Source organism: Streptomyces albireticuli (assembly GCF_002192455.1).
Classification (GTDB): domain Bacteria; phylum Actinomycetota; class Actinomycetes; order Streptomycetales; family Streptomycetaceae; genus Streptomyces; species Streptomyces albireticuli_B.
In genome coordinates this window covers 8,016,661-8,074,331 of sequence record NZ_CP021744.1, presented here as the reverse complement: position 1 = coordinate 8,074,331, position 57,671 = coordinate 8,016,661, and the positions used below count along the sequence as shown (strand labels likewise).

Annotated in this window: 48 protein-coding genes and 2 pseudogenes (2 of these 50 only partly in view); 28 read left to right on the top strand and 22 right to left on the bottom strand. The window is 69.3% G+C overall.

Going from position 1 to position 57,671, the window contains the following annotated elements; translation table 11 throughout:
* The 3 genes from SMD11_RS34315 to SMD11_RS34305 all read left to right on the top strand — a co-directional run.
* Nucleotides 1-551: the 3' portion of an alpha/beta fold hydrolase gene (locus SMD11_RS34315; protein ID WP_087930147.1), read on the top strand. Its footprint begins 559 nt before the window's first position; only the last 551 of its 1,110 coding nucleotides appear in the window; its start codon lies beyond the left edge, outside the window; the stop codon is at nt 549-551.
* A gap of 2 nt (nt 552-553) precedes the next feature.
* Nucleotides 554-1,840 carry an aminotransferase class V-fold PLP-dependent enzyme gene (locus tag SMD11_RS34310; RefSeq protein WP_087930146.1) on the top strand — a complete coding sequence of 429 codons (1,287 nt, stop codon included), beginning with the start codon at nt 554-556 and terminating at the stop codon, nt 1,838-1,840.
* A 341-nt stretch (nt 1,841-2,181) separates the two neighbouring features.
* Nucleotides 2,182-2,637 carry a hypothetical protein gene (locus SMD11_RS34305; protein ID WP_199844020.1) on the top strand — a complete coding sequence of 152 codons (456 nt, stop codon included), beginning with the start codon at nt 2,182-2,184 and terminating at the stop codon, nt 2,635-2,637.
* 214 nt (nt 2,638-2,851) lie between these two features.
* Here SMD11_RS34305 and SMD11_RS34300 read toward each other — a convergent pair whose 3' ends face one another.
* Complete coding sequence (locus SMD11_RS34300; RefSeq protein ID WP_087930145.1) at nt 2,852-3,490, bottom strand: TetR/AcrR family transcriptional regulator; 639 nt, start codon at nt 3,488-3,490, stop codon at nt 2,852-2,854.
* A gap of 86 nt (nt 3,491-3,576) precedes the next feature.
* Between SMD11_RS34300 and SMD11_RS34295 the strand changes: the two genes are divergently transcribed.
* A protein-coding gene (locus SMD11_RS34295) for an IS3 family transposase (protein ID WP_087930144.1) occupies nt 3,577-4,787 on the top strand; the annotation gives its coding sequence in 2 pieces (ribosomal slippage) (nt 3,577-3,826 and nt 3,826-4,787; 1,212 coding nt in all).
* Between the two features lie 639 nt (nt 4,788-5,426).
* Here the strand turns inward: SMD11_RS34295 and SMD11_RS36065 are convergent.
* Together SMD11_RS36065 and SMD11_RS34285 are read right to left on the bottom strand one after the other, a co-directional pair.
* Entirely contained in the window at nt 5,427-6,323 is an 897-nt protein-coding gene (locus SMD11_RS36065) for a DUF7660 family protein (protein WP_199844019.1), read from the bottom strand.
* Nucleotides 6,324-6,495: 172 nt separating this feature from the next.
* Nucleotides 6,496-7,857: a hypothetical protein gene (locus SMD11_RS34285; RefSeq protein WP_087930142.1), complete on the bottom strand. Its 1,362-nt coding sequence runs from the start codon at nt 7,855-7,857 to the stop codon at nt 6,496-6,498.
* A gap of 1,065 nt (nt 7,858-8,922) precedes the next feature.
* Here SMD11_RS34285 and SMD11_RS35705 point away from each other — a divergent pair.
* Together SMD11_RS35705 and SMD11_RS34275 are read left to right on the top strand one after the other, a co-directional pair.
* Nucleotides 8,923-11,226 (top strand): hypothetical protein, encoded by a 2,304-nt coding sequence (locus SMD11_RS35705; protein WP_159395466.1) that lies wholly within the window; start codon nt 8,923-8,925, stop codon nt 11,224-11,226.
* Nucleotides 11,227-11,379: 153 nt separating this feature from the next.
* Nucleotides 11,380-11,943, top strand: coding sequence for a hypothetical protein (locus SMD11_RS34275; RefSeq protein ID WP_087930140.1), 564 nt, complete (start codon nt 11,380-11,382; stop codon nt 11,941-11,943).
* Between the two features lie 55 nt (nt 11,944-11,998).
* Here the strand turns inward: SMD11_RS34275 and SMD11_RS34270 are convergent, their stop codons facing one another.
* Both SMD11_RS34270 and SMD11_RS34265 read right to left on the bottom strand, forming a co-directional pair.
* The gene (locus tag SMD11_RS34270; RefSeq protein WP_234366317.1) at nt 11,999-12,520 is read right to left on the bottom strand and encodes a hypothetical protein; all 522 of its coding nucleotides are present in this window, start codon (nt 12,518-12,520) and stop codon (nt 11,999-12,001) included.
* On the bottom strand, nt 12,517-12,762 hold the full coding sequence (locus SMD11_RS34265) for a hypothetical protein (RefSeq protein ID WP_234366316.1): 246 nt from the start codon (nt 12,760-12,762) through the stop codon (nt 12,517-12,519). Before SMD11_RS34265 ends, SMD11_RS34270 begins: the two co-directional genes overlap by 4 nt.
* A 75-nt stretch (nt 12,763-12,837) precedes the next feature.
* On the opposite strand from SMD11_RS34265, the gene SMD11_RS34260 reads away from it, so the two are divergent.
* Nucleotides 12,838-13,071 carry a hypothetical protein gene (locus SMD11_RS34260; protein WP_159395465.1) on the top strand — a complete coding sequence of 78 codons (234 nt, stop codon included), beginning with the start codon at nt 12,838-12,840 and terminating at the stop codon, nt 13,069-13,071.
* 39 nt (nt 13,072-13,110) lie between these two features.
* Here SMD11_RS34260 and SMD11_RS34255 read toward each other — a convergent pair whose 3' ends face one another.
* From SMD11_RS34255 to SMD11_RS34235, 5 genes are all read right to left on the bottom strand, one after another.
* The gene (locus tag SMD11_RS34255; RefSeq protein WP_087930137.1) at nt 13,111-15,525 is read right to left on the bottom strand and encodes a hypothetical protein; all 2,415 of its coding nucleotides are present in this window, start codon (nt 15,523-15,525) and stop codon (nt 13,111-13,113) included.
* The gene (locus SMD11_RS34250) at nt 15,522-15,875 is read right to left on the bottom strand and encodes a helix-turn-helix domain-containing protein (protein ID WP_087930136.1); all 354 of its coding nucleotides are present in this window, start codon (nt 15,873-15,875) and stop codon (nt 15,522-15,524) included. Before SMD11_RS34250 ends, SMD11_RS34255 begins: the two co-directional genes overlap by 4 nt.
* 16 nt (nt 15,876-15,891) lie before the next feature.
* Nucleotides 15,892-16,995, bottom strand: a complete 1,104-nt coding sequence (locus SMD11_RS34245) for a tyrosine-type recombinase/integrase (protein ID WP_087930135.1) — start codon at nt 16,993-16,995, stop codon at nt 15,892-15,894.
* A 65-nt stretch (nt 16,996-17,060) separates the two neighbouring features.
* A complete protein-coding gene (locus SMD11_RS34240; protein ID WP_087930134.1) occupies nt 17,061-19,106 on the bottom strand; it encodes a tyrosine-type recombinase/integrase in 2,046 nt (681 codons plus the stop codon).
* On the bottom strand, nt 19,103-19,405 hold the full coding sequence (locus tag SMD11_RS34235; RefSeq protein ID WP_234366315.1) for a site-specific integrase: 303 nt from the start codon (nt 19,403-19,405) through the stop codon (nt 19,103-19,105). Before SMD11_RS34235 ends, SMD11_RS34240 begins: the two co-directional genes overlap by 4 nt.
* Between SMD11_RS34235 and SMD11_RS34230 the strand changes: the two genes are divergently transcribed.
* From SMD11_RS34230 to SMD11_RS34215, 4 genes are all read left to right on the top strand, one after another.
* The gene (locus SMD11_RS34230) at nt 19,356-19,811 is read left to right on the top strand and encodes a UTRA domain-containing protein (RefSeq protein WP_087930133.1); all 456 of its coding nucleotides are present in this window, start codon (nt 19,356-19,358) and stop codon (nt 19,809-19,811) included. The genes SMD11_RS34235 and SMD11_RS34230 overlap by 50 nt on opposite strands.
* 144 nt (nt 19,812-19,955) lie before the next feature.
* On the top strand, nt 19,956-20,741 hold the full coding sequence (locus tag SMD11_RS34225; RefSeq protein ID WP_234366314.1) for a M15 family metallopeptidase: 786 nt from the start codon (nt 19,956-19,958) through the stop codon (nt 20,739-20,741).
* A gap of 87 nt (nt 20,742-20,828) precedes the next feature.
* A complete protein-coding gene (locus tag SMD11_RS34220; protein WP_087930132.1) occupies nt 20,829-21,302 on the top strand; it encodes a MarR family winged helix-turn-helix transcriptional regulator in 474 nt (157 codons plus the stop codon).
* A 70-nt stretch (nt 21,303-21,372) separates the two neighbouring features.
* The gene (locus SMD11_RS34215; RefSeq protein WP_087930131.1) at nt 21,373-22,962 is read left to right on the top strand and encodes an MFS transporter; all 1,590 of its coding nucleotides are present in this window, start codon (nt 21,373-21,375) and stop codon (nt 22,960-22,962) included.
* Nucleotides 22,963-23,147: 185 nt separating this feature from the next.
* On the opposite strand, the gene glsA is transcribed toward SMD11_RS34215, so the two are convergent.
* Nucleotides 23,148-24,731: a glutaminase A gene (gene glsA, locus SMD11_RS34210; RefSeq protein WP_159395464.1), complete on the bottom strand. Its 1,584-nt coding sequence runs from the start codon at nt 24,729-24,731 to the stop codon at nt 23,148-23,150.
* Nucleotides 24,732-25,354: 623 nt separating this feature from the next.
* A complete protein-coding gene (locus SMD11_RS34205) occupies nt 25,355-25,609 on the bottom strand; it encodes a YkvA family protein (RefSeq protein WP_234366313.1) in 255 nt (84 codons plus the stop codon).
* An 875-nt stretch (nt 25,610-26,484) separates the two neighbouring features.
* On the opposite strand from SMD11_RS34205, the gene SMD11_RS34200 reads away from it, so the two are divergent.
* The 3 genes and pseudogenes from SMD11_RS34200 (at nt 26,485) to SMD11_RS37420 (ending at nt 28,384) form a co-directional block, all read left to right on the top strand.
* On the top strand, nt 26,485-27,069 hold the full coding sequence (locus SMD11_RS34200) for a hypothetical protein (RefSeq protein WP_159395463.1): 585 nt from the start codon (nt 26,485-26,487) through the stop codon (nt 27,067-27,069).
* Nucleotides 27,070-27,366: 297 nt separating this feature from the next.
* A complete protein-coding gene (locus tag SMD11_RS34195) occupies nt 27,367-27,810 on the top strand; it encodes an RpiB/LacA/LacB family sugar-phosphate isomerase (protein ID WP_087930903.1) in 444 nt (147 codons plus the stop codon).
* Nucleotides 27,732-28,384 (top strand): annotated as a pseudogene (locus SMD11_RS37420) (dethiobiotin synthetase). Before SMD11_RS34195 ends, SMD11_RS37420 begins: the two are co-directional and overlap by 79 nt.
* Nucleotides 28,385-28,501: 117 nt before the next feature.
* Here SMD11_RS37420 and SMD11_RS34185 read toward each other — a convergent pair.
* Entirely contained in the window at nt 28,502-29,008 is a 507-nt protein-coding gene (locus tag SMD11_RS34185) for a winged helix-turn-helix transcriptional regulator (protein WP_087930127.1), read from the bottom strand.
* Here SMD11_RS34185 and SMD11_RS34180 point away from each other — a divergent pair.
* The 9 genes from SMD11_RS34180 to SMD11_RS34145 all read left to right on the top strand — a co-directional run bounded on the left by SMD11_RS34180 (nt 29,007) and on the right by SMD11_RS34145 (nt 43,182).
* On the top strand, nt 29,007-30,326 hold the full coding sequence (locus SMD11_RS34180; protein WP_199844018.1) for an MFS transporter: 1,320 nt from the start codon (nt 29,007-29,009) through the stop codon (nt 30,324-30,326). The genes SMD11_RS34185 and SMD11_RS34180 overlap by 2 nt on opposite strands.
* Nucleotides 30,314-30,502 carry a hypothetical protein gene (locus SMD11_RS36060; RefSeq protein WP_199844017.1) on the top strand — a complete coding sequence of 63 codons (189 nt, stop codon included), beginning with the start codon at nt 30,314-30,316 and terminating at the stop codon, nt 30,500-30,502. The genes SMD11_RS34180 and SMD11_RS36060 overlap by 13 nt, the downstream gene beginning before the upstream one ends.
* A 688-nt stretch (nt 30,503-31,190) precedes the next feature.
* The gene (locus SMD11_RS34170) at nt 31,191-31,835 is read left to right on the top strand and encodes a TetR/AcrR family transcriptional regulator (RefSeq protein WP_159395462.1); all 645 of its coding nucleotides are present in this window, start codon (nt 31,191-31,193) and stop codon (nt 31,833-31,835) included.
* A gap of 37 nt (nt 31,836-31,872) precedes the next feature.
* Nucleotides 31,873-33,198, top strand: coding sequence for an amidohydrolase family protein (locus tag SMD11_RS34165; protein ID WP_087930125.1), 1,326 nt, complete (start codon nt 31,873-31,875; stop codon nt 33,196-33,198).
* 179 nt (nt 33,199-33,377) lie between these two features.
* On the top strand, nt 33,378-34,904 hold the full coding sequence (locus SMD11_RS34160; protein ID WP_087930124.1) for an MFS transporter: 1,527 nt from the start codon (nt 33,378-33,380) through the stop codon (nt 34,902-34,904).
* An 875-nt stretch (nt 34,905-35,779) separates the two neighbouring features.
* The gene (locus tag SMD11_RS35700; protein WP_267896884.1) at nt 35,780-35,980 is read left to right on the top strand and encodes a DUF5988 family protein; all 201 of its coding nucleotides are present in this window, start codon (nt 35,780-35,782) and stop codon (nt 35,978-35,980) included.
* Between the two features lie 12 nt (nt 35,981-35,992).
* Nucleotides 35,993-41,266, top strand: coding sequence for a type I polyketide synthase (locus tag SMD11_RS34155; RefSeq protein WP_087930123.1), 5,274 nt, complete (start codon nt 35,993-35,995; stop codon nt 41,264-41,266).
* Nucleotides 41,263-42,153 carry an oxygenase MpaB family protein gene (locus SMD11_RS35695; protein WP_087930122.1) on the top strand — a complete coding sequence of 297 codons (891 nt, stop codon included), beginning with the start codon at nt 41,263-41,265 and terminating at the stop codon, nt 42,151-42,153. The genes SMD11_RS34155 and SMD11_RS35695 overlap by 4 nt, the downstream gene beginning before the upstream one ends.
* A gap of 135 nt (nt 42,154-42,288) precedes the next feature.
* Nucleotides 42,289-43,182 (top strand): spirocyclase AveC family protein, encoded by an 894-nt coding sequence (locus tag SMD11_RS34145; RefSeq protein ID WP_087930121.1) that lies wholly within the window; start codon nt 42,289-42,291, stop codon nt 43,180-43,182.
* A 115-nt stretch (nt 43,183-43,297) separates the two neighbouring features.
* Here SMD11_RS34145 and SMD11_RS37415 read toward each other — a convergent pair whose 3' ends face one another.
* A complete protein-coding gene (locus SMD11_RS37415) occupies nt 43,298-43,477 on the bottom strand; it encodes a transposase (protein ID WP_418952546.1) in 180 nt (59 codons plus the stop codon).
* A 529-nt stretch (nt 43,478-44,006) separates the two neighbouring features.
* Here SMD11_RS37415 and SMD11_RS34135 point away from each other — a divergent pair.
* The 3 genes from SMD11_RS34135 to SMD11_RS34125 all read left to right on the top strand — a co-directional run bounded on the left by SMD11_RS34135 (nt 44,007) and on the right by SMD11_RS34125 (nt 46,765).
* Nucleotides 44,007-44,753 carry a hypothetical protein gene (locus tag SMD11_RS34135; RefSeq protein ID WP_087930119.1) on the top strand — a complete coding sequence of 249 codons (747 nt, stop codon included), beginning with the start codon at nt 44,007-44,009 and terminating at the stop codon, nt 44,751-44,753.
* Between the two features lie 61 nt (nt 44,754-44,814).
* Nucleotides 44,815-46,188 carry an FAD-dependent oxidoreductase gene (locus SMD11_RS35690; RefSeq protein ID WP_087930118.1) on the top strand — a complete coding sequence of 458 codons (1,374 nt, stop codon included), beginning with the start codon at nt 44,815-44,817 and terminating at the stop codon, nt 46,186-46,188.
* 382 nt (nt 46,189-46,570) lie between these two features.
* Nucleotides 46,571-46,765: a hypothetical protein gene (locus SMD11_RS34125; RefSeq protein ID WP_087930117.1), complete on the top strand. Its 195-nt coding sequence runs from the start codon at nt 46,571-46,573 to the stop codon at nt 46,763-46,765.
* A gap of 23 nt (nt 46,766-46,788) precedes the next feature.
* On the opposite strand, the pseudogene SMD11_RS34120 reads toward SMD11_RS34125, so the two are convergent.
* The 8 genes and pseudogenes from SMD11_RS34120 to SMD11_RS34080 form a co-directional block, all read right to left on the bottom strand.
* Nucleotides 46,789-47,142 (bottom strand): annotated as a pseudogene (locus SMD11_RS34120) (transposase); the annotation flags it as partial.
* A gap of 127 nt (nt 47,143-47,269) precedes the next feature.
* Nucleotides 47,270-47,716 carry a tail fiber domain-containing protein gene (locus tag SMD11_RS34115; RefSeq protein ID WP_087930116.1) on the bottom strand — a complete coding sequence of 149 codons (447 nt, stop codon included), beginning with the start codon at nt 47,714-47,716 and terminating at the stop codon, nt 47,270-47,272.
* Nucleotides 47,713-47,925 carry a hypothetical protein gene (locus SMD11_RS34110; RefSeq protein WP_087930115.1) on the bottom strand — a complete coding sequence of 71 codons (213 nt, stop codon included), beginning with the start codon at nt 47,923-47,925 and terminating at the stop codon, nt 47,713-47,715. The genes SMD11_RS34115 and SMD11_RS34110 overlap by 4 nt, the downstream gene beginning before the upstream one ends.
* A 1,348-nt stretch (nt 47,926-49,273) precedes the next feature.
* Entirely contained in the window at nt 49,274-50,635 is a 1,362-nt protein-coding gene (locus tag SMD11_RS34100; protein ID WP_159395460.1) for a cytochrome P450, read from the bottom strand.
* Between the two features lie 102 nt (nt 50,636-50,737).
* Complete coding sequence (locus SMD11_RS34095; RefSeq protein ID WP_087930113.1) at nt 50,738-51,802, bottom strand: terpene synthase family protein; 1,065 nt, start codon at nt 51,800-51,802, stop codon at nt 50,738-50,740.
* A 17-nt stretch (nt 51,803-51,819) separates the two neighbouring features.
* On the bottom strand, nt 51,820-53,289 hold the full coding sequence (locus SMD11_RS35685) for a hypothetical protein (RefSeq protein ID WP_087930112.1): 1,470 nt from the start codon (nt 53,287-53,289) through the stop codon (nt 51,820-51,822).
* 65 nt (nt 53,290-53,354) lie between these two features.
* The gene (locus SMD11_RS37150; protein WP_324614793.1) at nt 53,355-53,948 is read right to left on the bottom strand and encodes a polyprenyl synthetase family protein; all 594 of its coding nucleotides are present in this window, start codon (nt 53,946-53,948) and stop codon (nt 53,355-53,357) included.
* Nucleotides 53,949-54,318: 370 nt separating this feature from the next.
* Nucleotides 54,319-55,050 carry a hypothetical protein gene (locus tag SMD11_RS34080; RefSeq protein ID WP_087930111.1) on the bottom strand — a complete coding sequence of 244 codons (732 nt, stop codon included), beginning with the start codon at nt 55,048-55,050 and terminating at the stop codon, nt 54,319-54,321.
* A 1,164-nt stretch (nt 55,051-56,214) separates the two neighbouring features.
* On the opposite strand from SMD11_RS34080, the gene ispH reads away from it, so the two are divergent.
* Both ispH and SMD11_RS34070 read left to right on the top strand, forming a co-directional pair.
* Nucleotides 56,215-57,447, top strand: coding sequence for a 4-hydroxy-3-methylbut-2-enyl diphosphate reductase (gene ispH, locus SMD11_RS34075; protein WP_234366310.1), 1,233 nt, complete (start codon nt 56,215-56,217; stop codon nt 57,445-57,447).
* Nucleotides 57,444-57,671, top strand: the start of a protein-coding gene (locus tag SMD11_RS34070; protein WP_087930109.1) for a 1-deoxy-D-xylulose-5-phosphate synthase. The gene runs 1,860 nt beyond the window's last position; only the first 228 of its 2,088 coding nucleotides appear in the window; the start codon lies at nt 57,444-57,446; its stop codon lies off the right edge, out of view. Before ispH ends, SMD11_RS34070 begins: the two co-directional genes overlap by 4 nt.

The window sequence follows — 57,671 nt, the reverse complement described above, 5'->3', positions numbered from 1 at the left end:
ACTTCAAGAAGGTCGGACTGCGCTCGCGGTACACCCCGGTGTTCGCGCTCGCCTCCCTGTCCGCCGACTGCGACGACCCCACCTGCCAGATTCTCCAGAACTCGGCCTGGGGCACGGGCGCGTCGCTCTTCGCGCACGAGAACCTCGACAAGATCACCCACGATCGGCTGGCCGAGCTGTTCGGGACGCTGCCGACGTGGGTGCTGCCGCACCTGCGGCGCATGGAGCTCGCCCACTCCGTGGTGCGCTGGAACCCCGGTGGCCACCGCTACGGCCGTCTGCCGGAGAACGCCCTCGACCACGCCGACCGCATCGACTGCCCCGTCATGCTGGTCTCCGGCAGCGACAACAAGATCTGGCTCGACTCCAACGAGCTGTGTTACGACGTCCTGACGCGGCGGTTCCCACAGCTCGACATCCGCTATGTCGAAGTCCCCGGGTACGGCCACATGGACCCGATCATCGGCCGTGGTGCCGCCCTGGACGTGTTCGGCCCCGTGGTCCGGTTCCTCGACGAACACCGCCGGTCCGGCGCGGTGGACGGGAGCTGACCATGGCCCTCCACCAGGCCCTTCAGCGGGCCGTACGAGCCGAGTTCCCGTCCGTCGGGCAGGCCGCGTATCTCGACACGGCATGCATCGGCATCGCTCCCCGGACCGCCGTGCGGGCCGTGCGCGACTTCGTCGACCAGGTGCACCAGGTCCCGCCCGATTCGGGCACGGCCCACCACGGCCGCCTCAACCGGGCGCGGGACGCGGCGCGCCCCCGTGTGGCCGAGCTCATCGGCGCGCAGGCGCGGGACATCGCCCTCATGGAGAGCGCGACCCATGCGCTGAACACCGCGGCGCTCGCGCTTCCGCTCGCCTCGGGAGACGTGGTCGCCGTACCGGAGACCGAGTACATCCAGATGGGTGTCACCTGGTCACAGCTGGAAAGCAGAGGTGTGAAGATATGCAGGATCCCTCATGAGGACGGCAGTATCACCGTCGACACGATCGACCGGTACCTCGATTTCCACGTGTCGGCTCTGGCGCTGAGCTCCGTCCAGTGGACCACGGGCTTCCGCGCCGATATCGCGTCGATCTCCGAGCTGTGCCGCGAGCGCGGCATCATGCTCCTCGTGGACGGCGCCCAGCACATCGGAGCGGTGCCGTTCGACGTGTCGCGCACTCCCGTGGACGTCCTCGTGAGCAGCGGCCACAAGTGGCTCAACTCACCCTTCGGAACGGGCTTCCTATACCTGTCCCCCGGCATCCGCCCCCGTCTGAACCGCCCTCTGCACGGATTCTTCGCGGCGAACCCACCGGCGGCCACCTGGGGTGAGGCTTTCCTGCGGCCCGATACCGACCCCTTCCAGGAGTTCACCTACACCGACGACGCACGGGCTTGGGAAACCGGAGGAACGGCGAACTACCCCGGCGGCATCGGGCTCTCCGCAGCGGTGGACCTCCTTCTCGCCCACGGCATCGACGAGGTCTGGGCGCGCGTCTTCTCCCTGACCGAGCACCTCCTGGAGGGGCTCCTACGGACGGGCGTCCACATCGTTACCCCGCGGGCGGTCGAGCACCGGTCAGGCATCGTCACCTTCACCACGGGACACAACGCTTCCGACATCGCCCTCGCCGAGCGTTTGTCGGCATCGGGCGTCGCCGTGAGCGTGCGCTACGCGGGCGGCATGGGCGGCATCCGGGTTTCCTGCCACTGGTTCAACTCGCCTGCGGACGTGGACCGCCTGCTGGCGACGGTGAGCGGCGCGCCACAGACACGGCGCGGCCGACGGCCCACGGCCCGCGGCGTTCGGTCCCCGGCGCAGCGGAGTACGGCGTCCCGCCATCCGTGAGCCGCCCGCGGGCGCGCGTCGAGGGCCTGAGCCACGGGGCTGTGGAACCAGGAAGGGGGCGGACGGTGTGCCGGGAGGGCAGGCGTACGAGGCGGTGGCCGCTACGGCCGCCCTGCCCGCCTCCCTGTGCGCGTGCCGTCAAGGCGGAGCGCATGGACGGGCGGGTGGGGGCCACTGATCCACCGCCAACTTGAAGTCGCAGGTCAAAGGGCTGGTGTGACTGGCTCTCGGGGTGCTCGCGCTGGTCGTGGGCGGCAGTCTGAGGGGTAGATCGTCTGTCAGCGCGGTCGGTTCGCCGGTTCCTGCTCGCTGTGGCCAGGCGGCCTTCTACGATCCGGTGCATGTTGGATCCCGAGCTGCTGGAACGGATCACCGCACGGCGTGCGGAACTGGACGAACTCGAAGAACAGCTGGCCGAGCAGTTGGCGGAGGCGCGGGCCGAGCGGGACAAGCTTGCCTTGGCTGAACGGGTCCTTGAGCGGATGAGCGAGCAGCTCGCTGACGAGCGTGCCTCGGCCGCGCCGATGCCCGGGCAGGTGGGCGGCCGGGCGGTGATGCTGATCCCGCACCGCACGCCGGGCATGGAGGAGGCCATCCTCCCGCCGGACTATCAGCGGATCCTTGCCGCCGTGCGGCAGGCTGCTGGAACGGTCATGGCCCGGCAGGTCGGCGACGTGCTGGGCATGGACGTCAGCGCGCGGGCCAAGCTGGAACCGCTGCGCGGGAAGCTGGTCAGACTGACCGACCGCGGCTGGCTGCGGAAACTGCCCGACGGCAGGTTCACCACCCGCCTGTGACCAGGCAGGTCTTCGCCCGGAACGGTGCGGAGCGGAGCGGATGTAACCGGGATGCCTGGCTTCGTATCTTCAGTGCGGGAGTCGTTTCGTGACGACCGCGAGAGTCACCTCTGGCCGAGGCCCCGATGCCGCCCTGCCGCAGGGCTCTTTGAGCGACTCTCAGTTGACAGCTGATCTGGACAGTCCATGGCGGTCCTGGCTGAGATGGACAGAGTCAGCCTGCTCTTCCAGGGCTGGGCAGCGGCGTCTGATACGGGTGGGCGCGGAGCCCGTCGAGGATGATCGCCAGATAGCGTCGCCACATCTTTGCGGGGTGTTCGCCGGGCAGCGCCAGAACAGCGTCGATCATCGCGGCGATCGGTGCGATGTCGGCCTCGGTGACGCCATCGCGCAGCATGCCCTGGGCACGGGCCCGCGCCACTAGATGCTCGCAGTGCGATGTGATCTCCTGCCGCGCCCGGGCAGGACCGGCACCCTCGACAGTGTCCTGGCGCATCAGTTCACGCAGTCCGCGGTTGTGCGCGGCTCGTGCCAGAGCCCGCTCCAGGAAACCGGCCAGGGCGGCAAAGGCGTCGTCCTCGCCCCGGGCCTCCCGCGCCATCGCGGCGATCTCGTCGAGTTCTTCGCCGAAGACGGCCTCCGCGAGGGTCTGTTTGTCGGGGTACTTCCGGTAAACGGTGCCGACTCCAAGGCCGGCGTGGTGCGCGACGTCGTTGAGGGTGGCCTGGAGGCCGCGTGCGGCAAAAACGTCACGGCCGGCCTGGAGGATGCGTCGGCGGTTGAGTTCCGCATCCCGCCTCAGCGGGCGCCGGCCCGCCTCAGCGGGCTCCTTGCCTCCGCTCTCCCTGTCCATGCGCGGCTCCTTGTGTCGACTGAGGCTGATCCTTTGGAGTGGACACCCGGACAATGGATCTTGATGGTCCAGGGAGGGATGTCCAGGTGGGACGCAAGTCTCCGTATCCGGAGGAGTTCCGGAAGGATGCCGTCGCGCTCTACCGCGCCGCGGCCGGCAAGCGCACGTACGCGGCGGTGGCCGCGGACCTCGGCATCACCGCGGAGTCACTGCGGACGTGGGTCCGTAAGGACGAGGCCCGGGCGGAGCCCGAGGGCCGCGACGTCGGTGTGAGCGCGGTGGAGGAGCTGGCCCGGCTGCGGGCGGAGAACGCCAGGCTGCTGAAGGCGGAGAAAGAGTGGCAGCTGGAGCGCGAGATCCTGCGCCGGGCAGCCGCCTATTTCGCTCGGGAGGTGAAGTGAAGACCCGCCGCTGGGACTTCATCCCCGACAATCGCACCGACTTCGGTGTAAAGCGGGTCTGCCGCGTGCTCGGGGTGTCCCGCGCCGGCTACTACCGGCACTTGGCCACCGCTCAGGCCCGTGCCGAGCGCCGGGCCGAGGAGAAACGGACCGTGGCCGAGATCCATGAGATCCACGCCGAACATGGTGGTGCCTATGGCGCCCCGCGCGTCCATGCCGAACTACGAGCCCGCGGGCACGGGATCAACCGCAAGCGCGTCACGCGGCTGATGCGGGTCAACCACATAGTCGGCCGGCACCTGCGGAAGAAGAAACGGACGACGATCGCGGACAGGACCGCGCCGCCCGCGCCGGACCTGGTGATGCGCGACTTCACCGCGGACGCCTTGAACACCAGATGGTGCGGCGACATAACTTACATAGCCGTCGGCGCGACGTGGCTCTATCTCGCCACGGTGATCGACATCTGTTCGCGGCGGGTGGTGGGCTGGTCGATCGCTGACCACATGCGCACCTCACTGGTCACCGACGCGATCGAGATGGCCGTCGCCGCCCGCGGCGGCCAGGTGAACGGCGTCGTCTTCCACACGGACAGGGGCTCCCAATACAGCGCGGCCGCCTTCGCCGAGATCTGCCGCCGCCACGGCATCCGCCGGAGCATGGGCCGGGTCGGCTCGAGCTACGACAATACCCTCGCCGAGTCGTTCTTCCAGGGCCTCAAGCGCGAGTGGCTCCACGGACACCGCTGGACCTCGAAAGCACAGACCCGACTCGAGCTGTTCCGCTGGCTGGCCTACTACAACCAGCGCCGCCGTCACTCCGCCCTCGGCTACCTCACACCAGCCGAGTTCGAACAACAACTCACCACATCACATACGCTGTCACTCGTCGCATGAAACCCGGTGTCCACCCCCGGGGATCAAACCTCACCACCGCCTTCACCCCGCCGACGAAACCCCCACTTGCCCCCGCCGCTTGACCCGATAGCTGCATGGGGTGTCTTGTCGGCCGCGAGGCTGTCCGGCGACCCGACCGGGCCGAGCAGGTACCGCTGCCCGTCGCGGGTGGCTGGCGGCCGGTGTCAGCCGATTCAGCGGTTTGTCGTGGCCGACCAGGGCGTGGCCCCGGGTAATGGCGTAGGCGGCGAAGACGCCGATCTGGCGTTCTCGGTCCGGCCGACAGTGCCGGAGTGCTGGCGCTGGACGCCAGCCGTAGTTTCAAGTTGGTTCCGGCCTGGAGACCCCGGCTCACCCACGTTGCCCTGGTGCGCAAGCGGGCCGCACGGAGGCTTCCGTGCGGCCCGCTGTCGTACGCGGTCAGGGTCTGCTGCCGGACCGTCTCAGCGGCGTCGGCATCGGGGTGCAGGTCCACGGCCGGGGTGCGCAGCCTGGGTCGGTCATCAGCATGACGCTGGTGCTGGCCTCACCCTGCGGCCCGCTTTTGCCGCGATTCCAGCTGTGGTGCCGGGCCCGAGCAGTTGTCAATCCGGTGAACCTTCTTGGCCGGTTTGCAAGTTGGAGCACCGTTGCCGGGATTTATTCGTAGACGAGTGCAGCCCGAAAGATCGCAGCGATCATGCTCCAGTCAGGAGTTTCTGGTACAGGTTCTTTGATTACGTTCATAAAGAACCCATCCATCGACCTTGCCCAACGCCCGGCGGAGTCGACGAAGGAGTCTGTAGTGGCATTTTCCACGGACAGGTCTCCCTCGCGGACTTTTCTTGCCAGTTCGGTCAGGAAATCGGCCAGGTCCTCCCTGCTCTGGATTGCGTTCAATGTTGGATCGGGCCAGTTCATGGCTTCCACTCCACCGGGTCGAAGTAGTTGATTATGATTGAGCGTCCCTCGTGCCCTCGTACCCGACGACGAGGCAGCCCGCAGCGACCGTCCTCGGCGGCCCGGGAGACGACGAGGATCGGGCTGGCCTCGGCAAGATGGTCGAACTGTCGCAGCAGCCACGCTGTGACGGATGCCGGTTCGGCCGTGTGGCGCACCACGGTGATTTCGTGCTCGCCGAGGTACTCGGCGAAGTCGCTCCTCGCCGGGCTGGAGCCCGCGGGCGTTGCGGGTGCGGTTGCGGGCCGCCCATACCTTGGCAGCCGCTTCCCAAGTGACGGGGAAGCGGCGCTGCCCCTCACGGTCGAGGAAGTCCAGGAAGTCGCGGCGCCAGGCATCGAGATGGTCTGTTGCCGATTCGTCGGGCAGGCGCGGCCAGTCGTCAGGGACCGGAAGACCGCGCTCGTACTCGGCCCACCACACGTCGACCTCGTTATGGTCGCCTGGGAAGTAGGGGTCGGTGCTTTCGGACTCCCAGCCGGATGGGCAGCCCAGGGCCCCCTCGAGCAGGTCCAGCCAGCCGGCCACCTCACTCTCCGCAGTGCAGTCCGCGTTCATGATCCGCTGCACCAGGGCAACAGCATCCGACCGGTCCACTCTCACCGCATATCACACACCCCTCCCGCGGTGTCCGGCGCCCAGCCGGCCGCTCGGCGGCTCCGGCGCACGCGGTGGCGACGCTACCGGCCCCGCACAGCGAATCAGCCGGCTCGGCCGCCGGAGGAGGACAGGGCGTGCGGTTCGGCGAACGGCGCCCCGCATCCGGTGGTCAGGGCCTCGGCGGTGCCCAGTTCGGCGCCGGGCAGGCACACCACGCGCGCGTCGGGGAGGCTGGCCAGCAGTACCTCGCCGGCGTCGGCGTCCGCGTCCGCCGGGTGCGCGCCGGGCCGGACCCAGACCAGGCGCCCGCCGGTGATCCGGTAGACCCCGGGCCCCGCAGCCCGGCCACGCGGACGGGCGTGTGCCCCCGGTGGCGCAGCTTGAGGTAGTACGGTCCCGGCACGCTCCGTACGGCGGTGGCGATCGTCGCGGCGTTGAAGTCGTCGGCCGCGGGCAGCCAGGGGGCACGGCCGCCCAGGAGCACCGTCAGGTGCGCCACGGCGAAGGGCGGCAGCCCGCGCAGCTGCTGGTTGACGCCGGAGACCTCGGTGGTGCCCTGGTTGCGCAGGTTGATCTCGTTGAACATCACCGCGCCGTCGCCGGTGAGAAGAGCGTCCAGGCCGAACAGACTCGCCACCCGGTGCTCACGCCACAAGTGCTCACCGACCCTCACCGCGGCGTCCACCAGATCGGTCGCCGCGCGGGCCGGCCAGGGCCTGGACCAGTCGTTGCCCGCGCTCTTGCCCGCCCCGATCCCCGCCTCCGCCACCCCGACCGCCTTGTGCGACGGGCGGTCGACGTAGACGGCGGCCCCGTGGCCGGCCGGGACGGTCAGGACGGTGGTGTTCGAGGACCAGCCGGCCACGAACGCCGCCACCTGGTACGGGCCCGGCAGCCGCGCGGCCTTCTCCAGGTCGGCGTCGGTGGTGACGAAGCTCGTGCCGCGCCCGCCGGAGTCGGCCCCGCACTGCACGACCAACCGCTGCGAGCCGACCATGCGCCGGAGCTCGATCAGGGCAGGCAGTTTCCCGTCGATGCGGACGGCGGGGACACGCATGCGCTGCGGCACTCCGGCGGCCGTCAGCAGCGCGGTAAAGGCGGCCTTGTCCTCAACATGGGCCCGCAGCCGCCCGTCGATGGCCGCCACCGTGCCGCCCAGGCCCGCCCAGGCGCGGAGCCGGTCGGTGGCGTACCAGGCGGAGATCACCGGCGGCCGGGCGAGTCCGGCCAGCAGTGCACGGGCCGGGCCGTCGAGGGCGTCCGTCCAGGACCGGCGCTGGCCCGGGCCCCGCACACCGGTGCGCCCCTCGGCGGCGAGCACCGAGCACGGTGCCGCTGCCGCCCACCCCGGGTAGCACCCGACCGCCACCGCGGGCCGTGCGGCCTCGACGGGGCCCGGTCCGGCGTAGGCGGTGCGCAGGGAGCCGCAGAACCGTTCGGCACTCACCAGCGGCCGTCCCGCCAGCGCCTCGCGCAACGCGCGGTCCGCAGCCGATACGACGCCTGCCTCGACCAGCAGCCGCGCGGGCATCAGACGGCCCTCCCCCACCGTGCCTCGGCCAAGGCCGCCTTGCCGCTCCCGTCCAAGCCGTTGCCACTGATACGCATGGGCCTCCCCTTCCTCAGTGGTACTCCCGCGATGCCGGAGCCCCAGCAACAGGGGCACCGGCCGGTCGCTCACGAGCAGACACCCAGGCCCTGTGGCGCTTCGAGCCGCCCACCGGCGCGGTTACGGGCGGATGCCACAGGCCGGACCGCGTGGCGTCCTGTGGCGTGTTGTGGCGAACCGCGCACGACCCTCGGGCGGTTGGCGGCCCGGCAGTAGGCTGGCCGGTGCGCCACCGTCCATCGACCGCCGCACCCTCGGCCGAAGGGGGCCCCGGTGACGGGACCAGCACGCCGACGCAACGTCGCCCTGGCCTACTGGGTGGACGTCGCTGACGTCACCTACGAAGCCCTCGCCGAGGAAATCACCACGACAGCGCGCTCCCGCGGGTTCCACAACATCCAGCCGGACCGCTCCCGCGTCGGAAAATGGATCAAACACAGCGAGCAGCCGCGCAGGCCGCTGCCCGCCCTCATCGCCGAGACCCTGACCCGCTTATGCCGCCTGCCCCGGCCCCTGACCCCCGCCGACCTCGGACTGCACAGCCCCCCGGGAACCGGGCCCACCGGATCGTGGAAGGCGGACGCCGTCGTTGCGGCCATCATCGACACCGCACGGAGCGACGCAGTGACCGACGAGACCGGCCCCTCCACCGCCCGCATGCTGACCGGCTCCGAACTGATCAGCGCCATCCAGCCCTGGCGTGTTCTCTGGGGTGGATGGTGTGGCACGAGGCGAGTCAAGGGAACTCTGTGCAGCTCAGCGCCGGTGATGGCGACGATAGCGGGTGCAACAGGTGTGGTGCTATGCCTCGTTTGGGTGGCAGCGCAGCCCAACGCGCACTCCGTGGTCGGTCCATGCGGGGTGCGGCCTACCTGTCGGTGCGAGCGGCTAACGTGACCGGACCTGGTCGAGTGGCGTGGTCAAGAGGCTCATGTCAGCCTGGATTAGCCGGGCGTATCAGAACCCTCGATCTGGGTGGTTTGGGACATGGCCGTCGTTGAGCTCCAACTCAGTAAGTCGAAATTCGAAGCGCTGGCGTTGTTGGTTCTTTCGGCAGCTCCGATTCCTGTCCCGACGTTCACTGCCATCGGGTCGGACCGACTTATTGCATCGATGAAATGGAAGTCGGCCACAGTCGCCTCGTCGGCTCCGGGCACCAGTGGCAGCCCTGGGACAGTTTTGACCAAGTCTGCGGTCGGGGTACAGCATTTGAGTGTTGGGGAACTGCAAGCGGACTCCAGCCTGACCGGAAAGTCCGCGGAAGCAACGGCGTGGGTTCGCTGGACGCTGACCTTGACCGGTCTTCAGGCGCGACTCATTCGGTTCGAAACGGGTGGACAATCGCAGATTTGGGATCCAGGTCTTAGGATTGGCGACCGCACGCTTGCGCCACCGAACCCTCTTGCAATCAGGTCTGCCGTGATTCCCGGAGCGAGCGATATCACCCTGCGATACGCAACGGCACCTTCCGATGATTTGCTACGGCCTGCGGTGAATCGGCTCGACGATGCGGGGGGTGACTGGCTGGTTCACGTTTCTAGCGGAATTTTCGTTGACCAGATCACAACACTGATGTCTAAGGGCCTTTCCCCGCCACCAGGTGGGACGGAAATCGAAGATTCGCTCAATGTCACCTGGGCACCTGTCGGTGGAAGCGGCGGCGGTTGGGGCGTGCGCGCCAAGGTTGGCCTTATCAAAATCGATGCCTGCCCCGCGCTCATCGAAGATGTGGATGTATCGGTCGACGTTACCGCCACGCTTCAGTTGTTGCCGGACTTGGCCAACGAGACGCTAGGGATGCGACTTCGCGTCGAGGGTGATGCTTCTGACTGGGATGCATTTCGGTGTTGGGTGGGAAGCGGTGGGCTGGGCAGCATTGTGCTCGGCAGCCTCGGTGCTGGGCTAGGCGGAATTGTTGCTGCTGTTGGCTCTTTGGCGCTCATCGGCGAACTCGTTCAAGACGGAATAGCCGAGGCTATCGCGGAATTGGATGTAGGCCCGCTGCAGCTCGTTGAGAGCGACCGCAATTCCAGGACTTTTGCTGGCTCGCGAGCTCTCCCGGGGTGGGGAATGGGGTCAATTGGCAGCGCGGCAACCGGCCCAGATGGTCTTTCCGTCGGCGGTACCCTGCCGCCTGGTCTTCCAGTTACTCACCAGGCCTCCTTTAAGCCGAACAGTGACCCCGTTGGAGCTCATTGGGCGACGCAAGTAACCTGTTCACCTGGAGGTCTTGGTGGAAATGTCCGCCAAACATTCTTCTGGGATCCAATTGTTATCTCGGATCGGGCCGTGATATTGGCGGGTCTAGTGGATAGAACCTATGCCCAGGTGCCAGTTACGGTATTCTCGACAAGCGTCATAATCCCCAAGCTTGGTTGGCAAATTGATCATGGTGACCCTGCATTGGAACAGATTGTCACGATCACGGGCAGCCAGTTTCTTGCAGCCGGCGGCGAGGGTCTTCTCATCCTTCACACCAGCGCCGGGATCCGCCGTTATGAAATGGATGTCCCGGCAGCGCCGCCCGGACCAAGCCCTGTAGAAGTGGCGGGGCTCGTTTCCCATTGCTTGAGGTGGACGGAACTCCACTGGGATCCAATCAAAAAGATCAAGTGGCTCGATGATCCTCCACCGTACGATTTTGGGCGGCCCCCACTGAGGCAGTGGCAGTTGACATTTGCCAAACTGCCCGCCACGGAGAGTCTTGCCTTGCGTGCCCGCAACGGTGAGGAGGCAACGCCTCTTCTCGAACTTCAAACCGGGCTTGGGGGGCCCGCCTCGTTGGAGGTCATCACCGACGCCTCGACCGAGCTCGAATTGCAAACCTCCATACGTGACGTCATGCAGGCCCGAGTGCGACAGCGGTGGCTCCTTCCGCACGACTCAGTCACCTTCGAAGGGGACGTCAGATCGATGGTTCGGTCGGGAGACACGATTGCCGTCGTAACCGAAAATGATGAGGTTCATCTAGTACGCCTCGGTGAGGGTCTTAGCGTGATGTGCTCAAAGAGCGGCGTGACCAGAGCACTCCGCGACCGAGCAGGCCTACTGGTGTGGGGTGACAGTGGCGTATTTCGGATTTCCGACGGCCGACTCCAGCCGACGACAGAAAGGCGGATAGCCGACACACAGTCAAACGGGGATGGGGCGTGCTTGCTCTACTCCAAGGGTGGCCAGCATTCCCAGCCCTCCATGCTCCGGAGCATACCGCTCCGAGAGAATCGTGTGCTTGCGGCCTTCGACAGTTCAATCATCATCGCCACCCCATTCGGAACTAAGCGGAGGAAGTGACGGGCGACGGTCATGGCGGCGACCGTTGGCAGGCCAGATCCAGGGTGTGGGCACCCAAGCCAACGCAGGATGCCATGAAGAACCGCTATGCCTGCAACAAGTGCTGTGTCAGGTTCTTGGTTGCATGGATTCGTGTAGGGCTAGCTTGGAGGCATGATCATGGGTTGGTGCAAACTTCACGGCGAATGGCAGCCCGGCTGGAGTTCCGAAGCATGCGCTGCTGCCGGTGGTCAGTACAGCGAGACTGGCCCCGGTACCTGCTTCGTCGCGACCATCCTGACCCGGTCGTACGGCCAGGCGATCCTCGAGTTGGGCCAGACATACGGCACCGCTATTGCCTTCCGGGACCAGGTACTTGGGTCGTCGCCGCCGGGAACACAGTTGGTGGAGAACTACTACAGATACAACCCAACGATCCTCCCGCTCGTCATGGGTGATTACGAACTAATGGCCGAGGCTATGACGACCTGGACGAGCATCGTAAGCTTTGTCAGGGCCACGGTCGCTGCGGCCCGGGGCGGAGAGGCCGCCGAAGAGTTCCCCGAGCAGCGGCTCACTCAGGAGCTGCACGACAATGTGACTCACCTGCTGGACCGCCTCCAATCCAAGTCGGAGGATGCGGACTTTCACACATGGATCGACGAGGTGAAAGAGGAACTGGCGCGCTACGTCAACTTGTCGCCACAGCAGGCATTGGAGACGATCCACCGCAAGTAGCGGCCAGCCCGGCTGGTGCAGATCGGCATCGCCCTTGATGAGCCGCAGCTACATGTCATCCGTGATGGTTCAGCGCTCGGGTCAGGTCTCGGTTCACGGTCCGGGCTGCGTCGAGTTCGGCCTGCCGTTCCTCCAACGCGCGGGCCAGCTCGACGTTGCGTTGTTCAAGCTGAGTGACGCGGCTGTTGAGCGCGGCGACGTCGGCAGGCGCGCCGAGTCCGGAAGTCCGCCAAATCTCGTCGCCGAGGGCTTTGGACAGCCGTTCTTCGAGCTGCTGGACGCGGGCGGCCAAGCGGGCGCTGCGGGCGGCCGCGTTGGCCAGGTCGGCTTGCAGCGAGGCCCGGGAGACGACCAGCCCACTCCCGTCCGGTGCGGCGGGTGCGTGCGCGGCCGCGTGGAGGGTCTCGAGGAGGTCGCGGTGGCGGTAGAGGAAGGTGCGGTCGACGCGGGCGGCGCGGGCGATGGCCGCGGCGGTCAGCGGGGTGCCGTCACATCGGGCGGTGCTGATGGCGGCCTTTACGCGGGTGCGGCGGCGTTCGGTGTCGGCCTGGCGGCCGTCGTTCATGGCGGTGGTCACGGCCGGTGGATCCTTGAGGGTCGGACGTCGGGCAGGGGCTGGCCGACGCGGGGCATGCCGAGGTGCACGGTGCGGGAGCGGCGCACGAGGGTGACAGCCTGCTCGATCTGCGCGCGTTCCTCGGCGGTCAGCTGATCCAGATCGGTGGTTACGCGGTCGATGAGTCGGCGGACCCGGCTGATCTCCTCGTCGCTGGGCATGGCCTGCGTGCGGGCCCACTCGTCGGCCTTGAAGGCGGACATCAGCCGTTCCCGGCTGCGGAGCAGGTCGGAGAGGTGGGCCTTCAGGTCGGGGAGGTAGGAGACATCGGTGGAGAAGTGTTCGCAGCCCAGGCAGCGGAACCGCAGCGGGCAGGCGTGGCCGCCGGCGGCGACGTTGGACGGTTCGCGGCAGACCCCGTACGGGGTGGCGACCTCGCCGATCGCGCGGCGGACGTGCTCGGAGTCCAGCAGGCTCTGCGCGGCGCGCCAGACCCGGTTGCCGTGCCGGTCGAACTGGAGGGCGGTGACCCGGTCGACGGCTTCGCGGCGCCGCTCGGCGCCGATGCGTAATGGTGTGCTCGGGTATTGGAACTGTCGGAATGCCCCCTGTCAGGAACTGTTCCGGCGGCTGATCGCGGCCGCGTAGGCGCCCCAGTCTCCGGCGGCGGCTCGTTGCCATTTGACGGCGACGGTGATGTCGATGCCGAGGGTGCGGGCGAGGACAGCGGCGGGCAGCTCGGTGGCGAGCTGGAACAGTGCGGTCGAGCGGGCTTGCGCGAGCCGGATGCCGAGTTTGCGGAGTCGTTCGCCCATGGCCCAGGCGCTGATCGGGCGGCCGGGTTGGCCTCCGGGGAAGAGCCAGGGCGAGTCTGTCCTGGCGAGGACGGCATGGCTGCGGCGAACCTCGACCTGTTGGAGGGCGAGTTCAGCGACGGGTGCGGGAAGCTCGACCGGGACGGCGCCGAGGCGGATGCGGACGGCTCCGTTGGTCTCCTCGATGTGGTCGACGGTGAGCCGGGAGATCGCGGCGGGCCACTGGGCATAGAGGAGCAACAGCAGGCCGGCGAGGCGGTCTTCGGGCTTGAGGGTGTCGTCGTGCAGCAGACGTCGGGCGGTGTCCCAGCGGGCCTCGTCGTCCATCGGCTGGGAGGGGCCGTTCCATCGCTCGGCCGGGAAGGTGAGATCGCGGGCGATCTTCTGGGCCAGGGCCCAGCGCACGAAGTGGCCTGCCTCCTGGCGAAGACGGGCGTCGTCGCTGGTCGTCCAACGTTCGAGGTCGGCCTGCCGGCAGGTGGCAAGGGTCAAATTCTGGCCTTCGAGCCAGTTCAGGAGGTAGACGCCCGCCCGCAGGTGTTGCCGCGCGACCTGGAGCTGGTAGTACGTGGTCTCCTTGCCGCGGCTGCGACGGCGAAGCCGGCGCAGGAGGTGCCAAGTCGCGTACCGGTGCAGGATTTTGCGTCCCTCGGCCGTCGCATGGGAGGTGATGAGGTCTTTGACGTGCCGTTCGAGACGGACCATCTGCTCGTCCCGCGTGGGCAGGGCGCCGCTGGCGACGAGGACGCTGCGGATGTGCTCGACGACCTTGCCTTCGGGGAGTTCGTCCAGGGCTTCGTGGGTGAGAGGGCGGTTGCCGGAGCCGAGGTCGGACAGAACGGTGGAGACGATGCCGCCGGAGAGCCAGCGCAGCCCGGTGGAGGCTCGTTCGGTTCTGGCCAGGGCGTCGTGGAGGGCTTGAAGCTTCGGGGGTATGGAGCCCGAGCCGTTGGTGAGGAGTTCGTGGAGCCGCTGCTTGAGCGTGCAGCGAGGGCACGGACCGGAGGATCGCAGTCGTTCTGCTTCCCCGCAGGTGGGACAGGGGCGCCAGAGCTCGGCGTCCGGCGCGGTGCAGGGGCCGCAGACGGGTTCTTCCAGGGTGCCGGAGTGGATGCCGCGGATGTGCCCGCAGCTGCTGCAGTGGGCTTGTCGCTGGTCACAGGCCCCGCACCGGGGTTGGCCTGTCAGGCGGGAGTGGGTGCCGGGTGCGGTGCGACCGCAGATGGAGCAGACCAGGATGGGCAGCGGCTTGCAGTTGGGGCAAAGGGGGCCGTCGGTCGTGCGGTTCTGTACTCGTCGTCGTTCGCCGCAGCCGATGCAGACCTCGGCGTTCGCAGGATCGGTGATCAGGCAATTCGGACACAGCGGTCGTCCCTGAGTATCGCGGGTGGCGGGCTCGCGGTGGGCGCCGCAGCGTACGCATTCTTCGACGCGCGACTTGGCGATGCAGTTGCGGCAGACCCGCTGCCCATCCAGCGGCTTGTGGAGGCGTACGACTCGGTGACAGAGGGGGCAGGCAGGCCGGACGATCCCCGTGACGTCGGAGTCATGAAGCACATTGATCAGCCGGACGATCGCGGGAGTGGGGGCAAGGTGCCCGTTGCCGGTCAGCAGGGAGGGGTCGGCTTCCAGAGCCCAGGCCAGTTTCTGCTGGTCGGCGGCTCGGGGCATCGTCCGGCGGATCGCGTCGGCGATGAGGCCGACGTCCACGTGCGGATCCAGGTCGCAGATCACACTGTGAACAACGGCGAGGGGATCGCGACCGTCGGTGTCCGGGCACTTCGCGCATCGCGGCTGGCCGGACCGGTCCCGGGTGGAGATGCGACGGTTCTTCCCGCAAACGGAGCAATCGACATAGACGGGTCCGCAGACTCCGCAGTACCAGTCCTGGCCGCGGCGTTGGAGCGTGCGCAGGTGTTTGCCGCACTCGGTGCAGACCGGCGGAGAGATCGCCTGGGCCCCGGCCTGGCGCAAGGCGATGAGCAGGTCACCGAGGGCCCGCGGCGCTGGGGATCGGCCGTCGCCCAGCAGTGCTGGACGACGGTTCAGGGCGGCGGCGAGCGTGCGTGACTTGGCCCGTCCGCCTGCGACGGTGGTGACCACGGCGCGGATCGTCTCGGGATCGAGTTCCTTCTCGACGTCGGCGACGAGGTCCGTGATCAGGCCGATCGGGTCCGCGACGACGCGGTCAAGCTGGTCAGCAGTGGTCACGACCGGTCAACACCCCTGATCCTGGCCCGCTTTGGCCGCAGCCCGCCAAGTCCCTCCGAACCGGATGACGGGCCGCCACCGACGGCAGCCTTCTTCGGCTTCTTCACGGCCCCGGCCACCGCGATGGGCTCGATGAGGTCGTCCATGGTGCAGTCGAGGATGTCGAGCAGGGCCATGAGGATCTTCAGGCTCAGTCGCTCCGGTCGCTCGACGACGAGCCGGTAGACCTGGCTCGACGATAGGCTGATGCCGCGTTCGGCGAGCGGAGGGATCAGGTCGGTGGTGGAGAACATCCCGCGGTCGGCCATGACTTTGCGCAGGTGCCAGTGGTAGTCGAGCTTGGCGGCCATCGCCGGATCCCTCCTGTCAGGCCCCGGCGAATGCCGGCGCCAGTGCCTTGTGCAGGGAAGTGTTCATGAAGTCGTCGCTGACGTGCGTGTAGACGGCCAGGGAGCTGTCGCACTCGTGGCCGACCTGCTGCTGGATGAACCGCCGGTCCACCCCGTCCTCGGTCAGATGCGTGACGTACGAGTGGCGAAGTCCGTGCGGGGTCAACTCTTTGTGCAGCCCCAGGGCATCCCGGTATGCCTCGAAACGGTCGTTGATCGACCCGGGCTGAAGGCGGCCTCCGCGCTCGGTGACCCACAGGGCCGGGTGGTCGGGAAACCCGAAGCGGGGCCGGACGTTCTCGACGTAGTCGGCGACAGCTTCGACGGCCCAGTCCATCACCGAGAGCACGTTCCGCCGCCGCGGCTGCTGGCCCTTCTTGGCTTTGCCGTAGCGGACGTTGAGCGTGCCGTACCGGCCGAACTGCCGGGCCTGCGGGTTGCGTCCGAAGTCGACCACATCGAGCTTGGAGGTCTCGGTCCGCCGAAGTCCCCACCCGTAGATGACCTTGAAGAGCGTGGCGTCCCGGTAGGCGGCGAGGGCCCCTTTGCGCTTCGACTTCACAGCGCGGACGACCTGGTCGTCGGCGTAGTCGAGGAAACGCTGCAGCTCTTCCCTGGAGAACGGCCTCGCCTCCGGGTCGCCTTCGTAATCCTGCAGGTGAGGGAGGGTATTCCACTCATGACAGATCGCCACCGGAAAGGTGCCGAACGCTTCGTCACAGGCTGGACCCCAGCCGTATCGGGCGTCGATGAGGAGGTCGGTGAACAGCCGAACCGTGCCCTGGTAGCTGCGGATCGTGGACGGCGCCAGATGCTTCTCGCTCGTCAGGGTGGCCGACCACTCGTCCAGGTGGGCCGGCGTCCACTGCCACGGGTACTCGTTCGCGAACTCGAGGAAGCGGCGGATCAGTCGCTCCCTCGGGTCGATCGTCTCGTCCTTCAGTCCTCGCGACTTCTGCTGGGCCCGCCAGCCCCGCAGCATCGCGTCGAACATCGCGTCCTCGGGCCGTAACTGGACCACCCCGGAGACGAGCTCCATACGAGCCGACCCCGCCAGGGCCACCTTCTGTTGATGCGCCACTCCAGACCATCCCTTCTGGAGAGCAGATCATGCATCAGAAGGGATGGCCTCGGCAACACCCCTGCTCAGACTGCCAGTTCGTAGAGGCTGCAGAGTCCTTCTGTGTGCCGCTGTGACCACGCGACCTGCGGTTTCTCGCCCGTCTGATGCAATTCCCGAGGGTTGTAGTAGCCCTGGGTGGTGGTGATGAGCCGGTGGTCCATCAGCTCCTTGAGGACGTCCGGGGGTACCCCGGCGTCGGCGTGCCGTTGGGCGTAGCAGTGCCGGTAGGCGTAGGTGAAGACGCGGGTCTTGTCGAACGGCACCAGGTGCGTCACCTGGGTGCCGGCCTCCGTGGTGATGACGGGAACGGTGAGGTTGGGAAGTGAGTCCACCCACTTCCGGTGGGCGGTGGCGATGTCGCTGACCGGCTTGGTGCCCTCGGGGTTGGTCTTCGGCCGCGGCAACAGCTTCAGGCGGGCCGTTGCGACGTCGGGGAAGCGGGCACGGACGCGTTGCTGCTGGCGTCGGATCACGTCCGCGGTCTCGCCGCCGATGGGTAGGCGGCGGCCGAGCCGGTACGCCTTGTGGTTGTCGTAGATCAGGACAGGGGACCCGTCGGGATCCGCTTCCAGGCAGTCCAGGGCAAGGGTGTAGATCTCGTCGGGGCGGCGGCCGGTGTCGATGAGGAGTTCGGTCGCCACGCGGACCTCGGTGTTGCTCATCGCCTCCAACAGGTCGAGGTTCGCGCACAGGACACGCATCACCTCCTCGGGCAGGTCACGGCCGGCCTCGGTGTCCTCCGGCTCGTCAGGCATGTCCTCCGGCCAGAGCGCGAAGTCGACCGGCATGCCCTCCAGCAGACCGCCCGGCCCGGCCAGACCCAGCGTGCGAAACCGCAGCAGGACCCGGCGGACGAACCGGGTAAACGCCAGACGCCGGGACGCGCTCAGCTTCCCGCTCGCGGTCAGGTGTCCCATGCGGTTGGTGAACGCGACGATGTCGCCCCGCCCCCACCCGGCCGGGTCTTCCCGTCTATCGGGGCGTTGCAGCCGCAGGCTCTCTGACAGCATCGCGACCGCGGCGACGACCGCGCGGGCGTGGTGGACGGCGTTCTTGTTCCGCCGACGCGGCAGGTCGTCGTAGACCCAGACCTTCATCGCCTCCCGCAGCGCCGGCTGCGTGATGGCGGTGAACGGCACCGTGCTCGTGTGCCCGAACACGGCCATGTCCCACACGTCCTTGACCCGCTCCGTCTCCGGCGTGCTGTTCAACCGGCCGAGCGCCACCTGTCCAGCACGGATCATCGTGGCCTGCTCACGGCCGAACCCCACCGCCTCCGGGTCGGTCACCCGCTCCAAGCTGCTGGCCTGTAGAACGCGCAGCCGGTCGTAGAGCGGCCGCAGACACTCAGGCCGCAGCTTGTAGCCCTTCTCGACCCGGGACCACAACGCGTAGAGGGCCTCGGAGACCAGCAGATCCGGCAGACCCCGCAGGCTCACCTCCCGCGTGGAGCACACCGCCCTCTCCGTCCGCCGCCACCATGCCCCGTCGAACCCGGGTTCTTCACGGACCACGCGCAGGCGCTGCGTGTGAGTCTTGCAGTACGGATGCTTGCTGCCGACCCGGTCGAGGAAGCAGGCGGCGATCAGGCACGGGCCGAACCCGGCGAGACCCACGACCCGCGGGTGAGCCAAGAACTCCTCCAGCCCGATCCCGCCCAGTACCTGCCTCTGCTGGAGGCGATGCGTCGCGCACAACATCGCGGCGGCGGTGTCCCGGGGCCGCTCGCACCGGACAACAGCACACGGCTGCTGCCCCGCACCCGTGGAGGCGGTCTTCCGAATGCGGCGGAACTCCTCCAACGGCAGGTCGGTCTTGCTCCACCGCTCCACGCAGCCCCGGCACATCGGATGCATGAAGACCGTGATGGCCAGCGGACAGTTCGGCACCGGGCAGTCCGGCAGACCGATCACCGGATGCACCCGGGGAAAGGTGATCACCCGCCGCTCCCAGCACCAGCCCAGCATCTCCAGGAACTTCGGGTCGAGGGCGCCAGCGATCGCCTCAAAGCGAGCATCGCCCGCCGGTGCCTTGATCGTCGGCCACACGGCCACCGTCTCGGCCGTCACCGGCTCTTCTCCGGCCTGGCGATGGCACGCGGAGTTGGGACCCGTTCGACAGCCGCCCGCACCCGTACCGGATCAGGGAACCGGTACGGCGCCGACGAGTCGGGGCTCCGCTGCCCGAGCAGGGCCTGCACCTCGTCAGGCGTACCACCCGCGTCCGCGACGTTCGAGCCGAACGCCCGCCGAGCCATGTGCGGACCCACTCGCCGGCCCAGCCCAGCCCGCTCCCCGAGCCTCTCGAACAGCTCCTCGATGGCCTCCGGCGATATAGGCGCCCCCAACGGAGCCCGGAACAGGTTCACCAGCAGAAAGTCACTGCCACCGTCGCCCAGCAGTCGGTGCCGCCGCCGCCAGCGGGTCTCCTACAACGAAGACAACTCCCCCGTCTCAGCCTCCACCTCCTGGTTCAAGGCCGACCTCGGCGAACAGGTCCCCCAGCTCCTCCAGACCGAATGGATCATCGGCGGCACCCCGAAGGCCATCGAGGAGCAAACCGGCTGGGCCTGGCAGGACGGCCAGGACCTCGTCGGCGCCCGGATCGCGACCGACGAGGAGGCAGAGCTGCTGCACATCACCGAACGCCCGGCGGCACTGCTGGTCGGCTACAACTCCCTCTTCGACGCCGATGGGGCCGTCATCGAGTACGGCGAGTACCTCACCCACGGCGACCGCTACACCCGCTACACCTACCAGCGCCCCCGGGACTGACCGACCACCCGCGGCAGGACCCACACCACCTCGCCGGCGGAGGTGATAGGCATCGCCTCCGCCGGCGTCGTGCTTCCCGTCACCTTCCGCGGAGGGGCCGCGCGAAATTTCGCGCCCCCACCGCTCATCCCGCTGGAGGCGCCCGTGATTCTGCTCAGCGACCCGCGCGTGCTCGCCCTCCCCGTACGGGACTGCGGCGAACCCCTCACCGAGATCACCGCCACGCCCGGCGTCCTCCTGGACCCCCGTGAGCGGGATGCGGCCGGAGCGTACGGGCGCGCCCGCACCGGCGTCCTGAACCGCCTGCAGCAAGCTGCCCGCGCCCTCCCCTGCGGCATCCGGTTCCTCGTCATCGAGGGCCACCGCACAGCCCACGAGCAGCAGCGCCGTTTCGACCGCTACGAGGACCGCCTACGCAGCGAAGGCGTCACCGACCGCGCCGAGCTGCGCCGCCGGACGAGCACCTTCGCCTCCCCCATCGAAGTCGCCCCGCACTGCGCGGGCGCAGCCCTCGACATCACCCTCGCCGACACCGACGGCCGCGAGCTCGCCATGGGCGGCGCAGTGAACGCCCACCGCAGCGGCGACACCGCCTCCTGCCCCCTCGACGCCCCCGGCCTGCCCGAGGACGCCCGTCACCACCGCGCGCTGCTCGTCCGCGCCATGACCAGCGCCGGGTTCGTGTCCTATCCGAGCGAGTGGTGGCACTGGTCCCACGGCGACCGCTACGGCATCCCACCGGTGCCCGAGCGCCTCCGCCGACCGGTCAACCAGAGCCTCGAACCGCTCACACGGCGCACTGCCGATCACCCCGGACGCAGCGCCTTCCCCCGGCGGGCCGGAGGGCCGGCATTGCACCGGCCGCAGGAACCCCGGCCCGCACACCGGTCAGGCATCCGTTCCCCGGCCTCACGGCCCGGGGTGCCGTAACGCGGCGGTCTCAGGCCGTGCCGCAGTTACCGGGCGGGTCCCAGGCCGGCGGTTTGATTTAGGTATGTCTTCATATATATTTACGGAATGCCTTCTTCCAGCGCGTCCGAGCAGGACCTTCGTCGTATCGCCTCCGGGCTCGCGGCCGTCCTGCCCGCGCTGCACCGGGGGCTCGACCGGCGCCTGGCCCGGGACTTCCCCCATTCGAGGCTTCCGGAGGGCCAGCTGGCGCTGCTGCGGCTGCTGGCGGAACGGGACGGGCTCACGGTGGGCCAGGCCGCCGAGGCGCTGCTGATGAAGCCGAACAATGTGAGCGTCTCGGCTTCCCGGCTGGCCGACCAGGGGCTGCTGGAGCGACTGGAGGATCCCGCGGACAAGCGGGTGGCGCGTCTGCACCTGACCACCGAGGCCCGGAGCAGAATCGCCGTCGTCGGGGACCTCATGGACGGGTATCTCATCGAGGGGCTGCGTGTTCTGTCCGAGGGGGAGGCCAGCGCGCTGGGATCCGCGCTGAGCGCTCTGGAGGCACTGGCGCGGCAGGTGCACCCCGCCGCCGGCTGACGGCGTCCGGGGTGCGCTCTGCGTATCCGTAACCGGACCCCCGCCTCTTTGAGAAAGCACGTCTCCTCCCATGCTCTCCACTGCCGTGGATCACTCTTCCCTGCCCGTGAGCTCTCCGCCGGACGCCCCGGCCGGACGCCGGCACAATCCCTGGCTGACGCTGATCGCCGTGGCGTTCGGCCTGTTCATGGTCGGTCTCGACGGCTCCGTCGTCGCGATCGCCAACCCCGAGATCGGCCGGGACCTGCATGCGTCCACCGCCGACCTGCAGTGGGTCACCAACTCCTACCTGCTGGCTCTCGCCGCCGCACTCATCCTCGGCGGCAAGCTGGGCGACCGCTTCGGCCGGCGCACCTTCTACCTCGTCGGCGTCACGGGCTTCACCGCGGCCTCCGTGGCCATCGGACTGGCGGGTTCCATCGAGGGGGTCATCGTCTTCCGGGCCCTCCAGGGCTTCTTCGGAGCGCTGCTGATGCCCAACACGCTGGGCCTGCTGCGTGCGGCGTTCCCGCCGAAGAAGTTCGGCATGGCGGTGGGCATCTGGGCGATGGTCTCGTCCGTGTCCACCGCGCTCGGCCCCATCGTCGGCGGTCTGCTCGTCGAGCACGTCAGCTGGGGATCGGTCTTCTACATCAACGCCCCCATCGGCATCGCGGCGCTCGCCTTCGGTCTCTTCGTGCTGCCGCAGAGCAAGAACACCGCCGCCCGCGAGCGCTTCGACGTTCCCGGCGTCGTCCTGTTGGCCCTCGGCCTGCTCACCGTGGTCTTCGGCGTGGTCAAGGGCGAAGCGTGGGGCTGGGGTTCGGGCAGCACGCTGAGCGCCATCAGCGCAGGCGTCGTGATCCTCGCCGTCTTCGCCTGGTACGAGACGCGGGCCGCGCACCCGCTCCTGCCCATGCGGCTGTTCCGCAACCCGGCACTGGCCATCGGGACGGTCGTCACCGCCCTCAACTTCTTCGTCCTGCTCGGCGTGATCTTCTTCGTCATGCTCTACCTGCAGAACGTCCGCGGCCTCACGCCCGTCGAGGCCGGCGTGCGGACGCTGCCGCTGAGCCTGGTCTCCGTGATCGCCTCGCCGCTGGGGGCGAAGCTCACCGAGAGGTTCGGGGCCCGGCTGACCATGCCCCTCGGCATGCTCCTGCAGGCCGCGGCCGCCTTCGCCATGCTCGGCTGGGGCCTGCACTCCTCCTACTCCGCCCTCTGGCCGCCGTTCGTCGCCATCGGCCTCGGCGTCGGCATGGTCATGTCCGCATCCTCCGAAGCCATCCTGGGCAACGCGCCCGTCAAGGACGCCGGAGTGGCGGGCGGCCTCCAGGCCACCGCGCTGGAGATCGGCGGAGCCCTGGGCACCTCCGTGCTCGTCTCCCTGATCAGCAGCCGCGTCGGCGCCACCCTGACCGGCGAACTCACCTCCGCCGGTGTGCCCGCGCCCATGGCCGAGCAGCTGTACCAGGCCAAGGACGCGGTCGCGATGGGAATCTCCCCGGTCGGCGACAGCATGCCCGGCCGGCTCAGGGCAGCGGTGACCGAAGGCAGCGGGCAGGCGTTCATCAACGGTGTGCACACCGCCACGCTTGTCACCGGTGTGCTGTGCCTCGTCGGCGCCGTCCTCGCCGCGGCCGGCCTGCGACGCGCGACGGGAGCCCCGGACCGCCACTGACCAGGTGCCGCCTGTCGGGGTGGGACGAGCCGCCCGGTCCGGCGGAACGCCCGGCGGAACACCGGCGCGGGCCCGCCGGGCTCATAGGGCCGGGACCGCGCCTCGCGGCGGCCACGGAAGCGCCCGCCCGTCCTTGTCGCCCTCTGTCACGCCCGCCGGGTCGTAGCCCGCCCTGGGCCCAGGGGCTACGACCCGGCGGCGTCGGCGAGCAGCCGGGCCAGCTGCCGGTGACCGGAGCGGTTGGCGTCGTCCAGGGGCGTCCCGCCCCAGCGGTCCACCGGCTTCGGGTCGACGCCCGCGGACAGGAGGAATTCCACGGTGTCCCGGTGCCCCTCGGCCGCGGCCAGGTGCAGGGCGGTACGCCCGTCGTAGTCGGTGGCACCGAGGGGGACGTTGAACGCGGCAAGGCGGCGGATCTCGTTGAGGTCGCCCTGGCTGGCGGCGAAACACAGCCCTACGATGCCTTCGATGGCACTCTGCTGACGCTTGAGGCGGGGGTCGCGCTTACCGGTCCCGGTTCCGGCGCTGGGACCGGGACCGGTGAGCAGGTCGTACGTGTGGACGTTGTAGCAGTCGACCAGGCGTCGGCAGACCTCGATCCCGCGCACCGAATTCCCCTGGGCATCCAGACGGGGTGACCAAATGGCGATGCCCATCAGCTGGGGCACTACCAGCATCAAAGCGCCGGACACCCCGCTCTTGGCCGGCAGGCCGATGGTGAAGGCGAACTCACCCGAGAAGTCGTACATGCCGCACGAGGACATCAGCGAGAGGCAGTGCCGCACCGTCCGGGCGGAGAACACGGGATCCTCCGTCAGCGGGCACACCCCCGCATTGGCCAAGGAGGCCGCCGCGACGGCCAGTTGCCGCGCGTCGACCTCGATCGAACAACACTGGAAGTAGAACTCCAAGGTGGCCAGAAGGTCGGTGCCGGGCGGGAAGGCGCCGCGTTCCCGCATCGAGTAACCGAGGGCGAAGTTCCGGTCCGCGGTGTTGCGCTCGGACAGGTAGACGGAATTGTTGAAACCGACACTGCGCCCGCCCGCAAGGCGTTTCCAGGTCTCGGCCACGTAGTCGAAGCGGTCCGCGGCGTCCAGGCCGCGCTGGATCAGCGCGCAGCTCATGATGGCCCCGGCATTTATCATCGGGTTGTGCGGCAGCCCCGCCTTGTTGAAGGTCAGCTCGTTGAAGCCCTGCCCGCTCGGCTCCCGTCCCACATGGCGGTGGACGGTGTCGGGCCCGTGCTCCTCCAAGGTGAGGCAGTAGCTGACGGTCTTGGAAACCGACTGCAGGCAGAAGTTCACACCCGCGTCCCCGATGGAGAAACGCTGCCCGTCCACCGTGCATACCGAAATCGCGAACTGGTCCGCATCCACCCGCGCGAGCTGCGGGATGTACGCGGCGACCGCGCCCCTCCGGTCGGTACGCACCTCCTGGTGGATGCGCTGAAGATCGTCCACGAACGCGGGGAAATCAGGAATCGCGAGCTCCCCGCGGGCCGCCCGCTCGATGAGGCCACGGCTGCGCCGGGTGGCCGCGGTGAACTGCTCCACGGTCAGCAGCCCCGGCTCGGTCGGCAACGGGGCCGAGCCGGCACGCTCCAGGTCGGCGACGGTCTCGGTGATCCTTGGGTCGTCGGGCAGAATGCCCGCCTCGCACAGCACCCGCAGCAGCAGACCGGGCGAGAGCTGACCGGACGAGCCCTGCTCGAAGCAGCCGAGAACACCCGCGTGGGTCCCTCCACCCCGGCAGCGCAAGGCGCTGGGCACAAAGGGGCGGTCCGCAGGCGGCTCCCCGGTCTTCGCAGCGGGCAAAGAACTCCTCCGATCAACTGCGGCAGGCAGGTCCCTGCGTGTTGCCGGAAGACAGGCTGATGGGCGTCGCAGGCCGAGCCGGTGGGGCTGATGAGATGCGCGGTCCCGATAATCCCCACCGCATCGACGATTCCCGGCCATCAGCGACGAAAACCAGCCTCATCGAAGCCGGCACGCCCAGGCAGGTGGTGTGGTTGCGAACACCAGCGCTCTCCGCTCCCCACGCGCCGCACGCCCTCGATACGCCCCGGCGCCCACCGCCCATTGCCTACGCAGCGGCGGTCCCAGCCAGGGAGGAGACAGCCGTGACCGCAGGTACGGACCGGTGCCAGGCGGTGGGGGCCGAGGCGCCGTAGGCGTCGAGGCGTGCGATCCGTTCCTCGCCACCGCGACCCGTGGGTGGCGGGGTGTCTCTCCAGGCGCGCTCACTGATCGCCGCTCCTCCAGCACCTCCTCCGGTGCGGCCGACTTGACGCCGGCGGCGGCCTCGCCTCCCGGGCCCGCGCCGCCTGCTCGCCGACGGATCGCCGCGGCGAGAAGCACGACCTCCTGCACCGCAGCGGCTCCTCCCCGCTCACTCACCGCGGTGGCGTGGGCCCGCTCGTCGCGGCGGGACTGCGGGCTGCCGTGCGGAGGGAGCACAGGGCCAGGAGCAGGACGCCGATGTCGTCCACGTAGAAAGGATCGGGGATGAGGTCGCGTGGGGAAACGAGACAGAGCAGGGCTCCCCGGAACACCAGCTTGGTGGTCTCGGGCACGCCCGCCTGGCGCAGCAGCCTCCGGGCCCGGATGAGCCGGAGGGCCACGAGCACGGCGGCCCCGGCCGCCGCCACCAGGAAAAGGACTGCCCCACAGACCAGGGCCCAGGATCCGGTGCTCGTACCGAACCGTTTACCCCCTGCGCCGGCTCTCCCTCACCAGGGCCGCTCAGGCCGGCCGACGTGACGTACGGGCTCCGTCCCCGTGGGAAGAAGAAGGGGCAGGCCGTGGCCGACTCCGCTGACGACGGACAGCTGAAGGGAGCACGCCTTCTCCGCCGACACGGCGCGCTGGGTTGGCGCGCATGTCCACGTGGGGGGTGGGGTGCCAGGAGCGCTGCCCGCTCGTATCAATTCCGGGTGGGATCCTGGCTCTTGACGCGCAGAGTTACCACAGCGGCCGCGTACCCACCCGCCGCGACGACCAGAACTCCTGTTCGGACATTCGGCATGGGGACGGGTTCCCCCGCGACCACCCCGCCTTCGTCTTCCCCACCGCCACGGTGAATCCGGCCGTCGGCCCCACCACCCTGGTCCTTCGCGAAGCTGATTCCTCGGTCTCGCCCATATTCGCCCCTCGCTCGGCGTCCGCTCCGGGGAAAGGGGGACCAGCCCGGCCATCGCAACTGGTTGCCCGTGAACGGCGGCAGATCCCGCCCGAACGCGGACCGGCTTTCGCCGCCCTTCAGGCCGACGACGTTCCCGGACCGCGAGCAGCGGATCCCGCCAAGCCCGCCCGGTGACCGATCGCCGACGCTCCGGCTCCCCTTCTCCGCGGTCACCGCCGCTTCGGCGGAGCGGGGTCCGATCGGGGGACGCCGCTTCACCTGCTCGGTGAGCCTATGAGGTGACCCCGTGCGTTACCCCTCGCGTGCCAGGCTTCAGAAAAGGAAAAACTCTCCTCGCGCGGGCCCCCGGACTCCGACCCCGTACGGTGAAAGGCGGCGGCTATGCCTCACGTAAGACTCACGCGGCAGGACATCGAGATGACCATCGACCGGCGCATACGCTCGCTGGCCATGGACACGCACGGCACTCTTGAGCTGGACGCGCTCCGCGACGAGACCGCTGATCTGGCGCGGGCGCTGAACCCCGCCTCGCCGGGCCGCTCCGCCCTCCGGCTGGAGGCATGCCTGCCCGCCCTCCAGTACCTGCACCTGCACACCACCGCCCTCCTGGCACTCGCCCCGGCGAGCCACCGCACCCAGCCGATTTGGGCGGCCGCCGACCTCAGCACCTGGGCACGCACGGCCACAAGGATCCTCACCGACGACGAACAGCCGGCCTCCGGGCGCCTCCGGGAACTGGACCGTCTCCTGACCGAGGCGCAAGGGCGGCTGGAGGAGCTCCACACCTTGCGCTCCATCGAACTGGCGGAGGGCCTGACGGGCGAGACGGCGACCAGATCCGCCATCCGCGACGGCCGACCGGTCGCGGAGACCCTCGCCCTGATCGCCGCAGACCTCGCCGACCTCACCGCCGCTTGCCAGGACCTGCCCGCACCGGCTCCCCGTCCCCGGCCGGACTCCGGGTGAGGCCAGGACCCCCTTCGTCGACGCCGTCACGGTTCTCGGGGTGCTCGTCGAAGACCTTTCTGATCATTCGAGCGCTTCGACGGGCAGTGCTGACCCGAATTCTCGGCCTTCTGCGACGGACCACCCCGGGTATCCACGCCGCTCACCGAATGCTTACGGACGAATCCCCTCGGCCTTATCAGGCGGCAAGGGGCTGACCACGTCGGATTCAGGGAAGGAGACAAGGGAGGCACCCTCGCCGGCGGCCGAATGGGCACTGGGCACGACACAGACCCGAAGGAGGGAATCATGCCGAAGCTGCGAATCTCTGTCTCTGCCGACTGGGACAAGGGCGTGGCCCGCCAGCTCGCGGAAGAACTGAACCACCGGGGCCATGAGGTGATCCCCCACGGCGTGCTGAATCCGGAGGAGAAGGACGACTGGGCGCTCTGCACCGAAGCCGCAGCCCAGGACGTCGTCCAGGGGCGGGCCGACCAGGCCGTGGTGTGCTGCTGGACCGGCACCGGCGCCAGCATCGCGGCCAACAAGGTTCCCGGCGTACGCGCCGCATTGTGCACGGATGCCTATACAGCCAGCGGCGCCCGGCGCTGGAACGACGCGAACGTCCTGGCCCTGAGCCTGCGGCTGACCTCGGCCTCGGTCCTCACCGAAATCCTGGACGCGTGGTTCGACACCACGCCGAGTCAGGACCCCGTCGACCAGAAGAACATCCGGCACGTGAACCATATCGGGAGCGCTTAGAGGCGCCGGCAAAACGCGTTGGGGTGACGGTATTCGAGGAGACTTGGCGGTACCGATACCAGGTGAACAATCATCGGGATACCACAGGAGGTCGCGTGCGCTTCCAGGTCGCGGTCTGCGGGCCGGGGCGTGGCAACGAGGAGGAACGGCCGCGCGCCCGTCAGGTGGGCCGGCTTCTCGCCGAGCACGGAGCCGGCGTGCTGTGCGGCGCAGGAGCGGGCGTCATGGCCGCTGTCGCCGAAGGGGCCCGCTCACGAGGCGGATTGGTGATCGGGATCCGCCCGGACACGGACCGGGCGGCAGCCTCCGGCTCATTGTCCGCCATGGTCCTCACCGGCATGGGAGAGGCCGGGACGCCGCGAACGTCGCCGGCGCCGACGCGGTGATCTCCGTCGGCGGCTCCTGGGGCACCCTCAGCGAGATCGCTCTCGCCGGGCGGCGTGGCGACATCCCCGCCGTCTGCCTGGCCGGGTGGCAGGTGAGCGACCGGACGGGGAGCCCCGTCATGGGCCTCGTCCACGCCGCGACGCCCGAGGAAGCCGTGACGACGGTGCTCGCCGTCCGGTACCCGTAGACGACATTCGCTGTTTTGACCGCCGAGACCCTTGGTCGAGCACGGCCTTCGGACGGCATCGGCGGACAGCGGCGCGGCTGCCTCGGTCGACGCGGCACTCCAGGCGGGCCTCGGAGCTCAGGCGCCCTCGCCTTCGCCGGGAGCCAGGAGAGGCGCCGGCTCCCGGTCCGGAGAGGTCGGGCGGATCCAGGACACGTTGTCCGAGGTGAGTTTGCGGCCGCACTCACTGCACGTCTCGCTCCCCTTGCTTTCTTCCCCGCAGGCGCGGCAAATGATCACCAGACGTCGCGTGAGGTCTTCGGTCGGGGTGTGCTTCTCGGCCCAGAGCGCGTAGGCGTGCAGGATCGGCAGCGCGTCGGCCGCCGCGGCCGTCGGGACGTACTCGTACCGTGGCCGCTTGCCCTCCCGGTAGGGCACCCGCCGGACCAGGCCCGCCTCGACCATGTACGTCAGGCGCTTGGCGAGGATGTTGTCGGCCACCTCCATCTGCTCGCGGATCTCGTCGAAGCGCCTGCCTCCGGAGAGCAGTTCGCGGAGTACGAGAAGCACCCAGGGATCCCCGAGCGCGTCGATGCCCCGTGCGATCGGGCACGGCCTGTCGGACCAGTCGGAACGTAGCGCCATGACGGCATCATCTCTCATCGGGAGCCTACTGACTTGCTTCAAGCAAGTCAGTCTCTCTATTTTGGCCACCATGACAGACTTGTCTCAAGCAAGTAAGAATCGCGGCGACGGCGGGCTCGGGCCGCTCGTGGCGATCGGTGCCGCCAGCGTGCTGGCGTCTCTGGATCTGTTCGTCGTGAACCTGGCGTTCTCCTCGATCGGCGCGAGCTTCCCGGCCGCGTCCCCCCAGGCGCTGACATGGGTGCTGAACGCCTACGGTGTGGTGTTCGCGGCACTGCTCGTCCCGTCCGGGCGGCTGGCGGACCGGTTCGGACGCAAGCGCCTGTTCCGGCTGGGGCTGCTCGCCTTCGGCGCGGGGTCTCTCGGGGCAGCGATCGCGCCCGACGTGGTCACTCTGATCGTCGCGCGCGGTCTGCAAGGCGCCGGCGCGGCGCTGGTCGTACCGACGAGCCTGGCCTTGCTGCTGGCGGCCTACCCCCAGGAACGGCACAAACGGATGGTGTCCCTCTGGGCCGCGGCCGGCTCGGTGGCCGCGGCCGCCGGCCCCGTCCTGGGCGGTGTGCTGACCCAGTACGACTGGCGGTGGATCTTCCTGATCAATCTGCCGATCGCGGCCCTCAGCCTCTTCCTCGCCACGGGCCTCGAAGAGACGGCCACGCTGGACACGAAAGTTCCCGACCTGTTCGGCTCCGCCCTGCTCGTCACGGGAGTCGGGGCGCTGGTGACCGCCGTGTCGTATGTGACCGAGTGGGGCTTCGCCGATCCTTGGTGGTGGGCCGTGCTCACGGCAGGCGCGGTGGCACTGGCCTGGCTCCTGCGCAGGTGCTTGGCCCATGAGGCGCCGGCGGTGGACCTGCGGGTCCTGCGGGTTCCCTCTTTCACCGTGGCGACGCTGGGCATGGCGTGTTTCTACGTGGGTTTCTCGATCATGCTCCTGGGCTGCAGCCTGTTCCTCACGGAGGTGTGGGCGTGGACTCCGGTCCTCGCCGGACTCGGTTTCGCCTCCGGGCCCGCGACCGCGGTGGTCACCGCCCTGATCGCGGGCAGAGTGTCACTGGAGCCCCGCAGGCTGGCAGGGCTGGGCGGCATCTTCTTCCTCGCTGCCGGAATCCTGTGGTTCTTCCTCCTGACCGAGCAGGCGGGGTACTTCCCGGTCTATCTCGCCGGCACGGTCCTCACCGGCGCCGGGGCCGGAATCGCGCAGACCGGATTTCTGGCCGGAGGCGTCAGCGGCCTGCCCCACAGGAATACGCGACCGGCACCGGAGTGCTCAACGCCTCCCGCCAGGTCGGCGGCGCGATCGGCGTGGCGATCCTGATCTCCGTCACCGGCGGAGGAAGCGACGCGAACAGCTACCGGACCGCCTGGGCCGTCATGGCGGCGGCCGGCCTGATCGCCGCGCTGTGCGCACTCACCCTTCGTGACCGTGACGCACCAGGGGCTCCCCCGCACGGTACCGCCGAGGACCGCGAGACCGTCGGGGGCAGAGCATGAGTGCCCGTTCACCGACTCCTCCCGCACACGCCGACCCTCCCCGCATGCCACGCACCTGATGTGCACCGCCCCGGCCATGGAGGCCCTTCGCGCCCATGGGTCCACGCCGGAACCACACGCCCACGACAGGGAGGTTCCAGGCCCCCCTCCAGTACCCGGCCGGTGGAGACGCCGGACCAGACGCACGCCCTCCGACCGGCCGGCACGGGCACGCCGCGGCGCGCGGCCTCCACCGCCACGCCACCGCTCGGTGCCGGTTCCCGGCTCCGGTCGGCATTCTCCTGGTGGGCCGTCCCCAACCGGCGCACCCCGGACAGCACGATCAGGGCGGCGCGGCCGACCCAGCCGACGGGCCCCACGAACGCGGCCTGCGGGGTCCGAGCCGGTCGACCCACCCGGCCAGTCCCCGTAGCCGGCCCTCCAGATCGCGTTCGCCGTCGCGGACCTGGGCGTCGTGGGCCAGTCCACCGCGGATCAACCGCTCGGCCGCAGGCGAAACCAGCTGACCCGCCCATGCCTCGTGCTCTCGCGGGAGCCCTCGGCCAGGCCCTCGGGGGCGATGGCGCCCTTGGCCGCCGCGTACAGGCCTGGCACCGGAGGCCATGCCAGTGGACCGCCGCCACCGGCGCCGCGGAGCCTGCCCACACCCAGGACGGAACGGAACGTTCCATTCTGTTACGGTTCAGGCATGGCAACCGAGGAGCATCAGCGCCGGGAGCGTGGCGTCACGGCCGAGGAACGAATCATCGGCGCGGCCGGCAGCGCTTTCATCGATCTGGGGTACGACGTGTCGATGGCCGAGATCGCCCGCCGTGCGGGCATGGGTATGAGCGCGATCTACCGGCTCTACCCGAGCAAGAACGATCTCGTCACCGCGGTCCGTCTGGCAGGCATGTCCTTCATCGCGGACCGGGCCCGCCAGGCGCTGGAGGAGGAGCCGGACGGCGCCCGGGCCCTGGAGCGCTTCCTGTTCGCCTGCCTGGGGGCCCGTGCCGGGCACATGCTGCCGGTCCTGGGCAGGCGCCAGGCGCCCACCCCGGGTCTGGACACGGTCCGGGAGGAGATGCACCGGGCCATCGACGCCGTCGCCGAACGGGCGAAGGCGGACGGCGCCCTGCGTCCGGAGGTCACCGGGGCGGACCTGCTGCTGCTCCTGGACCACCTCAGCCCGTCCCTGCCACTGGACCACCCCCAGGCCCTGCTGCTCCAGCGCCGCTACGCCCGCATGGTCCTCGACGGCCTGCGCACCCCGGCCCCGGCCGCGCTCCCCGGGCCGGCACCGGACTGGAACCTGATGAAAGCCCTGTGGGACGGCCGCCGGAACCAGGACTGACCGCGATCACCAGGGGGGAACTACGGAAGGACGCACCATGACCGAGGCACTGCTCGTCCGCGGCGGACTGCTGCTGACGATGGACCCCGCCCACGGCACCCTCCGGGCCGACATCCTGACCCGCGACGGCGTGATCACGGAGATCCGCCCCGGCATCGAAGCCCCCGACGACGCACGGATCATCGAGGCCGACGGCGCGCTCGTGCTGCCCGGGTTCATCGACACCCACCGCCACATGTGGCAGGCCGCCCTCCGCGGCATGGGCGCCGACCTGACGCTCGGGGACTACTTCCCCCAGGTCACCGGTGCCCTCGCCGCCCAGTTCACGCCCGACGACGTGCACCTGGGCGAGACCCTGAGCGCCTACGCAGCCCTCGACGCGGGCGTGACCACCGTCCAGGACCTGGCCAACATCCACGACACCCCCGAGCACTCCGACGCCGCCCTCCACGCCCTGCGCACCACCGGCCTGCGCACCGTCCTGGCCTACAGCCACTCCTTCAACGCCCGCCACGCCGACCGTGTCGCCCCCGACGGCCTCTCCCGCGACGCCGCCCGGCTGCGTTCGCTCCTCTCCGACGACCAGGCCCTGGTGACCATGGCGCTGGAGGCCACGGCCCGCAGCGAGGAGGGCACTCTGGCCAACTGGCGTCTGGCGGCCGAACTCTCCCTGCCCGTCGCCCTGCACGTCATCGGCCGGTTCAGCGAGGAACCGCCGCTCAGCATGCTCCAGCGGCTCGGCCTGCTCGTCGCCCAAGGCGAACGCGCCACCTATATCCACGCCACCGACCTGGACGCCTCCCAGTACGCCCTGATCCGCGACAGCGGCGGCCATCTCTCCATCGCCCCGGCGGTCGAGATGCTCATGGGCCAGGGGTACCCTCCACTCCTCGACGCCCTGGACGCCGGACTGGTCCCCAGCCTGAGCGCCGACGTCGAAGTCACCGCACCCAGCGACATGTTCACGCAGATGCGGGCCGCGCTCCAGGCCGTACGCCAGGCCGCCCACGCCCGCGCCCGCCTCGACGGCTCGGACCCCGTCATGGTCACCGCCGAGCAGGTCTTGTCCTTCGCCACCATCGAGGGCGCCCGCGCCCTGGGCCTGGACGACCGCACCGGCTCCCTCACGGTCGGCAAACAGGCCGACCTGATCGTCCTCACCACCGACCGCCCCGGGCTGCGCCCCGTCAACGACCCCGCCGCCACAGTCGTCCTGGGCGCGGACCGCGGCGACATCGACACCGTGATCGTCGCCGGGCGCGTCCTCAAAGAACACGGCCGCCTCCTCGACTCCGGTGCCCTCCCGCGTCTGTACGCACAGGCGGACGCCCTGCGCGACCGCCTCACCGAACCGGCGCGGTAACCCCTCCCCCGGCGCATCACCGCGCGTGCCGTCACCGGCGCTGCACCCGGTAGGCGGCACCCGCCCCGCACCCTCTCAGTCAGCGCCGCCTCATCCGACGGCGCCGGCGATGGCGCCCGCATGCCCTCCCGCATGCGGGCGCCCGTCTTCGCCCCGCCCTTCTGCCGAAGGAATCGCCCGTGTCCGACCACGACACCCAGCCGACCCCCGACGCCGGCCTCGCACCTGACCGATCGCCCACCGCCCCGCACCACGCCACCACGACGGATCAGCCCGTCCCCGGCGGGTCCCGGCGCTGGGCCACGCTGACATTGCTGGCGGTGACCCAGTTCGTGGTGGTGCTGGACTCCTCCATCGTCAACATCGCCCTGCCTTCCCTCGGCAGGAGCCTGCACATGTCCGCGACCGGCCTGTCCTGGGTGGTCAACACCTACCTGCTCGCCTTCGGCGGGCTTCTCCTGCTCGGCGGCCGCGCGGCAGACCTCCTCGGGCGCCGCGCGGTCTTCGCCACCGGCCTGCTGCTGTTCACCCTCGCCTCCCTGACGGCGGGCCTGGCACCCGACGGCGCCATCCTGCTCGCCTCCCGGGCGGTGCAAGGAACCGCGGCCGCGATCATGTCCCCGGCCGCCCTGTCGATCGTCACCACCGTCTTCCCCGAAGGCCGCGACCGCGACCGCGCCCTGGGCATCTGGGGAGCGGTCGCCGGCTCCGGCGGCGCCGCCGGCGTCCTGCTCGGCGGCATCCTGACCTCCGGCCCCGGCTGGCCCTGGATCTTCTTCATCAACGTCCCCGTCGGCGCACTCGCCCTGCTCCTCACGCCGAAGCTCATACCGGCCCTCCCCGCCCGCCCCGGACGCCGTTCCTTCGACCTCGCCGGCGCGACGACGGTCACCGGCGGACTCGTGGCGTCGGTGCTGGGCCTGGTCTCCAGCAGCAGCCACGGCTGGACCTCCCCTCGCACCCTCGGTCCCCTGGCGATCGGCGCCCTGCTGCTCGTGGCCTTCGTCGCCGTCGAGCGGCGCGCCGCACAGCCCCTGCTCCCTCCCCACATGCTCCGCCGCAGGACGGTCGCCACCGCGAACACGGTCATGCTGATGACCGGAGGCGTCATCGTCAGCCTCTTCTACTTCCTCGCCCTGCACATGCAGCAGGTCCTGGAGTACAGCCCCCTACGCTCCGGACTCGCCCAACTCCCCCTGAACGTTGCCCTGATCGTGGCAGCCGCCTGCGCCTCCCGGCTCTTGGCCCGAGCGGGCGCGCCGGTAGTCCTGACCAGCGGCCTGCTGCTCCTCGCCAGCGGCCTGCTCTGGCTGGCCGCGGCACCCGTCGACGGCTCCTTCCTCGTCACTCTGTTGGGTCCGCTGGTCCTGATCGGCGCGGGCATCGGACTGGCCCTTGCGCCCGTGAACGTCATCGCCTACAGCGGTGTCCCACCCCATGAGACGGGCCTGGCCGGCGGCCTGGTCAACACCAGCCAGCAGACCGGCGGGGCGCTCTTCCTGGCCGTACTGACGACCCTCGCGGCAAGCCGCACCCAGCACCTGCTCCCCGGAACGAGCCGGACCCACGCCCTGGCGGGCGGCTACCACTGGGCCTTCGCGGCCGCTGCCGCACTGGCCGTCCTCGCCGCGGCCATCACCACCCTCGCCCTGGCCCGCCGGGAACGCCCGCCACTGCACGGGCTCGGTGCCGAACAGCCCTCCTGACGGCGAAGCCCGGGCACAACCGCGCCCCGCTCCGCCCGTCACCTCCGCGAAGGTGCCCCGCCCTCGGACACCTGACGCACCCTCGGCTGCCCGGAACTCGCGGGCCCCGCCTGGAGCCAGCGGGCCGAGGCGCCGGGCACGCAGTCTGGCTGATCTGTGTCGGCGTCACCGACCGCCATCCACGGAGCTGAGGCTGTCCGCAGACTGACGGATCGGTCGGGAGTGAACGTTTCCGGGGCGCCGGCCGCGTCGTAGGCGACAGACCCACTCGATCCGCCCCCCACAGCTTTCCGGCCCGCCCTCGCGCACGGCCCAGCCGTCCTCACTAGGGTGAGGGCGGCGGTAGAACCGGTGATGACGCCGACCAGTGCAACACCTCGCCAACGGCCGTTCCGTACGTCCGCCCTCTTGCACTACCGCCCCGTTGTCTTCTCTGGCACTGTGAAAGCGGCGCGTACGGGAGTTGGCGGGACTTGGTGTACCACCGGGGCGCCGTTGTGTGCCCCGAGTACTCTCATATATCTGCGCCAAGGGGTCGCTTTTCGGCCTGTACAGGAGCACGGTGCGGGGAGCAGGTCCCGTGCCGTCCGCAGCTCAGGGGCTCTGGAACGTTTCTCCGTAAAGTCTGAGCTGCCGGCCCGGATCTGCCTGCCGCCACGTGACGGGTCCTCCCGTCCGGCTGACTCCCAGGCAGAGAACATGAGCACGACAGTCGACGCCGCTCCCCGCGCTTCCACACCACGGCCCCGTGATCATGTCTCCCCCGAAGTTGTCGACCGGTTCACCAGGGATCTTTCTCATCTCTTTTCGTCGTGCTGTTTCGGCGTGGGCCTGGCGCTGCCCGTGATCCCCCCTGCGCAGACAGGGCTCTTCTGATGAAGGCGGTCCTGTTGAGGGGCGGGCCGGTGGGTCTGCACCGGGTGCACCACGTGGCGGGGAGCGAGCTTCCGGAGAAGGTGACGGTGGCTTACTACGGGCTGCACGTGCACTTCGTCCCGACCGGCGACGTCGAGGTAGTCGACGGAAATGAGCTGCCGGTCTTCTGGTTCAGCTACAGCACGGCGATCGCGGAATAGGCGGGGTGGGTCATGTCGGCTTCGGAAGCAGAACCGATTGCGATCGTCGGAATCGGCTGCCGGTTCCCCGGTGGGGTGGAGACGTCTGGTGGGTTGTGGCGGCTGGCGGCCGAGGGACGGCAGACCGTGGGCCCGGTGCCTGCCGGTCGCTGGGATGCCGCGCGGCTGGCGGCCGTGCATGACCCGGAACTGGCCGGGCGGGCCGGGCGTGGCTGTTTCCTGGACGGCGATGTGTGGGCGTGGGATCCGGAGGCGTTTTCGGTGGCGCCGGTGGAGCGGCGGTGGGTGGATCCGCAGTTCCGGGTGTTGATGGAGGTGGCCTGGGAGGCGGTGGAGCATGCGGGCATCCCTGTGGACCGGATGCGCGGTTCGCGGACCGGCGTGTATGTGGGGACGTACGCTCCCGACAATCTCTTCCGGGAGGCCCGGCCGGTGGAGGACGCGCCGAACAGCCCGTATCTGTTCGGGAACTTCACCGCGGGTGCGGCGGGGCGGGTGGCGTTCGCGATGGATCTACGCGGCCCGGTGATGGTGATCAGCACGCATTGCTCGTCGGGGCTGGTGGCGTTGGACACGGCGTGCGGGGCTCTGGCCTTGGGGGAGTGCGATGCGGCGCTGGCGGGCGGCGTGCTGTTGATGCTCTCGCCGGAGACGCAGTACTACGAGGCGCCGCTGCTGCTGTCCGAACGCGGTGCCTGCCATGCCTTCGACGCCCGCGCGGACGGTTATGTGCGTGGGGAGGGGGCCGGGGTGCTGGTGCTGAAACGTCTTGCCGATGCGCGGCGGGACGGGGACCGGGTGCTGGCGGTGATTCGGGGCAGTGCGGTCAACAACGACGGGCAGGTCAGCCGCCTGACCGCCCCCTCCACCGAGATGCAGCAGGAGTTGTTCCGCCGGGCGGTGGACAGAGCGGGCATCGATCCGGGCGAAGTGGGTCTGGTGGAGGCGCACGGCCCGGGAACGGCGGTCGGCGACCCGATCGAGTACACCTCGATCAACACCGTCTACGGACACGGCCGGGGCCGCTGCGCGCTGGGCTCGGTCAAGACCAACATCGGGCACTCAGAACCGGTCTCCGGCATCGCCGGGGTGATCAAGGTGGTGGAGTGCCTGCGCCGCGGCGCCATCCCGCCCAACCTCCACTTCGCCGAGTGGAACCCCTCGATTCTCCGGGAGGAGGCGTCGAGGCTGTTTGTGCCGACCGCGCTGACGAAGTGGCCGGTCACGGGCGCCCCCCTGCTGGCCGCGGTGTGCTCGTACGGGGTGACCGGGACGAACGCGCATGTGGTTCTCGAGTCCGTCCCCAACGCGGCCCGGCGCCGCACGGCGCGCCCTGCTGCTCGGGCAGCACAGGAACCGGCCCGGTTGTTCCTGTTGTCAGGTACGTCGCCGCAGTCACTGTCCGCGGCCGCCTCCCGCCTGGCCGACTGGGCGGACAGCGAGCAGGGCCGGCCGGTGGTGCTGGCGGATGCGGCCCACACTCTGGCCCTGCGCCGCTCGCACGCCGACCACCGTCTGGGCCTGGTCGCCCGCGACTACGCTCAGCTGGCCGCGCGGGCCCGGGCGTTTGCCTCCGGAGAGCAGGAGGAGGGTGTGGCCGGTGGGGTGCCGGTGCTGCCGCCGGAGCATGCCGGGCCGGTGTTCGTCTTCACCGGGCAGGGCTCCCAGCGGCCCGGGATGTGCCGCCGCCTGCTGGAGGTCGAACCGGCGTTCGCCACCGCGATCGATGAGCTGGAGCCGCTGATTGCAGCGGAGGCGGGCTTTTCGCTGCGTGGGATGCTCACCGAACCGGATGCTCTGGTCGGCATCGACAAGATCCAGCCGGTGCTGTTCGGTGTCCAGGTCGCACTGGCCTCCCTGTGGCGATCCTGGGGCATCGAACCGGCCGCGGTGATCGGGCAGTCGCTGGGCGAGGTGGCCGCCGCCGTATTGTGCGGGGTGTTGAGCCCTGAGGACGGGGTACGGGTGATCTGCCGTCGCTCCGCGCTGCTGGCCACCCTCTCCGGCGGCGCGATGGCCTCAGTGCTGCTGGGCGCCGACAAAGTCCAGGCCACGATCGAGAGGGCCGGGGCCGACGGAGTCTCTCTCGCCGTACTCACCTCCCCCACGTCCACCGTCGTCTCAGGGGACGCAGCCCAGATCGCCACCCTGGTCCAGGCATGGAACGCCGACGGCACCGCAGCACGGATGATCGATGTCGACGTGGCCTCGCACTCCGCACAGGTCGACCCCATCCTTGACGACCTGACCACCGCACTCGCCGGCCTGCCCGCGCTCGTGCCCGGTGGTGGCTTCTTCTCCACCGTCAGCGAGGACCCCCTGACCCCCGGGCCACTGGACGCCGGCTACTGGGTGCGCAACCAGCGCGCCACGGTGCGCTTCAGCACCGCGGTCTCGGCGGCACTGGCCGCCGGGCACCGCCTGTTCATCGAGTGCACCCCACACCCGCTCGCGGTGCGCCCGATCCTGGACACCGCCCAAGCGGACGGCATCACCGATGCCGTGGCGGTGGGCACCCTGCGCCAGGGCGCCGACGACACCGATGCCTTCCTGGCCCATCTCGCGGCCGTGCACTGCGCCGGGCACGACCGGATCGACTGGGGCGCCCACTACGGTGACGGCCACCTTGCCGACCTGCCCACCACTGCCTGGCACCGCACCCGCCACGGTGGCGACAATGTTCCATACCGGCTTGTCGCCCCGCACTTGGTGGGAGCCAGCCAGCATCCGCTGCTGGGCGGCCATGTCGCCGCCCCCGAGAACCCGGCGCGGCACTGGTGGCAGACCCCCATCAGTCCAAGGCGGCTGCCATGGCTCGGCGACCACCAGGTGGCCGGTGTCCCGGTGCTGCCCGGCACCGGCTTCGCCGAGATGTTCCTCGCTGCTGGCGCGCAGCTCTTCGGCACCCGCCGCATCGCGCTGGAGCACCTGCGCGCCGAGGCTCCGCTGGTCCTGGAGCCCGAACCTGAGGTCACCACCTGCCTCACCACCCAGGCGCAGCAGGCCAGGACTGAAGTGGTCTCCCGCCACGAGGGCGGCGTCCTCGTCCATGCCCGTGCCACCGTACGGCCGCTGTCCCCGGACGACACCCCACCACCTGTGGACACCTCCACCCTCACCAGCGAAGGGTGGAGCGATGCCGTCCCGGCTGACCTGTACCAGCACTTCCGCGAATGCCACGACGTCCGCCACGGCCCGGCGTTCACCGCAGTGGAACGCATCCAGATCAGCCCCGGGCACGACCGGGCCGTCTCCCGGCTGCGGATCGCCGAAACCGCCCGTGTCTCCGCGTGGATGATGATCCTGCACCCGGCGCTCCTCGACGAACTGGTGCAGACCGTGGTCGCCGCCTGGCTGGCGTACTGTGCTACCAGCCCCGGTCCTGTCGTGGTGGCCGGCTTTGACGAGATCCGCGTGCACGGGCCCACCGCCCACGCCCGCTGGGCGAGCGTGGAGATCCATCAGGCCGACGACCTGGCCTGCACCGCCTCCGGACAGCTCGCCACCGCCGACGGCACCGTCGTCGCCGAAGTGCGCGGACTGCACCTGACCAACATCACCCCGCCCGAGCAGCGGTACGCCGCTCGTCTGGCCCACCTCGCCTGGACTCCCGAACCTCTGCCCGAGGGGCGCGAGCTGGACGGGGAGAGCCAGTGGCTGGTCATCACCGATGACAACACCCCGTGGGCACCGCGACTGGCCACGCTGCTGGGGAGGAAGAGCGCTGGCAGTCGCCTGCTCACCCATCTCACAGGCAGCATCGTGCCCGAAGGGGTTCTGGCCGAGGCGCTGGGGGACCCGTCCGCGCCGCCGGTCACCGCGCTGGCCCTGGTGCTCGGTCCAACGGGCAGCATCGACCGTACTCCGGCCATCACTGCTCGCGAGAACCTCACCCGCGTGCTCACTGTCATCCGGCACCTCGTCCAGCGCGTCAACCCGCCTCGCCTGTGGGTGCTGTGGCGCGGCGACGGCTCCCCGCTCGCGGCGGCCGGGCTGCCGGGCCTGCTGCGGGTGGCGGCCTTCGAGCATCCCGAACTGGCGCCCAGCAGCATCGAGATCTCCGGTTCCACTCCGCTGGACGCGGTCCTGGACGACCTGCTCGCCACCGGCCAGCCGATCAGCGAAATCGCCTGGCGGCACGGCGTGCGACACCTCGCCCGCATCCGCACCGGACCCGCCCCCGCCCTCTCGCCCCTGCCAGGGCCCCTCCGCCAGGGTGGCGCCTACCTGGTCACCGGCGGCCTGGGGGGACTCGGCCTGCTGGCCGTGCGCTGGCTGGCCGAGCGTGGCGCAGGACGCATCGTGGCCTGCGGCCGCACCGCCCCCAGCGAGACGGTGGCCGAGGAACTCGACGCACTGCGTGCTGCCACCGGGGCCGACATCGGCGTGGTCCTGGGCGATATCGCCGACCCCGGCACCGCCGGGCAAACCGTGTGCAGAGCTGTCGAGGGCGGCATGGTGCTGCGCGGTGTGCTGCATGCTGCCGGTGTGGTCGAGGACGCCACCCTCGCCAACCTCGACGACGAGCTGACGGCCCGGGTCTGGCACGGCAAGGCTGAGGGCGCTTGGGCCCTGCACCAGGCCACCCTCGCCCACGACCTGGACTTCTTTGCTCTCTACTCCTCCGTCGCCGGCTTGCTCGGCTCACCGGGGCAGGGTGCCTACGCCGCCGCCAACACCTTCCTCGACACTTTCGCCACCTGGCGCCGCAGCCTGGGGCTGCCCGCCACCGCCATCGACTGGGGCGCCTGGAGCCAGGTCGGCCGCGGCCAGCACCTCGTCCAGCGTCGTTTCATCATGATCACGCCCGCGGACGGTATCGCCGCCCTGGAACGCATCCTGGCTGAGGGCCACCACCACATCGCCTACTCGCCCATCGACATCAGCGGCTGGACCGCCCCCTACCCCGCCGTGCGGCGCTCCACGCTGCTTGCCCCGCTCCTCACCGACACCCTCACGGAGGAGAGCAGTTCCTCGCCGGTCCGCGACGAGGTTCTCGCCGCCAGTACCGACAGCGCACGCCTGCACCTGCTGCAGGAGTTCATCATCGACCAGGTGCGCGAGCTGCTCGGCGGTACCAGCCGCCACATCGGCCCGCACACCAGCATGGTCATGCTCGGCCTCGACTCCCTTGGTGCCGTACAGCTCCAGCAATGCATCCAGCGCACCCTGCACACCGACATCAAACCGGGTGTCATCTGGGTCAAACCCAGCCCCGCCAGCCTCGCCGCCTGGCTCATGGGTCAGATGGGCTTCTCAGACACGGGCAAGGAGAGATCCCGGTGAGGGAACGCTACAGCCGCCTGCGCTACATCCAGACCCTGGACCCCGAGCAGGACTATGACGAGATCTTCGCGCTGGTCACCCGGTACGAATTCCCCTGGGACTACAACACCGGGTGGTCGTTCGCGCTGGTGACCGACTTCGTCATCCCCAGCATCACCCACACCCTGGCCAGCACCGGCGAATTCGCCCACCACCCGATGAAGCGCTACGACGACACCATGCTCTTCCCGTTCGAAGCCCATCGCCACGGCCTGGACTCCGCACACGGCAGGAAGACGGTGCGCGCCCTCAACAAGGTCCACGGCCACTACGACATCTCCAACGACGACTACCTGCACATCCTCGCCGGACATGTGGTCGCCGCCATCGAATGGATCAACCACTACAGCTGGCGCCGGCTCTCCGAGACCGAGGAGCGCGCCATCGCCCTGGCCCACCATCGCCTCGGCGAACTCATGGGCATCAAGAACATCCCCCGAGACTACGGCGGCTTCAAGACCTGGCTGGAGCACGACATCCACGACCGCGGCCAGTGGCACTACGCCAACGCCACGATGGTCGGCCACACGATGCGGATCATCGCCTCCCTGTGCCCGCCCGGCACCCGCACCATCGCGACCAAGGCCATCACCGCCCTGATCCCCGAACACATCCGCGACATCCTCGGCCAGCCCACCATGCCCGCCTGGTTCACCACCGCCGTCCGCTGGAGCCTGCGCACTCGCGGCCGACTCATCCGACTCCTCCCACCACGCCCCGACTCGCACCCCTACGAGCGCACTCCTCGCAGCTACCCGCACGGCTGGACCATCGACCAACTCGGCCCCCAGCACACCCCACCAGGTCCTGCCGGGTACCCGGCAGGACCTGAAGGCGGTCCTCCCTGACCCCCGCCCAGGCCGGTCCCGCCAGCAGCTCACCTGTCCCTCACAGAGAGGTGCCCGCAGGTGACAGACGCAACAAGGCCACCCCGCGCTTCGGCGTCGAACCCACCCGGCCGACTGTGGCGCTCTCCGGCGGGAGTGCTCGCCGCGCTCGGCATGCTGATCGTTTTCTTCGCCGCCTCGGTACTGGTCAGATGGGCGATCGATGGCGGCGCTCACTCCCTGCCGGACTCCGGCTATCGCATCTCGACTGCCCGAGCGGTGAGTATCTGGACCGCACAGGTGGTCACCGTTCTGTTAATCGTCACCATCGCAGTGGTCCTCGTCAGACGATGTCTGAGGGCGGGACAGGTCACCTTCGACATGGCTGTATTCGTCGGCGCCTTCCTCACCTCCTGGCAAGACCCGATCTTCAACTACAGCGGGCTCGGCTTCATCACCAGCCACTACGCCGTCCATGTGGCGAGCTGGGGACCTTATCTGCCTGGCTGGCACAGTATCCGGCCCGAGAACCAGACGGAGGCGGTTCTCTCCGGCTCTGTGATCACCTATTCGCTCATGGTGGTCTGGGTCTGGCTGCAATGCCGGATGACCTCGGCGATCGCCCGCGCCCGCCCCCGGTGGGGCCTGGCACGCCTTGCAGCAGTGGGCGTCCTCGTCACCACCGTGATCGACACCTCGATCCAGATTCCCTGGATGCTCACCGGCCTCTACACCTACCCGACCCGCATCAAGTCCCTGACGATCCTGCCGGAGGCCTGGTACGGGATGCCCCTCAATTATTCCGTACTGATCGCCGTCATCGTCGTTCCGTTCGGGATGGCGAGATACCTGCTGACGGTCAAGTCCGTGGAGCCACTGATGCTGCGCGGATCCGAACTCGCGACCGGGTGGCGTGCCGGCGCCGTGCGGATCCTGGCCTGCGCCGCCACGCTCAACATCCTGCTGTTCGTCTTCGCTGTAACCACCGTCCTGGTCATGCACAGCGGCGCGGCCACCACCATCAGCCTGCCGAGCCACCTTTGGCCCTGAGCAGAACTCACCACCATGGCGGGCAGTGTCAACTGGGCGCCTGGACCAACACCTGCCCGACCTGCACCAACCTGGCAGCTAGGGTGCGTATCGAGTCGTGATCAATCCGCGGGATTCACCCTCGTGACAAACGCTGATCACGTGGCCAACGGGCAGTCGCATTGGATGCGCATGCGGTCGCACTTGTTTGCGATCCAGCCTGAGCGCTGACGTGCACCGTCTGCCACGGCGGGAAGTCATGCGGAAGCAACCGCCAGGCACAGCCGGCCCGCAACCAGTACGCGAGCGCATCAATGACCTTCAGACACCCTCCAATCCCCCTGATCTGTGACGCTCTGCGAGGCAGGCTGAGGGAGTTGCTTGGGAGAGACTCGCGGGTGCTGTGTGTCGCTGAGGTGAGGACAAGCCGCCAATAGTTGACGGCATGGGTACAGCCCTTGCGACCTTCGAACTTAATACCTCAAAAGAGTGAAAAATCTACGCACCCACTGTTGCAGGTTGACAGGCTGCGGTCTGCTGAAGTGCTCCAACTAAAGGCCGGAGCGTCAACCACCGTGCTGGAACGTCGCGGCCTCGGTCACTCACCAGCATCGGAAGGGAGCGACAGCCGTGCACACCCCACAACGCATCGCCGCCACCGCAGGAGCAATCAGCCTCGGTATCGCCGGCCTGGCCCTCACCGCCCCACAGGCTCATGCTGCCGCCCCCCAGTACACCTGTGAATACGGTACGTACGCCCCCTCCACGAGCGTGGTCCATGGCTACAGCCAGTGCACAGGCTCGAAATGACCAGCCGAGACGTTCCCGCCGTACACCACAGCGGCATGGGCACCCACGAGGCCCAGCCCCCGGGACACGCCGACGACTACCGACAGGTCCGGCTGGCGGCATGGGCCGGGATCCTCTCCAGCCCGGCCGCGGCCATCCCGTTCTACCTCAGCGGGAAGTTCCCTAAGTTCTTCCCCTACGTCGACGACACCCCCGGGGAGATCTTCGCGTTCTACCAGAACAGCCCCGTGGTCACGAAGCTGCAGGTCCTGACCGGCATCCTGTTCCTGTTCTACCTGTGGTTCGCTGCCGGCCTGCTGGAACTGCTGCGCGGGCCAGGCCGGTCCCGGACGCTCACCAGGCTGACCGGCTGGGCCATGGTGTGCGTCGTCGTACTGACCTTCCTCACCTACACGATCTGGGGAGCGATCGCGTTCTGGATCAAAGAGGATCCCGGCAATACGACGATCATCGCCGCGCTGTACTACGTCGATGTCGCCATCTTTCTTTTCCTGTTCCCGTGCATCGCCCTATTCCTGGTAGGCGCGGGACTGGCGATCAGGCGTGCCGACGTCCTTCCCCGGTGGCTGGGTACCAGCGCACTGGTACTGGCGGTGCCCAACGCCGCGCTCTTCCTCACGTTCATGGTCAACAGCGGCCCGCTGCGCCCGGTCTCGCTGCTCAACTTCTCGCCGACGGCCCTGTTCTGCGTCTGGGTGGTCACTGCGGGGATCTGCATGCTCCGATCGCAGCCGCCGACCGCCTCGGCGATGCAGGAAGACACCGCCCGACAAAAGGACTGAGCGGATGATCTTCGCATTCCTCGCCCGATAACGAGCCGAAGGGGGAAAGGGGCTGACGACCGTGGGCCGGACCCGGCAGCACGAACACGCCCTCGTCATCGGCGCCGGCATCGCCGGCCTGCTCACCGCCCGCGTCCTCGGCCCGAACTTCACCACCGTCACCGTCCTGGAACGCGACCGCCTCCCGGCCCGCCCGAGCCCCCGCCCGGGTGTGCCCCAGGGCCGGCACGCCCACGCCCTCCAGGCCGGCGGGCTGCTCACCCTCGAACGGCTCCTGCCCGGCATCGGCGACGACCTGCGGGCGGCTGGCGCACCCCCGGTGGACTTCTGCGCCCAGGGGCAGCTCCACCTCCCCTACGGCACTCCACCGCCCCGCACCTCCGGCATCCTCATCCAGCCGGTCAGCCGCCCCCTGCTCGAAGCGGTGATCCGCGAACGGGTCCTCGCGGCGGACGCCCGTATCCGCATTGAGGAGGGCGTCACTGTCACCGGCCTGACCACCGAACGGTACCGCTATCAGCACCGGGTGACCGGCGTCCACCTGATCCGCGGCCGCAACCCCGGCGCGGTACGGCACCTCTCCGCCACCCTGGTGGTGGACACTTCCGGCCGCACCTCCCACCTCCCCGACTGGCTCGCGGCCCTCGGCCTGCCCCGCCCCGCCGAAACCGTCGTCGATGCCCACGTCGGCTACGCCACCCGCGCCTACCGCCTCCCCGTCGGCCAAGCCCCGGACTGGTCGGCCGTCTTCCAGCCCCCGTACGCCCCCCACTCCCCGCACGGCTGCTTCGTCATCCGAGTCGAGAATGACCAGCTCATCGTCACCCTGCAGGGCGTGGGCGGCCACCACCCACCCACCGACCCGGCCGGATTCGACGCCTTCACCGCCACCCTCACCGGCGACCTGCACAAGGTCCTCGCGAACCTCGAACCCCTCGGCCCACCCGTCCGCTACGCCCGCACCGCTGGCCGCCGCCTCCACTACCACCGCCTCCGCCTCTGGCCCGAATGCCTCCTCGCACTCGGCGACGCGGTCTGCGCCTTCAATCCCGTCTACGCCCAGGGCATGACGGTGGCCGCCCAACAGGCCCTTACCCTAGGGGAGTTGCTGTCCGACCGCCCGCAGGATCTCGACGGCCTGGCCCCCTCCTTCCAACGCCGCGCGGCCCGCATCACCACCTGGCCCTGGCACATGTCCACCCTCCCCGACCTGCACTGGCAGCCCGAACCGCCCCGCTCCCTCCCTCACCGGACAGCCCACTGGTACCTGGACCAGTGGCAACGGCTCGTCCCACAGGATCCCCGCATGTTCCAAGACATCGCCCGCGTCAGCAATATGCTCGCCAGCCCTCTCCTTCTCGCCCATCCCCGCCACCTCATACGGGTGTGCCGAAGCGCAGCGCGACGAAAGCCACAACGCCGCAGTCAGCCCTGACTGCGGGGCCGGCCCCCGCACGGCGGCCGTGGCGATCCGCTCGGCGTAGGTCGCGCATCCGGTCGCCCTGGTTCCACCATGGTCCTGACGACAACGAAGCGTCGCCCATCTCGGCGGTGGCCCGGGGCCGACTGCTGCCCCGGGTGGTTGGAGGGATCAGCCGGAGGCCGCCCCCGCGGGGGCGGCCTCCGGCTGAGGCGACCCCGGCGGTGTGGACACCCTGGTACGCGGACCGTAGCCATAGGTGGTTACCGGACAGTGATGAGCTGGAAAGCAGGGGGAGTTGGCGACGCGCGTATGGTGGAGAGGAAACGCATCAACGCCCGCTCGGGCTGGTGAGCCGGGTAGGCCGAACGGGGGGGGGAAGAAAGGTGCGTGCCCGATGACGATCGGGCTCATCTCCGCGATTGCTGCCGTGTTCTACGGGAGCACGGTCTCGATCCTCGCTCTTACTGCGACCTTTGCTCGGCGCCGCACGATGCGGCGTGAAGCGCGCAGCACCCTTGCCGTCCTGGTGCCGGGAAGGGCGGTGGAGTCGCAGCAAGTAGACGGCACGGCAGTTAGCCCAAGCAGCTAATTACTGATCATTTCAGAATGCGGTTCTGAGCTGGTCGGGGCGTCGGGGCGGGGCCAGTGACTGATGTCGACCGCGAGGACCAGACGCCCGTCGCCGGCCTGCGGCATGGGCAGGCCGGCCAGCACCTGACGCAGCCGGGGGACGTCGACGTTCCCGTTGTTCAGCGCGTCGTACATGGCGCCCTGCCCACGCCGGTGCTCAGCCACCAGCGTCAGATCCACCGGCGTCCTCACCGGCCCGTCCGCACACAGCAACGCATCCGTCAGCTCGAACAGCTCGTCCCCGCGCGCAGTCAGGCAGTCGAAAAGATCGCCCCGGAACCGTGACGCCACCCCGGTCGCCCCTCGCCGCGCTTCATCCGGCAGCAGACTCGTCATCAATGCCTTCATCGTGATCACGTGCACGTTGGCCCGTGGCCGCCCCCCCTTGCTCCCGGTGCGGGCAACTCAGAGGAGCGGCCCTCGCCGGGATAACGGTGAGCAGGGGCAGGTGGATCCGCCGTCTCTACGGCTGTGACCGCCTTTCGGCCGTCTCGGCCAGGGGTGGCCGGTCCAGGCGGCCGACCTGTTCCCGCAGCGTCTCGACCTGGGCGGTGAGGTCTTCGATGCGGCGGTGGAGGGCCTGGATACAGACGAGGGCGACGCCGTTGGTGTCGGTGGCGGAGATGGTGACGTCGTTGTCGCCGAGCCCGAAGGCCGCGTGCCAGTCCTGCGCCATCGGGCCGAGATGCCGGACATCCGGCGGGTCCCAGTGGTAGCGCCAGGTACTGACCGGCAGCCGGAGGACTTCCTCCAGGACCTGGTGGCCGTTGACGGCCTCGGCGGGGCCGGTCGTGGCCGCCGTCGCGGCAGAGGCCAGACCCGCCGGGCCGGCGAGGACCTGCGCGCGGGTCAGGGGATCACGGCGTGCCGCCCGCGCTCTGCGGGCAGCACGCCACCAGGCGATGATCAACGGTCCCAGCGCACCGGGGTCACGTCGGTCTTCGCATTGCGGTCCGAGAGACCGCCCAGCAGGCTGTTCAGCAGTCCGGTGACGAGCCCCAGGAGCTGGGGGGATGCCTGCTCGGCGATCGGGGTGAGGGTGGCCGTGCTGCCTCCGGCCCCGGTTCCGTCGGCCTGAGTGACGGGCGTGGCACGACGGTCGGAATCGATCGATGTCATGAGCTTCTCCCTGTGAAGAAGGATCCGGCCCCGCACGATCTGCCCACGGGGGCCACGGAACAAGGGGTTCCGCCCTGCCCTCACCCAAACGAGTCCCACCCCCGGGACGACTGACCAACGACGTGTCCGCCGAAGTCCCACCGAGCCCGCACCACCACAGTCGCACGCACTTCAGGCGACAGAAGACAGCAGTGTCGAGAACAGACCCGCCCCCCAGGGGGTCCCTTCCAGGGGACGGGCCTCGTGTGTGCATTCGCGGCCATGAGCCTGCCCTCGCCGAGAGAGCCTTCAGATCACGGCCGGAGGACCGTGCCGGAGCAGCGGGCCTCACGTACGACAACGACGGAACGCTCAGGCCGATCACCCATCAGTGCCACCCGGTCTGATGTCCCCGTGGGTGACCTGGCCCTTTTCGCGGGCGTGCCGGGCTCGAGATCCGTTTCCCCCGGAGGTTGCCCGGCCGGATCCCCGATGATGGGGACCGCTGGGCAACGGATCAAACAAGGGATGGGAGTTCGCGCATGGCGGTGGAGGCCGGTACGCAGGAGGAGCTCGTCGCGGGGCGGGTATGGACGGTGCGCCTGGATCCTGACAGCCGTCCTCCGCCGGCACGGTCCGGCTTTCCTGCTCCCGCCCGGCCTGCCCTGATCAGCGCTCCCCCAGTACGGCCGCGGGGCGCAAGGCCGCGGTCGGGCACGTCAACACCCACCTGGCCCACATCCGCGCGGGCGGCGGGCCGCGCCCCAGGGCGTGGTGCGGCTGCCGCGCCGCCGACTGCGCCTGGCACACCCCGCCCTCCTCCCCACCCCTCCTCCGGCGCCCAACCAGACCGGAGCCTGATGGTCCACTCGGGAAGCCGGACACCATCGCGGTCACCCGCATTCCCGGCATGTCAGCGGCCGGCCCTGTGCTCAGCTCTCGGCGCTGTCGCGAGCCGCGCTGGTGAAGCCTTGGTCTCCGCGGCTGGCGAGGACGGTGGTCAGGGCGGCGATGCGCGCGCCGGTGACGAAGACCGCGGTGCAGCGGCCTTCTCCGACGGGGCCGGCCGGGGTGTTTGTGACAGGTTCAGCGGACCCGGGGCAGGACGGTGGCGGCCCAGACGGCAAGGAAGCGTTGCCGAACATCCAGCCACCACCGAGGAGGACGACCCGCCTGAACAGACCAAAGGCATCGTTACACCGTCAGCGGCATGTCACAACCATCAGGCACGTCGGCCCATCTCTCCATGCTCATACCTCAGTCTTTCCACCCTCGTCGGGTTGAAAGACGGGTTCTACGAGGCTCCCAGAAGGTCACTCTCCGAATCGGAGCCCACCGCTGTCAAGGAGCCGAGCCGCCGTTCCGGGGCTCAGTGTTTCCGGCGGGCTGGGATGACGGGAAAGGTCCGGAGGTTCAGTGTGAGGGCGATGGCCTGCTGTGCGGGTGGTGCGTCCGAGTCGGGGGCGAGTCGCCATCGTGTGGCGATGGTGGCGAGGGCGAGGGAGGCCTCGGTCATGCCGAATGTATCGCCGATGCACCTGCGGGCTCCGTGGCCGAAGGGCAGCAGGGCCGCCTTCTGCCGGCGCGATGCCCTTTCCGGCAGCCACCTGTCGGGCTCGTAGTCTTCCGGGGCGGGGAAGACTTCCGGCAGGTGGTGCAGGATGTACGGGCTGAAGAACACCGTGGTGCCGGCGGGAAGCTTCACTCCGCCGAGTTCGGCGGGAGAGGTGACCGTGCGGGACAGCAGCCATGACGGTGGCGTCAGGCGGAGCGATTCGGTCAGGCAGCGGTTGACCTGACCCAGCATGGGGAGATCGGAGACGGATGCGGGTTTCCCGCCCAGGACGTCATCGACCTCCCGGTGCAAGGCTTCCTCCGCACCGGGGTTGTTCGCCAGGTGGTAGAAGGTCCAGGTCAGGGCCGCCCCGGTGGACTCGGTCCCGGCGAAGAAGAGGGTGACGATCTGGTCGAGGAGTTCCTCGTCGGTGAAGGCCCGTTCGTCCGTGGTGGTGCTGACCAAAGCTGCGATGAGAGAGTCCGGGCTTCCCCCCTCCTGCCTGTGGCGGTTGATGCACACCTGTGCCAGAGCACGGATCGCGGTGATGCTCTCCCAGAACGCCCTGGTGGATGGAGTGGGCAGCCGGGTGAGAGCGGCGATAGGGGCCGTCATACGCCGGTAGGCCAGATGGAAGGCCCGATCCAGATGCGGGATGAGGGCGGTGATCTCCTTTTCGGTGAGGTGGGCGCCGAGCAGAGTGCGGATCGTGGCGCGTGCCGCCAACTCTCCGAAGACCTCGGCCGCGTCGATCGCGCACCCGTCGGACCAGGAGGTGACCACGCGCTGGACCTCCTCGTGCATCACCTTGGAGTAGCCGGTGATGCGCTGGCTGCTGAAGGAGGGCTGCATCAGCGCGCGTTGCCTGCGGTGGACGTGCCGCAGGGAGGTGCCGATGCCATTGCCCATCGTCTCGCGCGCCCGGTCGAAGATCGGGCCGCCCTTGTCGAAGATCTCAGGGGCCGCGAGGATCTGGTGCACCAGTTCCGGCGCGCACAGCACATAGGCGGTTGACGGTCCGAGACGGATCCGGACGATGTCGCCACGGGCCGGCAGGGAGCTGAGGAAAGCCAGCGGGGTGCGCCGCAGGGCGAGCCCGTGCCCCAGAAGTGGAAGGGCGCCAGGTGCCTCCCCGGCCCGCCACTGCCTGGTCTGTGCCCTGCTGTGCTCTTTCACTGCGTCCCCCAGAGGATCAGCGGAATACCTTGGTGAGGGCTGGCCGGTTCGACCGCTGGCCAGCACGCCTGCCTGCGGTTGTCGTCTTTGACGACGTGGGTGTCAGGGGCGGAATTCTTCCCGCGGTGTGTGGACAGTAGGCATGTACGTGATGGTCATCGGCCCGGGGAGTACCCGGCTGCCGTCGTGGTCGAGACCGTGGTACCTGCTGGAGCTCTGCATGATGCGGAGGTTCCCGGTGATGAAGAACCCGAGTCCGTCCATGTACGCGGTGACGTCGGGATTGCCGCCGAGTGGGCCACGGCGGATTTCCTCGCGGACGCGCAGGTAGTCCTGCTCGGTTCGGTGAACCAGCTCGACAACCTCGTCGACCGCGGTTTGCAGGTCGAGCTTGTCGTGCCGGATCAGTTCGATGATCGTGTTCGTCGATTCCTGGGCGCTGAGTTCCTTGACGAGTGAGTAGCAGTCGTTGGCCAGGGCCAGGTGCCAGATGACGTGGTGCTGGGCGGACCGGATCAGCGGGTGGCCGGCGAGGGGGCCCAGGTCGATGCCGAGGGAGAATTCCAGGAGAGCACATGCCCACATGCGGAAGTGGACCCTGACGCGCCGTTCGGCATAGGTGCCGAGGTCCGCTGTGTCCTTGTGGTGGCGGTGGACGGCCTCGTCCAAGAAGGCGTCCGCCGCGTCCTGCCAGCCCTCGCGCAGGCGTCGGGCGACACCGGGGGATGCGTAGGGCGCGCACGCCTCGATGGAGTCGTAGACGAAGTGGTACGCCGCGTCGGCTTCCGGTGGTGGGCGTTCACCGGCGAATACCGCGCTCCAGCGGGCGTGGTGTTCCTTGAGGGCGGTCAGGTTGCCTTGGAGGCCGGGTTTGCTGAAGGTGTCGTCGAGGAGTGTCGCCGGCAGGATCGAGTTGGCGACGGCCTGTGCCCGGTCCTCGAGTGTGCGGGGGTATCCGAGGCAGGCGTAGTGCGCGTGTCCTTGCGCGAGGAAGCGGTCCGCTCGGTCCTCGTCGCCGAAGTAGCCGATGAGGTAGGGCCGGGAAAAGGTGTGGGCGCGCTCGTCGAGCTCGGCGCAGCGGGGGTGGCGGGCTTCCGGGAGGCTGGAGCGGATCTCGGGGATCCGGAAGACCGTTCCGGTGGGGATGGTGAAGTCGTAGGGGTCCACTGGTCCTCCTCGGCGGGTCACAGCAGGGCGAGTTGTTCGATCCGTGCGAGAGCGGTGCGCTGGAGTACGGGCACCAGCGGATTGACGCAGTAGAGCGATTTCCCGATCCACAGGGGGCGGTAGTCGGGCTCCGCGCCTGAGAGGAATCCCGCTGCCCTTTTCAGGAGGGCGTGATCCGTCTCGTGGGGGTCGGCGGCCAGGCCGAGGACGGCGTATCCGGTCTCCTCGACGGTGGATTGCCGCGCTCCCCATCCGCCGTCGGCGTTTTGCAGCTGCCGCAGCCGCGCACGGGCGACCTCGCCCAGGCGGCGGGCGGTGGGGTGGTCCAGTTTGGCCGTGACCCGTGCCGTCTCGCCGAGGGCGTACACCGGGGAGCTGTGCCACTTGCACCGGTAGCCGGCGCCGTCGGTCAGTCGGTCGAGCAGCCAGTTGAGCACCGGTCCCAGCCGGTCGTGCTCGCCGAGCAGGCCGAGCAGGCCGGCCATGTGGATGTTGGTGGAGACGGACCCGTCGCGTTCGAAGAAGTAGGTGCGGTAGCAGCCCTTGTCCTCGTCGTACAGCAGCTCGGCCGCGGGCAGGCCGAACACGGGCTGTCCGGTGGCGGCTGCGGCGGTCAGTGCGCAGGCGCTGGTGTCCGGATCTCCGGGGATGGTGGCGGGCCCGACCGGGCACAGCAGCCCGTAGCTGTCCGCCAGCTCCTTTAGCATCGAGCGGGTCCTGGCCGCCATGACCGCATCGATCAGGCCGGCTTCCGCGGCGAACATCACCGTCCACGCGGTGCCGAAGTGGGGCACGTGGTCGAGATAGCCGATGGTCTCCGGCCGGCGCGTGGCGATGTAGTCCGTCAGCCTGCGCAGCCGCAACGGGGCGATCCGGGTCCCGCGACGCCGGGCTTCCAGGAGCACACCCGCGGACGCCCCTGGGGAGTTCGAGATCGAGCCGTTGCCGGTCTGGAACGATTCGACCACACGCACGAGGTCCAGGTGGTCACTGCCGAAAAGCCGTTCGGCGCAGTAGCCGGCGATGGAGAGCTCCGGGTCGTAGCGGAATTCCCAGGCGCACATCTTTTCCCACTTTGCGCGCTCCTCGTGGATCAGCCGCGTGACCTGGTCGGGGTGGTGCGGGGTCTGCCGTCCGGCGAACGTGGCGATTCTGTCGAGGGTGTCGACGAGACCCCCGAACGTCAGGGTCTCGCACCCGGGGGTGTCCGTGCGGATGCCGGAGAGGGCGTTGACCGCCTCCTCGGCGATGGTGACGTGTCCGGCCGCGTGAAAGGCCACCGCGGCGGCGTAGGTCGCGACGTAGGTGTCGTGCCAGCTGACGGTCCCCTCCGCACCCCAGGCGCCGTTCTGGCGGCGTTGCCCGGCAAGCCAGTCCAGGCAGGCGGCCCGCTGCGGGCCGTCGACCAAGGCCACCATCGCCACGTCGTACCACGAGATCGACAAATCGCCGCGGCGGTCGCGTTCGGTTTCCGGCGCGCTGGCCATACCGTTACCTCCCTATGGTCGTGCCTGGTCATCACACGCGGCGACATGGTGATCCCCCATGGGGGTCACGAGGTTCTCGCGGTGGCGGCATCGGTGAGCTGCCGCAGGTGAGCGGTGGCGCCGGACGGGAACGGCGCGGTCTTCAGAACACGCAGTGCCTGCGTCCGGAGAGTGCTGATCATGTTCTCCACTTCGTTGCGGGCGCCGGTGGAAGTGAGCAGCTCGCGAATGCGGTCAGCCCCCGCCTCGTCGAGGCGAGGGCTGCCGAGCAGGGAGCGCAGGACTCGACGCTGGTGGGCATCGGCGCGCTGGAGTGCCAGTGCGACCAGGACGGTGTGCTTGCCCTCGCGCAGATCGTCCAGCGACGGCTTGCCAGTCACCTCAGGGGGGCCGAAAACGCCGAGGAGGTCATCACGCAGCTGGAACGCCTCGCCGACAGGCAGGGCATAGGCACTCAGTGCCTCGCGCGCCGCGCGCGGGGCGCCCGCGAGGGCGGCCCCGATCTGCAAGGGGCGCTCCACGGTGTACTTGGCGGTCTTGCACCGGACGATGCGCAGCGCCCGCTCCACATCCGCGGTGGGACGGCCGGCGGCGGTGACGTCCAGGTACTGGCCGTACATCACCTCACTGCGCATGTCATTGATCAGCGGCAGTACCACGGCAAGCTGGCGGGGGGGGTGAGGCCGGCGGCGTGCAGGAGCGCGTCCGACCAGGCCAGTGCCAGGTCGCCGAGGAGGATCGCGCGGCTGACTCCCACGTGCCGCCGCAGCCTTGATCACCGTCTCCGGGGTGCCGAGGCCGCCGCCGGCCTGCCAGCCCCTCACACAGCAGGGGCCGCAATCGCTTCCCGCCGACGGCCAGGAAGTCACACAGATACTGGGTCACCTCGACGGGCATCCGCAGTTTCGCGGCGACACTGGCCTTGTGCTCCAAGAAGCCGTCGAGCACGGTGGTGACCTGTCTGCACAGGGCAACCGCATTCGGCGGATCAGTAACGAGCGCGGTCATATCGCCTCCACCAGCTTGAGGTCAGATGGGCTGCTCGCCGCGCGGTCTCTCCCCGCGGGCGGTGCCGCGGGAAGCAGGAGCCGAGACGTCCGGAAAGAGCATCCGCACGGCTGCGGCCACCGCCCACAGCATGAAGAGGTTGAACGGAAGCAAGGTGGCCAGACTGATGGGCGCGAGCCACCCGTCCTTCACCAGTACAGCGAAGGTGACCAGGAGATTCGGCACGGCGATGACGAGAGCGGACCAGGCCAGCCACTGGGGCAACACTTGGGCACGGAAGATCGCCACGGCGGCGGCGAAGAGCACGGCAGCGCAGACGGGCTCGGCGATGAGCCAGACAACGATCGCGGCACGGGCGCTGTAGGCGATGAGAGCGTCGCTCATGGGGACCGTGCGCACACCGACCACCGCCATCGTCCACAGGCTGTTGCACACGAGGTAGGCAGCGGCGACAACGATCGCCAGAGGGGTGATGAGCTGACCGGACAGCGAGGGCTGCGGGGACACCCGGAGCCTTTCTGCCAGACCGGCGGCGAACCATACGAGCAGGATCAAGGAGAGGCTGAAGGCGAAGTTCTGGACGAGGACCGCGTCATGGTTGGCGGCGAACCATACGGCGAGCTGCTCCGGCGATGCGCTCCAGCAGGGGAAGAGCACAGGGAACTCGCCGGTGAGCACCAAAGGGATGACGGCCGTGGGCAGCAAGGCGATCCCGGCCAGCGTCGCTGACTTGCGTCCACGGAGCGATGTCACGGTGTCCTCCAGAGGAGATCGTCGGTGCGCCGTCGCACTGACGTTGTGGTGCTGCGCTCTGCTGGGTTGCCGAAGTAGCACGAGGGCGGGCTGGCCGTGTGATCGCGGGCCGCGCGCCGTGAGACCTCAGGCACCGTGCGGAAGAACGCTGGTGAGGCTCGGGGTAGTGGGGCCTCCAAGGGAGGCATAGAGGCTGACGCGTACCTCGACTTGTGCGGTGCTGCCGATCAGGTCACCGCAGCCAGGGAGCAGCGCGCTCGAGCAGGCGCCGGCCGTCTCGGCGCAGGGGGGGGGACGTCCCCAGACACCAGAGCACGCCGACCCCGGCACCACCGTTCCTGCGGATGAGGCTTGGGCCCCTGTGGTCCGGCCATCGTCACGCTCCGTTCCCAGCTGCCGGGTGCCCCGTACGTCATGTCACAAGCCCGCGTTCGGACGGGACAGGGCCCCGCGCGAAACTTGGCACCCAGCACATGAAGGGCTCCACACCTCCATCAAAAGCAAATACCGGTAGAGCGAACAGGCGTAAGCACGGGGCGCATGAACGCACTTTGGAGAGCTCGCCGTCACCAGTGCGCCGCCTGCTCAGCAGTCGTGAAAATGCACGGGGCGGGAAAGGAACCTGACTTCCTTGAGTCCGGGGCACACCGGCTCGGGTTGCGCCGCGCCGTCCCTCCCGGCGACCCCCTGACCGGATGCTGACGCCTCATCTCGTGGCGGGTCCCGGGGGTGTACCGGTGTGCCGACCGGCGTGTTCGGGTGCGCGGTGGTGCGGCGGCCGCGCTTATCTTTCTATTGGGCGCTGGCGGTATGCGCCTTCCTCACCCTTGGTTCAGGGGTCAACTATGAAGTGGAGGGCGGTGGCCTGTTCCCGCCCTTGGGTGTTCACCGTGCCGGTGGAGCGCCCCCGCGGAGATCCGCGTGCTCTTCTTCCCCGGCGTGGCACCCTTCACAAAAATCCCGCCACACACATGCCGGCAATATTCCCAGCCGGGCTTTGGCGTGGCGGGTCACCGGTCATCGGATCCCCCTGGTAGCCGTCCTTCATCCCTGTACCGCCTGCGACCGCAGTGTGGTGGAAGCCGGGCCGTTATGACGTATTCCACTCTTCCTTTTATTCCTGTTGCTGGATTTGGGCCTGTTCTAGTCCCGGGTGCGGTGTGGGTGGCGACCGAGGTCCGGCGCCCTGAAGGGACGGTGGTTCCGTGTCCTGCTGCGCCGTTACTGGCGGGTGCGGGCGGGCTGGCCGGTCACGGCTTCCGGGCCCGCACGGGCCCGGTGCGGCTCCTGCCGGCAGGAACCCCCAGCGACTTCCGGCTGGTGACGGCATCTGAGACCGCCGTCCCGGCCGGCGGCGCTGCGGTGGTGCTGGCGGCGGGCGCGATGGCATCCGCCGGGCTGCTCAGGGCAGAAGGACCGGTACAGGCAGTGCTGGATGCCTGGGTGCGGGCGGTGCGTCCGCGCCGTGTGTTGCTGGCGTCGCCGCGGTCGCTGTGTGCGGGGGTGGACCGGGCGATCGAGGTGGTCGGGACACTGCTGGAACGTTACGCCGGTACGGGGCGTCCGGTGTTCGTGCGGAAGCAGATCGTTCACAACATCCACGTCGTCCGGGACCTGGAGGAGCGGGGGGCGGTGTTCGTGGAGGAGCTGGATGAGGTGCCGGACGGGGCGGTGGTGGTGTTCTCCGCGCACGGTGTCTCCCCACAGGTGCGCGAAGAAGCCTCCCGGCGGGGTTTGGAGGTGGTGGATGCGACGTGTCCGCTGGTGACGAAGGTTCATGCGGAGGCGCGCCGGTTCGCTGCCCGCGGTGACACCGTGGTCCTGATCGGTCATGCGGGGCACGAGGAGGTCGAAGGCACCCTGGGCGAAGCACCCGGGCACACCGTCCTGGTGCAGACACCCGCCGACGTGGCCACCCTGCGGGTCCCGGATCCTGCCCGGGTGTCCTACCTGACCCAGACCACCCTTGCTCTCGATGAGACGGCTGAGGTGATCAGCGCTCTGGAGAAGCGTTTCCCCGGTATCCGGGGACCTGGGTCGGACGATATCTGCTACGCCACCACCAACCGCCAGCACGCCCTCCAAGCAGTGGCGTCCCAGGCCGACGTGGTGCTGGTCGTCGGCTCCGCGAACTCCTCGAACTCGGTGCGCCTGGCCGAGCTGGCCCGGCGCGGCGGCACCCCCGCGTATCTGATCGATGACGCCGGGGACATCCGCCCGGAGTGGATCCGGGATGCGGACACGGTCGGTCTGACGGCCGGGGCCTCCGCCCCGCAGGGCCTGGTCGACGGCGTGGTCGCCGCGCTCGGTGGCCTCGGACCGGTGACGGTCGCCGAGCACACCACGACGACCGAGACGGTTACCTTCGGGCTGCCGGCGGCGGTGAGGGCCCGATGAGCCCCCGCCCCGCACACACACCTGGCACGGCGCCCGAGCCGCGTACCGGATCGCGGAAGCCAGCACCGGCCGGGCGGGCCGTATCGGTCACCGCGCCCGGTGTCCCGCCCGCGCACTTCCCCCTTCTCTCCGCCCTCACCGCACCGAAGGACCTGCGCGCCCTCACCTACGAGGACCTGACAGCCCTGGCCGGGGAGATCCGTGCGTTCCTGATCGGCACCGTG

Bases quoted from the DNA above. Each gene is read 5' to 3' on its own strand.
- SMD11_RS34310 (WP_087930146.1), top strand. From the start codon at position 554: ATGGCCCTCCACCAGGCCCTTCAGCGGGCCGTACGAGCCGAGTTCCCG.
- SMD11_RS34305 (WP_199844020.1), top strand. From the start codon at position 2,182: ATGTTGGATCCCGAGCTGCTGGAACGGATCACCGCACGGCGTGCGGAA.
- SMD11_RS34300 (WP_087930145.1), bottom strand. From the start codon at position 3,490: ATGGACAGGGAGAGCGGAGGCAAGGAGCCCGCTGAGGCGGGCCGGCGC.
- SMD11_RS34285 (WP_087930142.1), bottom strand. From the start codon at position 7,857: ATGCCCGCGCGGCTGCTGGTCGAGGCAGGCGTCGTATCGGCTGCGGAC.
- SMD11_RS35705 (WP_159395466.1), top strand. From the start codon at position 8,923: ATGGCCGTCGTTGAGCTCCAACTCAGTAAGTCGAAATTCGAAGCGCTG.
- SMD11_RS34275 (WP_087930140.1), top strand. From the start codon at position 11,380: ATGATCATGGGTTGGTGCAAACTTCACGGCGAATGGCAGCCCGGCTGG.
- SMD11_RS34265 (WP_234366316.1), bottom strand. From the start codon at position 12,762: ATGTCCGCCTTCAAGGCCGACGAGTGGGCCCGCACGCAGGCCATGCCC.
- SMD11_RS34250 (WP_087930136.1), bottom strand. From the start codon at position 15,875: ATGGCCGCCAAGCTCGACTACCACTGGCACCTGCGCAAAGTCATGGCC.
- SMD11_RS34230 (WP_087930133.1), top strand. From the start codon at position 19,356: ATGGCCTCCGGCGATATAGGCGCCCCCAACGGAGCCCGGAACAGGTTC.
- SMD11_RS34220 (WP_087930132.1), top strand. From the start codon at position 20,829: ATGCCTTCTTCCAGCGCGTCCGAGCAGGACCTTCGTCGTATCGCCTCC.
- SMD11_RS34215 (WP_087930131.1), top strand. From the start codon at position 21,373: ATGCTCTCCACTGCCGTGGATCACTCTTCCCTGCCCGTGAGCTCTCCG.
- SMD11_RS34200 (WP_159395463.1), top strand. From the start codon at position 26,485: ATGCCTCACGTAAGACTCACGCGGCAGGACATCGAGATGACCATCGAC.
- SMD11_RS34180 (WP_199844018.1), top strand. From the start codon at position 29,007: ATGACGGCATCATCTCTCATCGGGAGCCTACTGACTTGCTTCAAGCAA.
- SMD11_RS34185 (WP_087930127.1), bottom strand. From the start codon at position 29,008: ATGGCGCTACGTTCCGACTGGTCCGACAGGCCGTGCCCGATCGCACGG.
- SMD11_RS34170 (WP_159395462.1), top strand. From the start codon at position 31,191: ATGGCAACCGAGGAGCATCAGCGCCGGGAGCGTGGCGTCACGGCCGAG.
- SMD11_RS34165 (WP_087930125.1), top strand. From the start codon at position 31,873: ATGACCGAGGCACTGCTCGTCCGCGGCGGACTGCTGCTGACGATGGAC.
- SMD11_RS35700 (WP_267896884.1), top strand. From the start codon at position 35,780: ATGAAGGCGGTCCTGTTGAGGGGCGGGCCGGTGGGTCTGCACCGGGTG.
- SMD11_RS34155 (WP_087930123.1), top strand. From the start codon at position 35,993: ATGTCGGCTTCGGAAGCAGAACCGATTGCGATCGTCGGAATCGGCTGC.
- SMD11_RS34135 (WP_087930119.1), top strand. From the start codon at position 44,007: ATGGGCACCCACGAGGCCCAGCCCCCGGGACACGCCGACGACTACCGA.
- SMD11_RS34125 (WP_087930117.1), top strand. From the start codon at position 46,571: ATGACGATCGGGCTCATCTCCGCGATTGCTGCCGTGTTCTACGGGAGC.
- SMD11_RS34110 (WP_087930115.1), bottom strand. From the start codon at position 47,925: ATGACATCGATCGATTCCGACCGTCGTGCCACGCCCGTCACTCAGGCC.
- SMD11_RS35685 (WP_087930112.1), bottom strand. From the start codon at position 53,289: ATGGCCAGCGCGCCGGAAACCGAACGCGACCGCCGCGGCGATTTGTCG.